The sequence below is a fragment of the Oribacterium sp. HCP3S3_B9 genome (assembly GCF_052064255.1).
GTDB lineage: Bacteria > Bacillota > Clostridia > Lachnospirales > Lachnospiraceae > Oribacterium.
On the sequence record NZ_JBQHVY010000014.1, the window covers coordinates 1 to 57,671 of the forward strand.

Genomic DNA, 57,671 nt, shown 5'->3' on the forward strand with positions numbered 1-57,671 from the left:
TGGAAACCCCCGCAACAAACAGGTGCTATGCACCCAGCCGGGAGCATAGCGCCGTTTGTTGTCAGCAGCCCGTTTCACGGTCTGCGTGTAGTTCCTTGTAAACTGACCTAAAGGTGAAGATTCATATTATTGAACCGTTGGGGCACATGCGAATGGCAGACGTAACAGTGGATGATATCAGATTAGCTCTGGTTCCTGCTTCCAAGAAGTCTGCTTCGGTCTACAAGTCAGTGAATATCCTGTATAAATGTATCTTTAAAGCGGCTAAAGAAAGCCGAGTGATTGATAAGGATCCTACCATTTACCTTACCGGTAAAGGTGGTGGAGTTGCCCAAAAGGACAAAATCCCTCTTACCGATGATCAGGTTGAAAAGCTGTTGGATGCAATCAAGGGATTACCTCCTTATGTGTTTGTTATGCTGGGGATTTATGCAGGACTTCGTAGAGAAGAAATCCTGGGACTTAAATGGGATTCAGTATATCTGGATTGTGATGCTCCTTACCTTACAGTTCGCAGGGCGTGGCATACAGAGAATAACCGTCCGGTGATTCTTGATGAACTTAAAACGAACGCAGCATATCGAGACATTCCTCTTCCAGATTGCCTGGCTGAATGTCTCAGAGAAGCAAAGAAAGAGTCTGAATCTGATTATGTAGTAGCCAATCGTGATGGGGATCCATTATCATATACCCAGTTCAAGCGCTTATGGCAGTTCATTGTGACTCGTACAGTGAAGGAACGTACCTATTATCGATATGAGAATGGCGTTAGAGTTAAGCATACCGTTCATCCAGTATTAGGGGAGAAGGCTGCTCATAACGGAAAAGTGGTTTACAGTCTGGACTTTGAGGTGACGCCTCATCAGCTCAGACATACCTATATCACAAACCTGATCCATGCATCTGTGGATCCAAAGACAGTGCAATATCTGGCCGGACATGAAAACAGCAAAATTACCATGGATATCTACGCGAAGGTGAAATACAATAAGCCACATGAATTAGCCAGTGCGATGGAAGATATATTTGCTCAGTGGGATGCTGACTGATTAACTGAATATGAAATGCTGATGAGCGGGGATTGTGAGAACAGTCCTCGCTTTTCTTCTCCGCTTTTACATATAATCGACATCCTTGAGGTTATGGTGATTGTCTATGATACTTAAGATGCGAAAGCGATTATATGATGGGAGGTGCCGGTTATGGCAAGGAAAAAGGAAGTGATTCCTGAATATGGAACAGTTGAGATGCATGGCTCCACTTACTATAGAACCAGAATTAAGGATGCAGATGGAAAGAGAATTTCATTACTTGGAAGTACTCCGGAGGAACTGCACCAGAAGGTAAAGGAAGCCAAAAGGGAAATCGAAGATCAGATCTTCCGAAAGGAAAATCCGACTGTTGAAGAGTACTGTCGGAAATGGCTGTTCATGCAATCAGCACTTATCCGCGCGACTACCTTGAAGGGGTATGAGAAGATGGTTCAGAAGCATATCATTGATAAAATTGGTGATATGTACATGGATGAAGTGACCACCGATGATCTTCGTCTGTTGCTTGTACCTGTTTCTAAGATGTCAGCATCTACCTACAGCAAGCTGAATATGCTGATCAAATGCATTTTCTATTCTGCAGAAAGAAGTCAGGTGTTGGAGTACAACCCATCAGCTACACTTTCGGCAAAAGGTGGTAAGCGCACCAAGGATAAGGAAGCATTAACAGATGAACAGGTGAAAATTCTGTTGGATACTATTCGGGAGCTGCCACCGTATCTTTTTGTAATGATTGGATTATATTCCGGTCTCAGACGAGAGGAGATTTTAGCCTTGCAGTGGGATTGTGTACATCTGGATGAGAAGGTTCCGTATATCTCTGTAAGAAGAGCCTGGCATGCAGAGCATAATCGTCCGATTGTAAATGAAGAACTGAAAACAAAGGCTGCCAAACGTGATGTTCCGATTCCGAAGTGTCTGGCAAATTGTCTTCGTGAAGCAAAAGCAGAATCGACTTCAGATTATGTGATTGCTGACAGGAATGGCGAGCCTTTGGCAGAAACTCAGTTTGTGAGGGTGTGGAAATACATTACGGTAAGATCTACTAAGGAGCGTACTATATATAAGTACATCAATGGCCAATCAATTAAAACAACCGTAAAACCTAAACTGGGCAGCCATCAGAAGAATAATCCAAAGATTGTTTATACCATGGACTTTCAGGTGACACCTCATCAGCTGAGACATACCTATATTACCAACCTGATTTATGCAGGGGTGGATCCAAAGACGGTGCAGTATCTGGCGGGACATGAGAACTCCAAAACAACTATGGATATATATGCCAAGGTAAAGTATAATCAACCTGAGGATCTTTTGCCGGTTGTGAATGAAGCATTCGGCATCAGTTCGGGTCAATAATTACACTTTGACAGCCAAATACCCGGGGCTTAAAGATGGGCTGAAAATTGAAAAATCATCAAAAAAGCCCGTAAAATCAAGGAAAAATCGATCTGGAGAAAGTTCAAGTACGGTCTCAAAGCCGCTCGTCGCGCACCGCAGTTCAGCAAGCGATAATTACATCTCCACAGTGCATTCAGGTGCATCAGACCCGAAAAGCTTCGGCTTTCCGGGTTTTTCTATTGTATTTCTTTTAGAATTTGCTTATCTGCCGAGATAAGATTATGATGATTGAGATATAATTCACAATCAGTCTGCTTCCGCGTCATCGCCCCGTTCGCTACAACGGTATGCGGTGTCGCGTGGGGCAGAGACCAGAATTTCATTCATGCTGATCAGGAGGACGATGATGAAAAAAATGAAATATTGGAATAGGATGCTCGCCGCTGTACTCGCGGCATCGATGCTCGCCGGCTGTGGCGCATCCACCACCCCGCAGGCGACGACCTCAGCTGTAACCGAGGCCAATGCAGACGACCAGAAGACGAGTGCTGCTGCCGAGGAGACGACGGCTGCAGAAACAGAGAAGGCGACGGAAACCGCAGCAGAAACAACCGCTGCCGCAGAAAAGACCGAAGAGACCAGTGCGGCAGAAGTGCTGACCATCGGCGAAGCTTCGGACGAGGTGCTGCGTGTCGGCTCCCTGAAGGGCCCGACCACCATGGGCCTCGTAAATCTCATGAGTGAGGTCGAGAGCGGTGCGAAGAGCGGCTACAGCTTCGAGATGCAGAGCCAGCCGGACGTCATCATGAGTGAGCTCGTTTCCGGCAAGCTCGACATCGCCCTGCTCCCGGCGAACGTAGCCGCGGTCGCATATAACAAGACGAACCACGGCGTCAGCGCCATCGACATCAACACCCTCGGCGTGCTCTACTGCGTGACCGGCGATGAGAACATCAAGTCCGTGAAGGACCTCGCCGGCAAGACCGTACTTTCCACCGGCCAGGGCGCATCCCCGGAGTACGTACTGAACTATCTCCTCGAGAAGAACGGTGTCACCGACTGTGACGTGCAGTTTAAGTCCGAGGCCACCGAGATCGCCGCGCTCCTGAAGCAGGATCCAGCCCAGATCGCGATCCTCCCACAGCCGTTCGTAACCGTGGCCACCGCGCAGAACGACCAGCTGAAGGTCGCCTTCTCTCTCACCGACGAGTGGAAGAGCGTATCCCCGGATTCGAAGCTCCTCACCGGCGTCACCGTCGTTCGTAACGAAGTACTCGAAAACCGTGCCGCAGAAGTCGACCAGTTCATCGCCGATCACCAGGCATCCACAGAAAAGGCAGCCACCGACGTCGACGCCACCGCAGAGCTCGTCGCGAAGTACGGCATCATCGCGAAGGCACCGGTAGCGAAGAAGGCACTCCCGAAATGCAACATCGTCGCCATCGCCGGTGACGAGCTGAAGACCGACCTCGCAGGCTACCTTCAGGTACTCTTCGACGCAAACCCGAAGTCCGTCGGCGGCACCATGCCAGACGACGACTTCTATTACATCCAGAAGTGATGAAAGCTCAAAATAGGGCCCCGGAAACCGGGGCCCTATTTATTTTGCAATAACTTAAAAGACATACTCAGAATGTCTGATATGCCAAATCCGAAAGACTGACGCTCGATTTCTACTTGCTATTCTACAAATCATGACGCATACTTATTTCATCAGAGCAAGTGATTGCTTTAAGTTATAAAGATCGCTCTGAACATGTTTCGGGATTCATGAAACAGGGGATTTGAAACAAAAAGACACGTGCAGAAAAAGAAGGGGGCTTATGTTTTCTGTATTCTACAGCAGTTAAAGACACAGAAACTGCGAACTTTTCCAGAACAGGAGGACTTCATCATGAGTGAGAAGAAAAAAAGCAGCGGCGCGCTCTTAGGAGCAGCATTTCTGATGGCCACATCCGCGATCGGACCTGGCTTCTTGACACAGACCGCCACATTTACCGGCCAGTACAAGGCGAGCTTCGGCTTCGTCATCCTGGTATCGATCATTCTCTCAGCGGTCGCACAGCTTAACATCTGGCGCGTACTCTGTACGACCGGTCTTCGCGGACAGGATGTCGCGAACAAGGTTCTCCCTGGACTCGGTTACTTCGTATCCTTCATGGTCGTGCTCGGCGGCCTCGTCTTTAACATCGGCAATGTCGGCGGCGGTTCGCTGGGCCTGAACACCCTGCTCGGTATTCCGACCACCATCGGATATGTCATCGCGGCAGCCATCGCCATCGTCGTTTTCCTCTTCAAGAACGCGAAATCCGCGATGGACACCCTGACGAAGGTTCTCGGCGCCATCATGATCGTGGTCATCTTTATCGTGATCATCGTGGTCAAGCCACCGGTAGGTGATGCACTGAAGAACACCGTCGCGCCGTCCACCGGTATTCAGCCACTCTTCCCGGCAATCCTGACCCTCATGGGTGGCACCGTCGGCGGCTACATCACCTTCTCCGGTGCGCACCGTTTGATCGATGCCGGCATCACTGGTAAGGACAATGCAGCCGAAATCAACAGAAGCTCGGTCATGGGTATCAGCATCGCCACCATCGTACGTATCTTCCTCTTCCTCGCCGTGCTCGGTGTTGTCAGCAGGGCAGGTGTAGAGCTCGATGCGTCGAACCCGGCAGCAGACGCGTTCAAGCAGGGTGCAGGTGAGATCGGATACCGCTTCGCAGGTCTCGTACTTCTGTGTGCAGCCGTAACCTCCATCATCGGTGCCGCGTACACTTCTGTATCCTTCTTAAAGACCTTCCACCCGGCGATCGCAAAGAACGAGAATGCCGTCATCATCGGATTCATCGTCGTTTCGACAGCCGTGATGATCGTCCTCGGAAATCCGGCGACCCTCCTCGTACTCGCAGGTGCATTCAACGGCCTCATCCTTCCGATCACCCTCGGCATCTGCCTCATCGCTTCCCAGAAGAAGTCGATCATGGGTGCGGATTATCATCATCCGACCGTCCTGCTGGTACTCGGCGTCCTCGTCGTGATCTTATCGGCCTATATGGGCATCCCGACCTTCGTTACAAAGATCGGCGGATTATTCTAAAAGACCTGCAGCGGCGAGGGTGATCTGAGCCGGAACCGATGCAGCACAGGGAATTGGTACAGCGTTTCACTGTACCAATTTTCTGCACATATATAGAACGGTCTACGCAACACATTTCGGACACATGGATGTGGTAGACCCGTATGCATGACATGATATCGTCTTCAGGTTTACGTACCGCGTCTTACCTGGAGAAAGGAGATTTACAGTATGGAAGATATTCGTATCTTAACCGCCGGGGACAGCTCGCTGCTGATCGAGTTCGGTCACGAGATCAACCCGGAGATCAATCGAAAGATCAAATCGATGGTGGAGCTCATGAAGGAGCAGCACATCGAAGGTGTGCTGGATGTCATCCCGGCCTTCTGCTCTCTGCTCATCAACTATGATCCGCGTGTCACCTCCTATGCGGAGATCACACGGCGGATGAAGAAGCTCCTGAAGGTGGAAACCAGTGCAGGCAGCGAGAAAAAGAAGGTGTATGAGATTCCGGTCTGCTATGGCGGTAAGTATGGTCCGGACCTTGCATTCATCGCGGAGCATGCCGGCATGAGCGAAGAGGAGGTCATCGCTCTCCACAGCTCGAAGGATTACCTGATCTACATGCTCGGCTTCCTGCCGGGCTTCTGCTACCTCGGTGGTCTCGATGAGCGCCTGCACACACCGAGACTCGCGACGCCGAGAATTAAAATCGACGCCGGCAGTGTAGGCATTGGCGGCTCCCAGACCGGCATCTATCCGATGGACTCGCCGGGAGGCTGGCAGCTGATGGGTATGACACCGGTGAAAACCTACGATCCGGAGCGTGAAACGCCGATCCTGTTCGAGGCGGGCGACTATATCCGCTTCGTGCCGGTGGATGAGGATGAGTACCTGCGAATCAAGGAGCAGGTGGCACGCGGTGAATACGAGTGCACGATTCGCGAAGGTGAGGTGTAGTATGGGAATTCGTATATTAAAAGCGGGACTGCTCACGACCGTGCAGGATATGGGGCGCACCGGATACCAGAGCCAGGGCTTCGGCGTTTCCGGCGTCATGGATGTTCGCTCCTTTAAGATCGCAAACCTTCTGCTGGATAACCCGGAGAACGAGGCGGTGCTGGAGTTCGCCCTGATCGGACCGACGCTGGAGTTTACGTCCGCCTGCATCATCGCCATCACCGGCGGTGATTTTCATCCGGAGGTGAACGGGGAGCCGGCGCCGATGTACACGGCACTCTATATGAAAAAGGGCGATATTCTGAAGCTCGGAAGTGCGCGCACCGGAAGCCGCGGCTACATCGCCTTTTCCGGCTATCTCAAGATTCCGGTCGTGATGGGCAGCCGCTGCACGAGCTTAAAGAGTAAGATCGGTGGCTTCAAGGGAAGAAAGCTGATGGAGGGCGACTATATCAGCTTCCGTATCAAGCGGAATTACCTCCCGTTCTTCCTCTCGAGAAAGCTCGAGCTTCACGAGTATGACGAGGAGAGCGTGACGCTCCGCGTGGTGATGGGCCCACAGGATGACATGTTCAGTAAGCAGGGCATCCATAATTTCCTGAACGAGGAGTATACCGTCACCAGTGATTTCGACCGTATGGGCTGTCGACTCGAGGGCCCGTTTATCGCACCGAAGACCACCTCGGATATCATTTCAGAGGGGATCGCGCTCGGCTCCATCCAGGTGCCGTCGCATGGTAAGCCGATCATCCTGCTCGCTGATCGACAGACCACCGGTGGCTATGCGAAGATCGCGACGGTCATCAGTGTCGACATTCCGAAGCTGGTACAGCGGAAGACCGATCAGAAGATCCGCTTCGAGGCGGTGTCCGTCGAGGAAGCACAGCGACTGTATCAGGAAGAGGAAAACAGCTACATCGCGATGCACGCGCTGATCCATAAGCCATGTAAGGAAGTACTGGTTGTGCGGCAGGTAGCGAAGCGCATCCGCCGTCTGTTCCCGGATGAAGACTGATCGGGACCGGAGTAAACGATACGAACTTCTGTATGCGGGGCACGTGCAGACCGAAGCGGGAAGCCGACCGGTGTGCAGACAGTGCGTCAGAAGTGGTTATAGATTGATGATAAGGAGATGTTCATATGGATTTAGAGAAGATTGAAGGACTGGTAAAGATCGTTGAGAATTCCTCCCTGACAGAGTTTTCCATCCGAGATGGGGAGACGGAGATCACGATGAGTAAGCTCACCCATCCACCGGTGATCGCCGCTGGCGTTCCGGCTGCACCGCTGGCCGCAGCACCGGCACAGCCGGCCGCTGCAGAAGAGAAGGCGGAGGCCGCGGACGAGTTCGAGCTGATCCTCGCACCAATCGTCGGCACCTTCTACTCCGCTGCGGCACCGGATGTACCGGCCTATGTCAAGGTCGGCGATCATGTGAAGGCCGGTCAGACGGTATGTATCCTCGAGGCGATGAAGCTCATGAATGAGATTCAGGCGGACTATGACTGCGAGATCGAGGCCGTGCTCGTCAGCAATGAGCAGAAGGTCGAGTATGGTCAGCCGTTGTTCCGCGTAAAGAAACTATAAGAACAGGAGGCGCGGCCGATGTTTGAAAAAATACTAATTGCCAATCGAGGCGAGATCGCGGTCCGCATCATCCGGGCCTGCCGGAACATGGGCATCCAGAGTGTCGCGGTCTACTCGAAGGAGGACCAGAACAGTCTGCACACGCAGCTCGCGGATCAGCGGATCTGCATCGGAGAGGGTCCGGCGAAAAACAACTACCTGAATATGGACCAGCTCATCACGGCAGCCATCAACACCGGTGCCGATGCGATCCACCCGGGCTATGGCTTTCTGTCGGAGAACAGTGAGTTCGTACGCCGCTGTAAGGAAAACGGCATCGCCTTTATCGGTCCGGACGCCGACGTCATCGACCGCATGGGCAACAAGTCCCATGCCCGAAAGACGATGATGGATGCCGGTGTGCCGGTCGTTCCGGGCACCCGCGAGCCGGTCTACGATGCCGAGACCGGAAAGAAGCTCGCCCGTGAGATCGGGTATCCGGTGATCATCAAGGCCTCCTCCGGGGGCGGCGGCAAGGGCATGCGCGTCGCGACATCTGAGGATGAATTCGAGTTTGAGTTCGGCCTCGCGCAGCGCGAGTCTGCAAACGCCTTCGGGGATGACACCATGTACATCGAGCGCTATATCGAGAAGCCTCGCCATGTCGAGATCCAGATCATGGCGGATGACTTCGGTCATGTCGTCGCCCTCGGCGACCGTGACTGCTCCGTCCAGCGAAATCACCAGAAGCTGATCGAGGAGTCGCCATCCCCGGCCATCAACGACGAAACCCGTGCCGAGATGAACCGCTGTGCGATCCTCGCAGCGAAGACTGTACAGTATACCAATGCAGGCACCATCGAGTTCATCGTGGACCCGCAGGGGCACTTTTACTTCATGGAGATGAACACACGAATCCAGGTGGAGCATGGCGTGACGGAGATGGTGACCGGCACCGATCTCATCATCGAACAGATCCGTGTCGCGGCGGGCGAACCGCTGAGCTTCACGGAAGAGGATGTGAAGCCGCGTGGACATGCCATCGAGTGCAGAATCAACGCGGAAATCCCGGCGAAGAACTTCATGCCGAGCCCGGGTGTGGTGAAGCACCTGCATCTGCCGGCCGGCAACGGCGTCCGCGTCGATACCGGTCTCTATACAGGTTACCGGATCCCGTCCGAGTATGATTCGATGATCGCGAAGGTGATCGTCCATGCCCCGACGAGAGAAGCCGCCCTCATGAAGATGCGCTCCGCCCTCAACGAGATGCTCGTGGTCGGTGTCGAGACGAACCTCGACTTCCAGTACCAGATCATCAAGCATCCGGTTTTCGCCGAAGGAAAGGCGGATACCGGCTTCATCGAGGACATCATGCATCTTACGTGATGCAGACTTCGAAGTGCAGGACATCTGTACAGGGCAGGACCGGGGCAGCATGCAGCCTCGGTCAGCATGGCGCGAGGGGTGGCACCTCACGCGAATGATGGATAACAGGAGGAAGAAACGATGTATCGTGTAGATTTAAACAGCGACCTCGGCGAGAGCTTCGGCCGCTATACCCTGGGCTCGGATGATCAGATCATCCCGCTGATCACCTCGGCCAACGTGGCATGTGGATTTCATGCATCTGATCCGGTCGTGATGAAAAAGACCATCGAGATGGCACGGGAGGCCGGCATCCATGTCGGCGCACATCCGGGCTATCCGGACCTCATGGGCTTCGGTCGCCGCAACATGACGATCAGCCCGGCGGAAGCGAAGGCCTATACGCTGTACCAGATCGGCGCGCTGGATGCATTCTGCAAGGCTGCCGGTCTGGAGATGCAGCATGTGAAGCCGCATGGCGCGTTCTACAACATGGCCGCGAAGGACTACAAGCTCGCACACGGCATCTGCGAAGCCATCGCAGAGTACAATCCGAAGCTGATCCTCATGGCCCTCTCCGGCAGTGAGATGATCCGCGCCGCCGAAGACTGCGGCCTCCGTGCCGCTTCGGAGGTCTTCGCCGACCGCGCGTACGAGGAGGATGGTACCCTCGTGAACCGCTCGAAGGAAGGCGCGATGATCACCGACGAAGACGAGGCCATCGCCCGCGTCGTCCGCATGATCAAGGAGCAGAAGGTTACCGCCATCACCGGCAAGGACATCCCGCTGAAGGCAGACTCCATCTGCGTACATGGTGACGGCGCAAAGGCCCTCGCCTTCGTCGCAAAGATCCGCGAGACCCTCACGAAGGAAGGCATCGAGATCTGTCCGCTTGCGCAGATGCTGTAAGTGCGATCGCGTCCCAAACGCCGTCGGCATCATGATCTGTCTGCTTGCACAGATGCTGTAAATATATGATAGAATAGAGGAGTCGGCAGGGCGTGTATGCCCTGGCCGGCTTCTTGACGTCTATTGAACGTAGTTACTGTTCAAACGTAATTAAGTCAAGGCGTGGCTACTGCCTGCCGAACCACAAGTGAACAGTAACGAAATGTACGCGCCCTCGTCGGCGCTGGGAATATTATGAAAACATCAAGGAAACTTCTAATCATCGCCTTCTGGCTTCTGCTCTGGCAGGCGCTGGCGTTTCTTATTCACAACTCGATTTTGATGGTGGGGCCCGTCGAGACGCTCCGTTCGCTTGGGGCAATGCTCCAGACCACGATGTTCTGGCAGTCCCTCGCCTTCAGCTTCGTCCGCATCATCGCGGGCTTCCTGATCGGCTCTGCGCTCGGCATCCTCCTCGCGTGGGAAAGCTACCGCCGCCCCTTCCTCGAGGAACTCCTCGCGCCCTTCATCCTCGCGCTGAAGGCCGTGCCGGTGGCGAGCTTCGTCATCATCCTGCTGATCTGGGCGGGCAACCGCATGCTCTCCCTCTATATCAGCGCCCTCGTCGTCCTCCCGCTCCTGTATTTAAACACCCTGAGCGGTCTGAAGGCGACGGACCCGAAGCTCCTCGAGATGGCGACGGTCTTTCACATGCCGACCACGCGCCGCCTCTGCTTCATCTACCTCCCGGCGCTCTTCCCGTACCTCTACAGCGCCTTCCAGACCGCGCTCGGCATGGCCTGGAAGAGCGGCGTCGCCGCCGAAGTGATCGGCCAGCCCCTCGGCTCGATGGGCAACGGCCTCTACAACGCGAAGATCTACCTCGAAACCGGCGAACTCCTCAGCTGGACGATCGCCATCATCCTAACCTCGTACCTCTTCGAGCACCTCTTCCTCGCCGGATTCCGCGCACTGTTCCACCAGAAATAACATGAATCTGATGCCCCGTTTGAAATCAACCTTATAACAGTAAATTGTTCAGCCAGGGAACCCGGAGGGCCGGCAACAATCAAAGGAGTAACCATGCTGCTTACATGCAACCATCTCACCAAATCCTACGACGGCCAGCGGGTCCTCGACGACCTCAGCTTCCGCATCGACAGCCAGGCCGACAACCGCGACCTCCTGCTGCTCGGCCCGTCCGGCGTCGGGAAGACGACCCTGCTCCGCATCCTCGCGGGGCTCGAGACCCCGGACAGCGGCACGATCGACATCACGATGGGCGAGGCCGCAACCGCCGGCGCACATCTCCGGATCGGCATGATCTTCCAGGAGGACCGTCTCCTGGATTCGCTCGATGCCGTAGCCAATGTCTCCGCCGTTTCGCCGATGATTTCCCGTGCACGAGCGGCAGCAGAACTCGCGAAGCTCCTCCCGGAAGACGCCCTCACGAAGCCAGTCCGCGAACTCTCCGGCGGCATGCGCCGCCGCGTCGCCCTCGTCCGCGCCCTCCTCCCCGCCTCCGACCTCCTCCTCATGGACGAACCCTTCACCGGCCTCGACGACCAGACCCGCCAGCAGGTCATCCACTACATCTTCGAAACCAAAGCCCACCGCCCCCTCATCCTCGCCACCCACGAAACCGAAGGACTTCCACAGATGAGAATATTGCATCTGAAAGCCAGATAAATTTGTTGAAGCTAGTCAGTACCCCGGAGGACAGGTGCCGGAAGCCATACGGAGAGTTCGTGAAGAATCAAAATCGTATCCCTTAGAAGCACTTAGTGCAATTTTCCTCAGCACCCTCTGCAACGCTGAGTTTTCATCAAGAAAACTCAGTGATTGCAGAGGGCTTAGTGCTTCTTAGGGATGCGATTTTAGAGTCTTCCGAACTCGGAGTATTGTGTTTCCGGCACCTGCCCTCCGGGGTACTGGACATCGCCCTCCTGAATTCACAAAATCAACTTATTCTGAACACAATTGAAACACATTTTCCGACTAAAACCAGCTTTTAGTTGGAGAAGAAAAATCCTCCAACAAATCTGAAATTTATTGGGGGAAACATCATGACTACTTCGAAACATATTTCCGGCGCTCATGCACTTGCTTTATCAGCCTGCGTGGGCGCTTTTACCTTACTCAGCGCCACCTGCCTCGCGACGCCGGCATTGGCCGCAGGCGGACTCGAGATGTCCACAGACTACACGGGCATCACCGCGAAGCCGGGCGACACCCTGAACTTTAGCCTCGACTTCACGAACCAGACCGGCGCGGGCCTCAACACGAGCCTCAGCGCGAGCGGCCTCGACGACAGCTGGAAGGGCTACTTCGAGGGCAACAACAAGGAGGTTTCGAACGTATTCGTGAAGTCTGGTGCAGACGCGGATTCGAACGACGGCCTCGTCACCTATAGTGTGACCGTCCCGGACGACGCACAGAAGGGCAGCTACAACGTGCTCCTGCATGCGGCGAGCGCGGGCGAGGCCAGCAGTGATCTCCAGCTGACGATCAATGTCTCCGACGAGACCACGGGCACGAACCAGCTGACGACCACCTACCCGGAGCAGCAGGGCGCGAGCGGCACGACCTTCACCTTTAACTCCACCGTACAGAATAATTCATCAGGTGCCCAGACCTACAGCCTCGCCGCCGATGCACCGACCGGCTGGACCGTCAGCTTCAAGCCGAGTGGTGCGAGCAATGCCGCGTCCAGCGTCGACGTCGATGCCCACGGCTCTCAGAGTGTGACCGTCACTGTAACGCCGCCGGATAAGGTCGCTGCCGGCGATTACGAGATCCCGATCACCGCGACGAGCTCAGCCCAGAGCCTGAGCCAGACCCTGAAGGTCACCATCACCGGCACCTATAAGATCGACCTCACGACCACGGACGGCACCCTCAGCTTCGACGCGAATGTCAACAAGAAGCAGTCGGTTCCGATCACCGTCACCAACAGCGGCAACATCGACCTAAACAACGTGAACCTCACGACCACGGCACCGTCCGGCTGGACCATCGAGTTCTCTGAGAGCACGATCGACACCCTCGCGGCCGGCGAGAAGAAGGACGTCGTCATGTACGTCACCCCGTCGAAGGACGCCATGTCCGGTGACTACGCGATGACCGTCAGCGCACAGAATGAAGACACCTCGCTCGACCAGTCCTTCCGTGTCACCGTTAAGACCTCGACCCTCTGGGGCGTCGTCGGCATCCTCATCATCGCAGCCGTCATCTGCGGCCTCGGCGAGGTATTCCATAAGTACGGGAGGCACTGATCATGACCGAGCTTCAGAATAGAACAGTCGCCACGCGGGTCACGGCCAATGCAGACGACCACTACGCCGAGTGCGCTGCGGAAGTCGCCGGCAGCGCTGGGGCGACGAAGCCTGAATGCAGCGCCCGATTTTTTCATCCGCATGTAGCGGGTGGCGCATGCAGCGAGAAGTGTACAGACCAGGCATCTGTCGACAGCGATGAGGCGGTCGGGGACCCTGCCGACTGGCGCTCCGAGCGGAATGAGGGACTGCATGAGATCATCATCCGGACCAGCGAGCTGGTGAAGCAGTACGGCGACGTGACCGCGGTCGATCACCTGAACCTTGAGATTCATAAGGGCGAGGTCTTCGGTCTGCTCGGTCCGAATGGTGCCGGTAAGACCACCACGACCCTGATGCTGCTCGGCCTTACGGATCCGACGTCCGGCACCGCTGAAATCAGCGGCCTCGACTGTACGCGCGATGCGCTGGCGGTCAAAAAAATCGTCGGCTACCTGCCGGATAATGTCGGTTTTTATCCGGATATGAGCGGTCGTGAGAACCTGATTTTCTCCGGCATGATGAACGGCCTCACACGAAAAGAAGCGGAAGAGCGGGCCAGCGGCCTCCTCGAGCGGGTCGGCATGACCTACGCCGCTGATCGAAAAACCGGCACCTATTCACGTGGTATGCGACAGCGTCTCGGTATCGCCGATGTTCTCATGAAGGATCCGGAAATCATCATCATGGATGAGCCGACCCTCGGCATCGACCCGTCCGGCATGCGTGAGCTCACCGCGCTGATTCGTGAGCTGAGCGTCAAGGATGGTCGTACCATCCTGATCTCCTCCCACGAGCTCTACCAGATCCAGGAAATATCCGACCGCGTCGGCATCTTCGTAAAAGGAAGGATGATCGCCTGCGGACGCATCGACGAGCTCGGACAACAGCTGCAGAACGAAGGCCTTTATATGGTAGACTTCCGCGCAGAGAAGACTGCGAATGGGCAGCGTGCTGCAGCGCATAGAACAGTGTCGGATGCATATGCAGAACGGGACACGATGAAGACCACGGCAGAGACATTGGCCTCTGCGGATGGGACCTCGACATCTGCCGTGAAGAGCGGCGCAGCGGAAGAGAGCGCGTCTGGCGAGACCGAAGAGCTGAAGGCTCTGGTGCGCGGCATCGCGGGCGTGCGTCTCGTCGGCGTGAAGGAGGATGGAACCCTCCACGTCGAGTCCGGCCGCGACATCCGCGCGGAGCTCTTCCGGAAGCTGACGGACGCCGGATATCTTCTCATCGAGCTCCACGAGCGTGGCGGTGACCTCGATGAAATCTATCGCAAATATTTCGAAAAAGCAGGAGGTGACGAGAACTATGACAATCGCACAAATCACACAGAAAACAAGACAGAAAAGCGATCACTCAGAGAGAAGCTTCTCAGGCGCAGCCGCTGATTTTTCGCAGTGCAGTAGAGTTGGAGCGGCACCGATGCATGGCAGTGTTTCGATAAATGCGGCTGGCATAAATATGATGACAGGATCTGTAGCGGAAGCTTCTGCGACTGCAGCAGAATCATCTCCATTTGACGCACAAAATGATGGGATGGAGGCTTCAAAGGCTACAACGCCAGATGCAGGTAAGAAATCTGCCGGTAACCTGCTGAAAAAAATCGTCGACTGGTTCATGGAGGAGGATGATCTCCTGCCGGGCGAGACACCGGAAAGTCATGCGTCGAATGTACGGACCAACCGCCGCGGCATGGCGGTGCTCTACCGAAAGGAGCTCGCGGATCATCTCTGCAGCCGTCGCTTCTGGGCACTCTTTGCGCTCCTCATGATCGTCTCGGTGGCGAGCCTCTACGGCGCCATCGGATCGCTCCGGCAGACAGCATTGGCCGCACAGTCCCAGGGACAGGGCGTCAGTGAATTCCAGTTTCTGAAGCTGTTTACGACCGCCGGAAGCTCGATCTACAGCTTCCAGAGCTTCCTCGGCTTCCTCGGTCCGATCTTTGGCATCATGCTGGGCTTCGACGCCATCAACAACGAGCAGGCGCAGGGCACGCTGAACCGCCTCGCTGCACAGCCGATCTACCGCGATACCATCATCAACGCGAAGTTTCTCGCGGGTGCGACAGTCGTCTTCCTGACGGTCTTTTCACTCGGTGGTGTCCTGTCCGGACTCGGACTTCTGCTGAGCGGCACGAAGCCGGTGGCCGAAGAGTGGGCGCGCCTCGTGATCTTCCTGCTGCTGAGCGGCGTGTACATCTCGGTATGGCTCGCGATTTCTGTCCTCTTCTCGACACTTTCACGCCATGCCGCGACCTCGGCGCTTTCCTCCATCGCGCTCTGGCTCTTCCTCACCATGTTCCTTTCGCTCGTGGCGAGCGGCCTCGCAAACGCGATGTTCGCCGGAACCCACGCTTCCGCGCAGGACGTGATCAGCGCGTACCGCCTGCAGACCGGCATCAACCGTATCTCGCCGTACTACCTCTTCAGTGAAGCCGCGTCCGTCCTCATGAACCCGAACGTCCGCTCCCTCGACATCATGTCCCTCGTCGAGTACCAGAACGGTGCCCTCGCTTCGTACCTGAGCCTCGGACAGTCGCTCCTTCAGATCTGGCCGCACCTCGTCGCCATGATCATGGAAGTTGTCATCGGCTTCGCCCTCGCTTACATCAGCTTCATGCGGAAGGAAATCCGCGCGTGAAGGCGTGAAGAACGCCGGCAGAAATCGAGCTCGGCTCCAGGGAGCATGAGCTCGGACATCCGCTCCTGAAGATTATGGATACGGATGCTTTCGCCGATGTCATACGAATATATTTGAAACATGAGAGAAACCGCGCCGCAGGACCTCGAAACTGGTCCCGCGACGCGGTTTCAGTTTTTCTGACATTAGTACCGTCCACGATTAGAAAGCAGACATTGTAGCGTGCTCAGCTTCCTCCGTATTGACAATCCGTATCCATAGCGGAAGCCGTCCCGCGGCGCAGTATCTAGTATCAGCGGATTTTAAAAATACTGGATATCTATTTGGCGTTTTTTATGAGCCTACGAGAGAAAACTATCTAATATTGGACGATTTTTTAAATGATGGATACTCAATCCTTTTATTTCGAAGCAAGCTTCATACTGGACTATCTATAAATTTCGGAAAGATTACATATTGGATATGCCCTTAGCAAAATGGAGCATTTAATAGCCAAATCAACTATCCACTATTTTCAAAAGGAATCTATTATAGATAGTACGCTTTTAAGCGTATGTGCGATTTCGAGCAAAACTATCCAAAAAGGATCTGATTTTAAAATAGTGGATAGTTTTGAATCCGGCAAAGGTTTTCATGGATCTGCCAATTTGATCCAGTATTTTCGAATATGAAAGAAAGTAGATATCGTTGACTGACTGGATGTGGATCACTGATCAACGGAATGCTTTGGACTCAAATTACATCTGCGACCACATTTTGACAGCGTTTGAAATCCACAACAGACAAATATTTATCTTTTTTCCATCACATTTCCGAAGTAGTATTCGAGCAGATGATTCACATAAACCTCATCGATCGGCGTATCCTTTGTTTCAAACGACATGATCAGGTTCACGCCAGGATAGATTCCGTTATTCAGAAAGGTTCGCATCTTGCTTAAGAAGTCCTGCTGGTAATTCGGATCATCCATCATGCCGAAATGTTCATAATAGTAGGTCTTCCCATTATTTGGATTCAGAATCGTAAAATCCGGATAGTTCGGCCTTCGGGCATGCTCCAGCTCCAACTTGCATTCATAACGGAATGGAAGATTCGCATTGCGCAGCAGGTTGTAAATTGCGCGCTCGGATTTCGAACGAACATATTCACCAGCTATTGTAGGCACTTTCAGATTTTCCGGATTTGCCGGATTTTTTTCGTAGTCAGCATTGACCCACTCCGCAAGATCCTGTGGCAAATAGTAGAGGTAGTGGGCCGTCAATACGCGCAGTGCTTCTGAACGTTCCAGCAAATGCTCTACTCGATGAGCTTTTTCCAGCGCTTTCAAACAGTTTGAGTAGGCGGCGATCTGCTGATCGATATCCTTGAGCCGGGCACGATAGAGACGCTTCAGCGCCAGCTTTTCTGCGAGCTCCACCTCTGTTCTTGAAAGATAACGTGCTTTCTCAGAGTCTGGTGCGCGATACAGCCATGCAGCCCCACGCTCATTATTATGGAAGTAAAGACTCCCCTCCGGCGCGGTTTCCAGCCAGCGTTCATATTGAGCACGGGTATGCTGCAGTTGCTCGATTTCATATTTCATTTTTTCAGATAAATCCATAATCCTCCCTATATCGTCAAGTGGTTTTCCTAAAAAAACATGACGCTTGTGTTTCATGTCTGTACTTCTTTGATGACAGACAGCGTCCGCCCATGCTTTCCCACCGGGCCATGCTCGCATACACTTGTCATCTCGAGCCCCGGCAGTGCCTGTGTTTGTCATCTTCGGCATCTGCAACGCCTGTGTTTGTCATCTCCGACATCTGCATCGTCTTTGTTTGTCATCTTCGGCATCTGCAGCGCCTGCACTTGTCATCCCGAGCCCCAGCTCCCGCCATTTCTCGGACCTCTGCATGGTCTGCCAATGTTTCCGGCTTCACTTCGTCTCGTCCCGGACGAACAGCGTCGCGACCCAGCTTGCGGCGGCTGCGCTGAAGTAAGCGGTCGGGTAGTCCACGCCACCCTGGCTCTTACGGGTGCCTAGGACAATGCCGGCAGCCTCTCCTTTGGTGGTTGGGAGGAAGGTCTGATGCGGCCTGCCGTTGAATCTGTATTCGCTTAATTTCAGATAGCCAAGCTCCGCCAGCTTTCGATTGATGGTCGCACCAGACAACTTCTTTCGCTCCCGAACGCGCGGCTTTTGCTGATTCGTTAATTCGCCCGGGTTCTTCGCCGCCACTGCATCTGATATCTGTATTTCGCCCGGGTTCTCCATCGCCACTGCATTCGATGTCTGCGTTTCGCCCGGGTTCTCCGTCGCTACTGCATCTGATATCTGTGTTTCACCCGGGTTCTCGATCGCCACTTCTGCTGATATCTGTATTTCGCCCGGGTTCTTCGCCGCCACTGCATCTGATATCTGTATTTCGCCCGGGTTCTTCGCCGCCACTGCGGCTGATGTTGATCCATTGTCCGAAACGCCGACATCGATTGACGCGATGGGACTGTTCGTAGAAGAGATTTCCTCCGCTTCCGCGACGAGCGCGTTCAGAAGCGCGGCGATTTCCGGCGAGCGCAGGCCATCTGCGCAGCGGAAGGAGGCGGCTTCTGCCACGGTCAGGAAGAAGTCCTGCTTTTTCTTCACCTGCTTTCGCGTCCGCTGCTGCAGGTACTTCTCCTCGAGGAAGGCCAGCAGGACATCATCCGGGATGAAACGATATTTCGGATTTCTCTGTGATTCTGACCTTTCCTGTGGAATCGGCTTTATAACACTCGTCGGTATGACAGGATTTGAAGACGGCGCATATGTACCTGGCGCCCGCTTTACGCGTGCAGCGTCCACCGAGTCATTCATGCCGGTACGCTCTCCGGCTGTACACTGAACCTCTTCCGACGCATTTGCATAGAACTCTGCGACGCGTACCGGGTCCGCTGAGTCATTCATGCCGGTACGCTCTCCGGTCACACAGGCTCCGGTACCATCCTGCATATCCACCTGCATCTCTTCCGACACGTTTTCATAGAAATCTGCGACATACGCAGGATCGAGGGCTTTCCGGATCTCATCGATGAAGGCTTCGTAGTGGAGTTCCAGCTTCCGCTGACCGACGCCATAGATGCGTGCGAATTCCTCGCGGGTGAGCGGGAGCATACGACACATCTCCACCAGTGATTTGTCGGTGAAAATCAGATACGCCTGCACACTCCGTTCCATCGCGAGCCGCTTCCGAAGCGCCTTCAGATTTCCGAGCAGGTGTGTCCGCATCTCGGGCGAAATCTCGAGACGGGCGTTTTCAAGCAGCCGAAGCTGCTGTGCTTCCGCTTCGCCATCGCTGGTCCGGGCATATCCGCCCCTGCCGGCCTCGGCATCGTCAGTCCGGGCATATCCGACACTGCCGGCCTCGTCATCGCTGCCACGCGCATATCCGCCCCTGCCGGCCTTGCCATCGTTGGTCCGGACAGAGGCATTGCCCTCGCATGGCGTGGTAGCCGGGAGACGGTCGTCCGCTGGGGATTCTGGCACGCTTGATGATGCCCCCGGCGCAGTCGATGCGTGCGCAGGTGTTTCGATCGACGATTTGGATGATTGACCGAGCACCGCGGCCATCGTATCTGCTGTTTTCTGATATTCGACTTTTCGCATCGCCATAATCCTTCCTGTGCACTTCGTGTGCGCATCATAATTGAAGTGGTACGGTTTTTCGCCTGCCTTCCACAGACGGATCTTCCGCCCGACATCCATATCCGTCTCGAGCTGGTGCCGATGTTCGCGCATCCGTTCCTTCAGGCCCATGGTGTCGCTGATGCCATAGCGGTCTTCTTCGAGAAAGTGTTCCGGATCACAGTTCACGCAGCAGCTGTCACGTGGGATGGAAAATGCCCGGAAGCGCTGCACGCGGATGCCGGGCTCGCACAGCTCCCATGGATCCGTGCGGAGATGTTCATATTTGTAAGCCTGGTTCTTCATGTATGCCTGATCTGCGTAGCGGATGAAGATATGCTGCTTCTCCGCACGCTTGAGCTGCATCGACACCTTCTGGACGCGGTTTTTCGGGTAGTGTCCGGACTGTCGGATCGTCCGCAGGCTTTCGTCGACCGGCAGCTCTGCGCTCGTCAGCACGCGATTCCGCGACGGCAGCGTGATGACTTCATAATCGACGGGATCTTCACCCCCGAAATAATCCCGGAGAAAGGATCGCAGGCACTGGTGCGTCATCGCGTAGCGACGCATCGCCTCCAACTGTCGCTTCACCTGCGCGACGGCTTCCGGATACGCCTGGTAGCCGAGCGTCACCTTCTCGAGCTTCGTGCGCTGGAGCTCGAAGTCGCGCTCGTTCGCGAGGAGAATGCATTCGGCCGGAAGTCCGTCACGCCCCGCGTGGACGAGCTCCTGATAGTAGCGCTCGAGACTTTCCGGCATCGTGTAGTGCAGCACGAAACGCACATCCGACCGGTCGAGCTCGAGAAAAGGATCCGGCGTCACGACGAGGATCCGGGCACCGGCATGGGCCTCGGCATCGTGTGTGGACGGCCGCTGTATACGCCGGTCGGACGAAGGAGCGCCGGCGCAGAATGCACGGGCATTCGCCATGCGTTCCTCGCGGGTCAGACCTGCGTGGTAGGACAATGCCGGGAAACCGCTGCGATTGAGCAGCTGCGCGATGTGCTCCGTCAGCCGATGCTCGGTGCAGTAGATGATGCCTGCCTCATCTTCGTGGCGGCGCAGAAAATCGAGAAGAAATGGTGCCTTGCGCTGCGGGCGATGCACGGATAGAAAGAGATTCGGACATTCAAACGAGTGACGGACGAGAAGTGGATGCTGAAGTGAGAAAAAGTGCCCGATGTCCTGCTCCATCTGACGCGTTGTCGGCAGTGTCAGCGCAAGGACCGGCGGACGGGAGGATGCTGCATGGCGTTCGAGATCCTTCAGCAGAAGTGGAATCGAGTGATAGAGCGGCTGGAAATGTGGTGCGTGGATCGAACAGATCTGTGCTTCGTCGATGACGATCAGAGATATCGTCGTTTTGAAGACGAGAAACGAGCGCATTTTCGGGTCCTCTAGAAGGCCCGGTGAGGCAAAGAGCACCTGGAAATGACGGCGTCGGATGCGCTCGAGCTGTGCAGCCATGGCATAATCCGACAGTCCGGAATGCAGCATCGCCGCAGGGATGCCATCCTTTTCGAGGATATCGATTTCTTTTTCCATACGCTCTTTATATGAAGAAATGATCAGCGTGATGCCTGTAAGCTGCTTCACAAGCTGCCGGTAGCAGTCCAGACGAAGCGAACCGACTGGTGGCATCGCCAGCACATCCCTGCCGCTTTCCAACGCAGAAAAAATACGCGCATAGGCTGAGGCCAGAGACATTGCCCATGTCATGTGCTGTGGCTTTTTCGGAGGCGGCAGAGAAGACGGTACATCATCGACCGCCGGACATGCGGCTGCCATGTTTTTAGTTTCTCCAGATGATTTCTGTAGGGAAGAGGTGGAGGTGGTTGATATGGCGGACTTCACAGAAGCTTCAGATCGATGTACATCGGGCATTTCGAGTAGTTCCTTTCGCTCGGAATATAATAATCATGACGGCAACAACGAAATCAGAATTCTGAAATCAAACAACGATGAAATCAGAATTCTGAAAAGAAGCAACGACGAAATTAGAATCCTGAAATCAAAATTCAGAAGGCAGAAAGTAAAGAGCAGAAATCAGTGTAAAGTATATGCTGTGCCTATAGCTTGTATAGAATAACTGCATGCGTTCTTAAAAAAATCCGTCGTTTTGTATATCTGTATCGTAATATAAGTCCTTACTTTTGACAAGGTCGACAAACGGACTATATTTGCTTTTAACAGCTGCCTGCGGTATTACCTACGATTATGTCACTGCTTCGAAATCGTCCGAACTTGTTGTCTCGGATCCATCTACCACCTGGCAGTTTAATAAATCATCCACTATTTTTGAAAAGCCTATATTTTGGATATTTTTTCGAAAAAAAGAACATACGCATATAAGCGTACTATCTAGAAAAGTGCTTTTAGAAAAATAACCGATAGTGTTTTGGGTGATGATTGATTTGATTTCAAGGAATAAGTATCTAATAATCGTGACATTTTATAATAGTGGTTATTCAAAGAAGAGCAGGCTTTCTGAATTAGCAGCTACTATATCCAGTAATTTCGAAAAAGCACCGAAGTGGATAATTTCCCAGGATAAATCCTTTTTCAACCTGAAAATCATAACTATCTTTTGAAAAATCGTCATATATTGGATAGTTGGCCGTCGCATCCAATATTGGCTAGATGGCCGCTCGCTCTCCAACCACCGCATATAGAAATCATATTCATTTCAGATATAGAGATCATATTCATTTCAGGACTTGCGCTTGCGAAGAGAAAAGTATAACATGAACATCATTATTCAGGCATGCTCAGCTGCGCCAATGCAGACGACCGGAACCTGTATGGCTCCGCTTGCTGCGCCCGCCGCGCCGCCCGCACCGCCCCCGCGTCGCCCCGCGCCGCTGCCCGCCCCGCACTGCGGCCGCTGAGCCCGCCGCCCGCACCACGCCTGCCGCACTGCTGCGCTTGCCGCGCCCGGCCATACCCACCACACACTGAGGTACCATCACTATGCACATCACATTTCTGACCTATCTTATCTGTTGTCCGCTTATATTTCTCGCCGGTCTTGTCGACGCCATCGGCGGAGGTGGCGGTCTGATTTCCCTTCCGGCCTATCTGCTCGCCGGCCTCCCGGCGCATTACGCCATCGGCACCAACAAGCTTTCCAGCTGCTGTGGCACCACCGTCGCGACCGTTCGTTTCATCCGCGAAGGCCTCGTCAACTGGAAGCTCGCCATTCCGTCCATCGTCGCCGCCGTCATCGGCTCCTCGATCGGTGCCCGGATCAGCCTCCTCATCCCGGAGCAGGTCCTCGTCACGATCCTCCTCGTCGTCCTGCCCGTGACCGCCTTCATCGTCCTGAACCGCCACATCTTTCACGACAATGTCGAAGAAGCGCAGACGGACACCCCGAAAGTGTACGTGACCGCCATCCTCGCCGCGCTCATCATCGGCTTCTATGATGGCTTCTACGGCCCAGGCACCGGCACCTTCCTCATCATCGCCTTCACCGTCTTCGCGAAGCTTGGCATCAAAACCGCCAACGGCCAGACGAAGGTCATCAATCTGACGACGAACATCACCTCCCTCGTGATCTTCATCCTGCACGGCCAGACCGTCTTCCTGATCGGCATCCCGTGCGCCATCTGCAATATGATCGGTAACTACATCGGCGCCGGCCTCATGATGAAAAACGGTATGAAAATCGTTCGCCCGTCGATCCTTGTCGTACTCGTTCTCCTCGCCATCAAGGTCGTCAGCGAGTATATCCTGTAAGGCATCTTCGAAGCAGCATGCAGCGTCGATCGTCTGCGTGCCGTTTCCCACATCCGGGCTACTGAAAAGATCCTATGCATCTTAAGAGCTTTGCGTCTCATCGCAACGCTCTTTTTTTGACCCGCAGCACACTTGCACCCACATCCCCGACCGAGTAAAATACAGTTTTAAAAGCCACCGTTTCAGTGGCCAATGCAGGTGCCCTCGACACAGGCACCCGTCCGCATAAACGCGAAAAGGAGGCAGGCACATGCAGGATCCCGTCGTCATCATGAACTTCACGCACATCTACGAAGACGAAACGTTCTATATTTCAGAGCAGAAGAGCAGCACATCCCGCAGCTGTGAAGCATCGTTCACGCCCCTCAGTGGCCCCGCGCCCGTATCGCTCGCAGCATCCAGCGGCCTTGCAAACGCACGGGCTGCATCTGGCGCTCCGTTCGACCGCCCCATGTCGCTCGCAACACCCAGCGGCCCTGCAACCGCGCGGGCTGCAGGCTCCGGCGACTCCGCACCTGTACGAGCAGCATCTTGCGCGTCGTTCATCGTCTCTGGCAGCCCCGCGTGCGCGCAAACTATATCACCGCGGTGCATGTCGGCCACGGTCGCGCGCACGCCGTCTTCGCCGTTCACTCCGAGCATCCTCGATTTCACCACGCTGTCCGGTACCACTGGCTTCTGCGACGATGCCGCCGCGGATGAAATCCGTCGTCGCATCGCGGACTTCCCGGCACGCGGCATCCATTTCCTTGACAACGGCAACTTCCATTACCTCACGCGCTTCTGGTGCGAAAAAATCAGCGAAGACTTCGCACTCGTCGTTTATGACCATCACGTCGATCTCCGAAAACCCGTCTTCCCTGGCCTCATGAGCTGCGGCTCCTGGATCCGCGACGTTCTCCTCCGAAACAGCCACTGCCGCGCCGTCCTCATCATTGGCCCTGAATGTGCCCAGGCCGACATCATCGAACGTGAGCTGCAGAGTCTCGCGGATGAAGACAGCTTCAGCGATGAAAACATGTCCGAAACAGCAACTGAACGGCGGAAGACCGCAGATCAGGCGACCCACGCTTCAGCCGCGGGTCAGCCGCCTCTCGCTTCAGCCGCAAATCACCCTCCCCGCGTATCGGCGGCAGCTCGGCCATTCTACGTATCAGCGGCGGATTATGCATCCCACAGCTGGACATTCGTGCGCCGGGAAGCCAACGATCAGCCCCCTCGCTCAACTGCAACCGTGCGCCGGGAAGCCGACGGTCAGCGTCCATGCGCATCCGCACCTGTCCGCGTCTGCTGCTTCACAGAGGATGACATCCTGGATGGTCGCGTCGCGCGCGAGCTTCCACACCTTCTCGACGCGCTCCACCTCCCGGTCTACATCTCCATCGATAAGGACGTCCTCTCGCGAAAAGTGCTGCGCACCAACTGGGACCAGGGCATCATGACCGAAGCAGAATTCCGGCACGAGCTCGACCGCTTCGCCATGGACCCCGACATCCATATCCTCGGCGTCGACATCTGCGGCGAACCCGCCTACAATGCCTGCCGTCGCCTCCTCGACGACACCCGCGACCTCCGTCGAAGTGACGGCGTAAACCGCCGCCTCCTCGAGCACTATCTGGCCCGCGTGCATTAGCGGCGCTCGACGAAGGCACTGTCTGCAATCTCCGATCAGCGATCTGTCTCGCGCGCACTAGCGGCGCTCGACGAAGGCGCTGTCCGCAATCTCCGATCAGCGATCTGTTTCGCGCGCACTAGTGACACTCGACGTAGGCACTGCCGGATATTTCTTTGGCGCAGCGTCCGAAATTAACGGAAATCGATGTTACTATCCAATAAGTGGCGCTTTTTGAAATTGTGGTTATTTTTAACATTTTTTATCATTTTCCTGAGAGGAGCGTGAATATCCACGATTTCAAAATATGACATGTATTGGATAGTTTTCTTCAAAATCCGGCAGGCGTTTATAAGCGTACTATCCAATAAACCTTGCCTTCTGAAATAATGGATATAGATTTTTACATTCAGAGAAGAATTTCTGTGGGTGCATATCCAATAATCCATCTTTTTTTTAAAGATGGATACCAGAGAGCAGAACTCTCTTACGAAATAAAGACTTTAATATCCATTATTTTTAAATATGCCAGTAATTGGATAGTTTGCATTCGTATTCAAACATTTTAGGCAAAAAGTATATCCACTATTCTGAAATTCGATCCAAATTAGATACGGGTACGACAGTCCAGCCGTCAGGCAGTCTGGCCATGCTGAGAGTGATGTTTCTTTCAGCTGCTCCTGGATGTTTCTTCGCGAACTCGATCGTGGAGCCTGCGAGGTTCGCTTCTGTCTGCTGCGTTTGAATGCTTCTCATCGGGATATCCATCGTATCTCACTCTTATCGCCCTCATCCTCGGTGTTACTGTCCGCCCAGCCACACCTTGACTTAAGTACGTTAGAACGGTAACTCATCGGCGCGCCCCTTACTGTCCTTTGTCCCCTGTCCTCTGGAGCCTTACTGTCCTTCATCCCCTGGCCTCTTGCGCCTCTTCCCGCGAACTAGTACAATAGAAAGTCTAGAAAGACCGCTTTTCCGATTCCCGAGCCGTTGCCCGGGACGCCACTTTTTCGGCTCCATGCCGTCGTCCGAACGTGACTTTTTCGATGTCCGTGCAGCCACCAGAAACACCGCATTTCCGAGCCCCGTACAGCCGCCCGAAACACCGCATTTCCGAGCCCCGTGCGGTCGCCCGAAACACCGCATTTCCGAGCCCCGTGCGGTCGCCCGAAACACCGCATTTCCGAGCCCCGCGCAGTCGTCGAGACTGCTGCTTACCTGAGGCCAATGCCGTCGTCCGGAACGTGGGCACCCGGCCTCGATCTTTCACCGAATATCATGGTTATGCGCGTGGCTGCACGGCCGACGCACGACCTCGAAATAAACTACATCACGAGGAGTCGCACTCCTCACAAAAAGCAGGAGTAAGTAATGAAAATCAAGCTTGCGAACTACATTTCCGAAACCCTCGTCGCAAACGGCATCACCCAGAACTTCAGTGTGACCGGTGGTGGTGCCATGCACCTGAACGACGCCTTCGGCCACCAGAAGGGCATGCACACGCTCTACCAGCACCACGAGCAGGCCTGTGCGATGGCCGCCGAGAGCTACGCCCGCATCTACAACCGGCCGGCGCTTCTCTGCGTGACCTCCGGCCCGGGCGGCACCAATGCCATCACCGGCGTGCTTGGTGCCTGGCTCGACTCCATCCCGATGCTGATCATCTCCGGCCAGGTCCGCTATGACAACACCGCGCGCTGGGCAGAAGAGCAGAATGGCACCCACCTCCGCGCGATGGGCGACCAGGAGTTCGATATCACGAAGTCTATCGACTGTATGACGAAGTATTCGGAGATGCTGACGGACCCGTACCGCGTCCGCTACGCGCTCGAAAAGTGCATCTATCTCAGCCAGACCGGCCGCCCAGGCCCCTGCTGGCTCGACATCCCGGTCGACATCCAGGGAAAGTTTATCGAGACGGACGAGCTGATCGGCTTCGATCCGGCGGATTACGCAGCTGGTGGCGACGGCTGGGCCACCTCCACGGACGCCACCACGCGCTCCGACGCCTACCCGCTCTGTCGGAACGCCTTTGCGCGCTCTCCGTATGAGGCCAATGCAGTCGATCACGCAACCGTCACCGTCGCGCAGGCCAATGCAGTCGACCACGCAACCGTCGCCTCCACGCAGGCCAATGCAGTCGCCCGAGCATCCGTCACTGGCACCGCTGCCAGCATCCCGGCAGTATCCGGTTCTGCAGCTGCGATGACGTCCCCGGCCGCCATGGCGACCGAGGCTTATGCAGCGGCCCACCGGATCCCGGCGGATGCCGACACGACGAAGCGTGAGGCAGCTGTGCCGCCGGTGGATCCGCAGCAGGTGCAGACCATCCTCGAGAAGATCCGCGCGAGCCGCCGTCCGATCTTCTATACGGGGAACGGCATCCGTATCGCGGGCGCCGAATCCCTCTTCCTTGAGGTCGCACACCGTCTCAACATTCCGGTCGTGGTCGGCTGGAACGGACCAGACATCATCCCGAGCGACGACCCGCTCTACGTCGGCCGTCCGGGTGGCCGCGGTGACCGTCCGGGCAACCTCGCCGTACAGAATGCAGACCTGATTCTCAGCATTGGCTCCCGCCTCAACATCCGTCAGGTCGGCTACGATTTCAAGAGCTGGGCCCGCGACGCCTACGTGATCGTGAACGACATCGATGCGGAGGAGCTTCGGAAGCCGTCCGTGCACTGTGACCTCGCCGTGCACGCCGACGCTCGTCAGCTCCTGCAGTGCCTGCTCCGCGAGCTCCACGTCCTCGGTCACACCCCGGCGCACCCGCTCTTCCAGGGCGGTGAAGGCCTCCTCCGTGACGACGCCCTCCGCGTTTGCCACACGGAGCTCGCCCGTCAGGATGTTAAAAATGAGGGCACTCGCCTCAGCTGGCTTGCGACCTGTGCGTTCTACCGCGACAACTACCCGACGATTCTGCCGGAATACCTCGCGCCGAGCGACCCAACCCTGTCTCCGGAGGACCCGGCGTCTTTCGCCAACGTCTACGCGCTGATCAAGGAGCTTTCCGACCAGGCGGCCCCGGGTCAGGTGACCGTCGTCGGCAACGGCTCCCCATGCGTGGCGGGCGGACAGGCCTACCGCATCAAGCCGGGCACCCGCTTCATCTCGCAGGACGGCGTCGCTTCGATGGGCTATGGACTCCCGGCGGCGATCGGTGCCGCGGTGGCCGTGCATGCCTCCGTTGAGGCGACCCCATGCGGCGGCACGGACGCCTCGCTTCCACGGGAAACAGCGGATGCCAATGCAGGCGACGCGCAGCAGGACCACGATTATTCGGCACTGGCTGCGGATCCATCCTTCCATGAATCCGCCGATGACCGGCTCGCCGCCGAGCTCCGTGACCCGTACTGGACTGGACGCGACGAGCATTATCCGGCGTACGAGAAGCATGACATCCTCGTCCTCACCGGCGACGGCTCCATCCAGATGAACCTGCAGGAGCTCCAGACGATCGTCAGCCACCAGCTGCCGATCAAGATCTTCGTCATCAACAACGGCGGCTACCACAGCATCCGCCAGACGCAGACCAACCTCTTCCGCGGAGAGCCGCTTGTAGGCATTGGCGTCGACTCGGGCATGGGCGGCGTCCAGGACCTGAGCTTCCCGGATATGGAGAAGATCGCGCACGCGTACGGCTTCCCGTTCATCCGCGCGCATCACAACGAAGAGCTGCACGACGCGGTCGCAGAGACCCTCGCGACCGACGGCCCGGCCATCTGCGAGATCATGGTGACCCTGACCCAGCAGTTCCTCCCGAAGTCCGCCGCGAAGCGCCTCCCGGACGGCAGCATCATCAGCCCGCCACTCGAGGACCTCGCGCCATACCTCCCGGACGAGGAGATGGACCGGATCATGCTCGTCCCGCGGGTTGGCAAATGAGTGAGTTCAGCTGGATTGATATTAGATTTTGGGAGGAAAACGACCCTCGGTTGACAAACGAAGGGTTTTGTGGGATGCAGCAATGCTGAAATCAGAATTCTCCTGGTTTTGTGAAAAACCAGAAGATCAGTAAGAAGGAGAAATCATCGTGCGAGTGCTTATCACGGGTGTCACCAGCTTTCTGGGACTGTATACTGCGAAGCTTCTGCTTCAGGAGGGCCATGAGGTCATCGGCGCGGTGCGCCCGGGCAGCCGGCGCGCGCAGGAGCTCGATGCGCATGGCATCAGCGCGTATCCGACGTATCGGACCGTTCACCTCGACCTGAGTGAGCTTCCGGAAGCCGAGCTCGGCGAAACACACTACGCGGAGGTGCTGGGCCTGGATCAGGCGCCGGCGACCCCTGACCGCAGCGCCGAGCCTGCCGGCCATTCCGGCACGGCAGCCGCCATGCAGGCCGCGGTGGCGGTTCCTGCTCGCAGCTCTGCGCCTGCCGTCACTGCACCGCCGTTTGCCACCCACCTGCCGTTGCCTGCATTGGCCGACGATGCCGCGCCCCTCATCGATGCGTGGATCCACTTCGCGTGGGACGGTGTCGGCTCCGCGGGCCGCAGCGACACGAACATCCAGATCGAGAACATCCAGAACGCGAAGAAGGCCTACCTCTACGCGAAGCTGCTCGGTGCGCGGAAGTTCCTCTTCGCCGGCTCCCAGGCAGAGTATGGCCGCGGCAATCATCGCGTGCCCCTGCCGGTGAGTCCCTATGGAAAGGCGAAGCTCAGTTTCGGCCGCTGGGCGACCGAGCAGAGCCTCCTCTCAGAAATCTACGACGACGCGCCGATGCAGTTTATCCATATGCGCATCTACAGCGTGTACGGCAGCGGTGACCATGAAACGAGCCTCGTGAACACCGTGCTTCGCGCTGCCCTCCGTCACGAAGCCATCATCCTCGGCCCGTGCGAGCAGCGCTGGAACTACCTCGAGGTCCATGACCTTGCCCGCGCGATCCGCATCCTGCTCAGCTCCGAGGACACCCGCACCGGCATCTATGACATCGCCGGCTCCGATTCCCGCATGCTGAAAAAGTACGTCATCGCCATGAACGCCATTGCCGCCCGCTTCGCCGCAAATGCGGATACGACGGCGGACGGGGACGCGACGACCGCCGCTGGCGCAACCCAAGCCGCAAGCGCGGGCGGACAGACCACCGGCACCGCCGCTACCGCAGCCCCGTCTGGCGCGGAGCTCCGCTTTGGTACCCGTGCGAATAACGCAGAGGGCGCCGCGAACATGTCACCGGAGATTCTCAAGCTCCAGCGCCTCGGCTTCCACCAGGAAATCTCCTTCGAAGCCGGCATCGGCATGCTCCTGAAAACGATGCGGGAAGAAGGCTCAGAATCATGAGCCACGGATGCTGCATCAGCTTTTAAAGCTTATTTGATGATGTAGATTTCCAGGTGACGAAAATTCGAAAAGTGCATGCTTATGACCGATGAAAGGACTTATATATGAACATGACTTGTATCGCCTGCGGCCACGCACTGTCGCCGCTGATGACCCTCGACGACATGCCGGCGAGTGCGCAGAACATCCCGGCAGCGTCGGAGCTCGCGGAGGACCATCCGCTGAGCCTCACCCTCTGCCAGTGCCCGTCCTGCGGCCTCGTCCAGTTTGACACCGAGCCGGTCGACTATTACCGTGACGTCATCCGCGCCGGCGGTGGCACCCGCACCATGACGCGCCTCCGTCACGAGGAGTACGCGCGCCTCCTGACTGCCATGCAGGAGCACCACATCCACGGTCGCCGCATCGTGGAAGTCGGCTGTGGCCGCGGTGAGTTCCTCCGCATGTGGCAGAATCTCGCGGAGGACCCGGAAGGTGCCGCTGCGCTCGCCCGCGACCAGGCGCGTGATCCCCTGTCTGGCCAGCCGAACGCCGCCCCGCTCCACCTCGTCGGCCTCGAGCATAAGCCGTCCCTCGTCGAGGAGGCCAATGCTGTTGCCGATAAAAAGTACCGCGTCTACGAGGGCTTCGCGACCGGCGACGTGCGCTACCCGGAGGGCCCGTTCGACGCCTTCGTGCAGTTTAACTTCCTCGAGCATCAGCCGGACCCGTGCGACATGCTCCGGAACATCGGACGCAACCTGAAGCCGCAGGCCCTCGGTCTCATCACCGTCCCGAGCTTCGAGTACATCCTCCGTTACAACGGCTACTACGAGCTGCTGCGCGACCACATCGCGAACTACACCGAGTTCACGCTCCAGAAGCTCTTGCAGGACTGCGGCTTCGAGCTTCTCAGCATGGACCTCGTGAACCGTGACACGATCGAGGCCATCGTACGGAAGGCCGACCCGGACGAGCTCAGCGAGCTCCACTACAGCGGTCGCCTCATCGACGTGTCCGCCCTGCGCGACAGCTACGACCGTCTCTCTGCCTCGGTCAATGCACACATCGACCACCTCTCGGAGAGTCATCGGACCATGGCCATCTGGGGTGCGAGCCACCAGGGCTTCACCCTCGCCGCCACCACGAAACTCAGCGGAAGAGTAGAGTATATCATCGACTCCGCCCCGTTCAAGCAGGGCCGCTTCTCGCCGGCCTCCCACATCCCGATCGTGGCCCCGGATTACGCCGTCGCTCACCCGGTCGACGAGATCCTCATCGTCGCCCCGGGCTACACCGACGAAATCGCTGGCATCATCCGCGAACGCTTCGACGAAAATGTCCGCATCCTCGTGCTCCGCACGGACCGGATTGAGGAGTACCGGTAAACAGTTTGATACTTCATGTCCAAGCATCGCTCAGAATAGAGATTGTGAAATACATAATGTCATATGGATGAGAATCTGGCAGTTTGTGACATCAGGTTCCCGTTCAGCTACCAGAGCTTCGGGAAGTCTGAGCAGCATTTGGCTTGATATTCCTAAGTATTTCCTGGACCTGTTTTCTGTCTGAATGGTGATGTATATCAAGATGAAAAGGAACGAAGATGATGAAAGCACTGGTGCTGAAAGGAAAAGGAAATATCGCCTACATCGAGAAGGAGCGGCCGACGCTTATAGACGCGCATGGCGCGCTGCTGAAGCCGCTGCTCGTCTCGCCATGCACCTCGGACGTCCATACCATCTGGCAGGGCAGCCCGAAGCGCCCGGACCTGACGCTCGGTCATGAGGTCGTCGCCCGTGTCGAGGAAGTCGGCGCGGAGGTGACGGATTTCCACGTCGGCGATGTCGTCGCCGTATCCGCGATCACCCCGGACTGGAGTCAGCTGGACGTCGAGGAAAACTATGCACATGCGGGCCATAATTTCAGCGCGCACATGCTTGGGAACACCATTGACGGTGCCTTCCAGGAGCTGTTCTACCTTCCGTACGCGGACCGAAACCTCGCACACATCCCGGACGGCCTCACGCTCGAGGACGCCCTCATGTGCGTCGACGTCCTCCAGACCGGCTTCACCGCGGTCGAAGAAGCCGGCGTCAAGCCGGGCGACACCGTCGTCGTGATGGGCATCGGGGCCATCGGCCTCGCCGCCATCCTCGGCGCGAAGCTCGCCGGTGCCCGCACGATCTACGCCGTCGGCTCCCGCCCGGAGAACGTCCGCATTGCAGAATCCATGAGTGACTTCGCCCCAGCGATGTCGGCACACGGCGTTCCGGAAGTTCCGGCGGGCGGTGACGTCACCAGCCCTTCTATGGCAGCAGAAGATGGAAGAGAGCAGCATGCGAACGCCGTGTCGCCAGACTGCGTAGCTACAGTGCCGGACGCCGTGTCGCCAGATTGTGCTTCAGCCGCTTCGGGCGGAAGTCAGAGTCAGGCCCATGCGCAGTCAGGCTGTCATGTCGAAGTGCTGAACTATCGCCGCCTGCATTGTCCGCTTCCACAGGGCATGCATCCGCTCGCAAATTCCACCGGCTCGCCCGTCGTGAACTACGTCCTCACGAAGACACAGACGAAGGGCGCGGATAAGGTCCTCATCTGCGGTGGCGATGACCTCGCCTTTCCGCAGGCCATCGACATGGTGAAGTACGGCACCGGCGTCGTCTCGAACGTCATGTACTACGGTGCCGACCTCGACACCCAGGGCGGCGAGCTGAAAACCCTCGAAGCCATGAACAGCGCCGAAACCTACCTCACCAGCACCGCCGCAGCTGTCGAAGCAGAAGCACAGGCTGCAGGCGACGTGCTCAGGAAAGCATACACCGTGAAGCTGAACGACAACATCGACAGCATCCAGATCCCGAAGTTTTCCATCGGTCGTGGCATGGCAGGGAAAACCCTGAAGTTCTCTCTGAGCAGGGGCGGACGCCAGAACCTCGAACACGTGATGCAGATCGTGCAGGAGAGCGGCGTGCATCCGTCCATCTTCATCACGGAGCACTACGACGGTCTCGACCAGATCGCCCAGGCCATCGACGACATGAAAGAACGAAAAGCCATCAAGATCGCTGTAAAAATGTAAGGTGCGGTGGGGGATGTTACTATAATTATAAGAGTGCTACCCGATGGTTGGCCTTGCATTTAATTGGTTGCGAAGATAACCGCCAAGTTTCTCAGGCCGAGCGGAGCAGGAAAACTTCAACTGCAGGCATGATAAGCGTTTTAAAATGATTCCTATCCAATATGGCTTAATTTTGAAAATAATGGCTATGTTTCTAGGCTGGAATGATCGAAGATGACTGGAAAATATCCACTCTTAGTCGATTTTGAAAATACTGGATATGAAAAGCCTTATTTCAAAAGAAGAATCCGGGCTCGAATATCCAGTATTTTATAAATAAAGGTTAATTGGATATCTGCTTATAACAATTTTTCTCTGAAGCCCAAAATACATATCTACTATTTGAAAAATCCAGGCAAATTGGATGGTACGCTTATATGCGTATGCATGATTTTACAGAAAACTATCCAATATGTGCCCGATTATGAAATAGTGGATATTTTTAGCACCGTGCACAAAATGATAAATGATGTTAATAATATCCACTATTTTATAATCCGCCAGTTATTAGATAGCATCGTCGATTTTCATCTATTTCACCCGGTTCGCCAGTGAAAATTTCCGGGCCGCGCGCCATAATCACCTGAAAATCGATCCGTATGCCCGCGCGGCAGCGTCAAATGCAGAGAAACCAACGCACATCCAGCAAAACAAAAGGGCAAGTATGATCATTCTGCTTCCCTTTTCTCCAGATAGCTTCACCCAGGCTGACCGGATACGAAGTTTGAACCTCCGTATATAAATCCCATCCCAAACATCCGTATATAAATCCCATCCCAAACCTCCGCATATAAATCCCATCCCAAATCTTGCCACCTTCACCCATAGAGTGTAATATAGATAAGATTCGGGCCCGCGTGCCCGCGGTTTACCGCCTCGGGCCAGGTATAGTGCCCTCGCGTGTCCGCCCGCCGCCATGCATCCGTCATGGTCGTGCTGTATGTCGCGACAGCGGCGCCCCGTGCCCCACACAAATCACCTTCACGTTAGGAGATAAGATTTTGAAAACCATCAGCATCGTCATTCCATGCTATAACGAGCAGGAGAACGTCGTTCCGCTTTACGAGGCCCTTCGGAGCATGTTCGCTTCCGACCTCCCTCGATACCGCTACGAGCTCCTCTACATTGACAACGATTCCCACGACGAGACGCGCGCGCTGATCCGCGGCCTCTGTGCACAGGACCCGCAGGTGAAGGCCATCTTCAATGCGAAGAACTTCGGCCAGTTCAACAGTCCGTACTACGCGATGCTGCAGTCCACCGGCGACGCCACGATCCTCATGGCGGCCGACTTCCAGGACCCGATCGAGATGATCCCGCAGTTCGTCGCAGCCTGGGAGGAGGGCTATAAGATCGCCATCGGCGTGAAGACCCACTCGAAGGAAAATCCGCTCATGTACGCCCTCCGCGGCCTCTACTACAAGCTCATAAAGAAGATGTCCTCCGTCGACCAGATCGCGCAGTTCACCGGCTTCGGCCTCTACGACCACGCCTTCATCGACGTCATGCGGCAGCTGAACGACCCGACCCCGTTCCTACGTGGCATCGTCGCCGAGCTCGGCTTCCACCGGAAGGAAATTCCGTACACCCAGCCGAAGCGCCGCGCCGGCATCACACACAACAACCTCTACACCCTGTACGACGCCGCGATGCTCGGCTTCACGAGCTACACGAAGGTCGGCCTCCGTATGGCGGTGTTCTTCGGTGCCGCCTGCAGCGGCATCAGCATGTTGATCGCCATCATTTACCTCATCATGAAGCTCATCTGGTGGGATCGCTTCCCAGCCGGCATGGCCCCGATGCTCATCGGCATGCTCTTCCTCGGCTCCGTGCAGATCTTCTTCATCGGCCTGCTCGGCGAGTACATCCTGAGCATCAACCAGCGCGTCATGCGTCGCCCGCTCGTCGTCGAGGAGGAGCGCTTGAACTTCCCGGAGGACGCGATGATCGGCGGTATGGCGGACGCCTCAAAATAATATAAAGGAAATATCATGTTACGATTTAAAGTAGATATCGCGCTGGCGCGTGAGGGCGAACTCATGCTCCAGGGCTGGGCCTTCGGCTCAAATCCAGAAGAAGAAGTGAAGCTCACGGTCGTGGATCAGGCAGGCAACCCTGTCCCGGGCACGACCGTGTCCTCTGTACGCCGTGATGAGGTGGTCAATGCCTTTTTCGGCGATGTCGTGAAGGCCCACGGAGCGCTCCGGCGCGACCTCGGCTTCGACGTGCACACCCCATACGCGCAGGGCGAGACCCGCATCCTCGTGCTGCAGGCCGACGGCCAGACGAAGCGCGTGAAGTTCACCGACCACATCCTCGAGGAGTTCAACTCCGTCGCCCACCGGAAACGCGAGAAGCTCCTCGCCCTGTTCCACTGGGAGACCGTCGAGGTGGCCTGGGAGTACTTCCAGAAGCACGGCCTCCGCGCCCTCTTTAAGAAATCCGTCCACAAGATCCAGAACATCCAGGACGACTACGACTATAACGAGTGGTATAAGAAGGTCCGCATCACCGACGAGGAGCTCGCGAAGCAGCGGGAGAGTGTCGCTGATTTCGCGATGCAGCCGACCTTCTCCATCGTGATCCCGGTTTACGCGACCCCGGAGAAGTTCCTCCGCCGCATGCTCGACTCGATCCGCGACCAGACCTACCCGAAGTTTGAGGTCTGCCTCGTAGACGCGACCCCGTACGCGAAGATCCAGCACGACCCGGCGCAGGGCCGTACACCGCAGGAGGTCCTCGCTGAGTACGCTGCCGCAGACAGCCGCTTCCGCTATGCGACCCTCACGGAGAACCTCGGCATCGCGGAGAATACCAACGCTGCGATCCGCATGGCGACCGGTGACTTCATCGTCCTCGCCGACCATGACGACGAGCTCGAGCCGCAGGCCCTCTATGAGTGCGTCCGCGCGATCTGCGCCCACCCGGACGTCCAGGTCCTCTATTCCGACGAGGACAAGGTCGACTTCGAGGACATCTATTACTTCGAACCGCACTTCAAGACCGACTTCAACCCGGACCTGCTCCGCTCCGTGAATTACATCTGCCACCTCTTCGTCGCCCGCCGCAGCCTCCTCGACGCCATCGCCGAGACCGCTGCCGACGGCCGGAAGATCTACGAGCGCAGCGCCTACGACGGGGCCCAGGACTACGACCTCATCCTCCGCGCCACCGAAAAAGCCCAGGCCATGGAGCAGGCCCGCCTCGCTTCCTTCGCCAATGCTTCCGCAGGAAACGCAGTCACGGGCCCACAGCGGAGTAGCGTCGTTGCTTCGACTAAGGCTGGCGTCGATGACCAGACAGCAGCTACGGAGGTCGATGTTGAGCCGAAGGAGAGTGCGCAGCCGGCCCTCGCCGCGGCGCTGAACTCGCTTGATCAGGAGCTTCTCCGTCAGGGCCGCTTCACGAGCAGCAACATCATCCATATCCCGATGGTGCTGTACCACTGGCGCGCACACCAGGCCTCCACCGCGCAGCACCCGGAAGCAAAGCTCTACGCCTTCGAAGCCGGCGCCCGCGCCGTGTATGACCACTGCAAGCGCATCGGCCTCCCGGTAAAGAAGGTCGAGCAGGGCATCACCTACGGCTTCTACCATCCGATCTACGAAAATCAGCAGCCGCTGATCTCCGTCGTGATCCCGAATAAGGACCACAGCGCCGATCTCGATAAGGCCATCACCTCACTCGCCGCCGGAAACTATAAAAACCTCGAGTTCATCATCGTCGAGAACAACTCGGATCAGGCAGAAACCTGGAAGTACTATGAGGAACTGAAGAACCGCTTCCCGGAAGAGCTTCCGGCAGACTTCATCGATCCAGTGACTGCATTCGCTGCTCCGACTGCGGAATCGGACTCCGCAGCATCGCATCCGGCCCAGGTATCGGCTGATCACAGCGTCGCGGCATCGGTTCTTCCGCAGCCGGTTGTGAAGGTCGTGAAGTGGGACGGCCCGTTCAACTACTCCGCGATCAACAACTACGGCGTTCAGTTCACGCACGGCCAGTATCTCCTCTTCCTGAACAACGACATCGAGGAGATCGACCCGGATTCCATCGATGAGATGATCGGCTACGTACAGCGCGAAGACGTCGGCATCTGCGGCGCACGCCTCCTGTACCCGGACGAAGACATCCAGCACGCCGGCGTGATCATGGGCATGGGCGGTATCGCCGGTGCCGCCTTCGTACGCACCCACGACTCGGATCTCAGCTACATGCACCGTGCGAAGTGCATCCAGGACTACTCCTGCGTCACTGCCGCCTGCCTCCTCACAAAGCGTAGCCTCTTCGACGAGGTCGGCGGCTTCACCGAGAAGCTCGCCGTCGCCTTCAACGACGTCGACTACTGCATGAAGGTCCGCGCCCTCGGAAAGCTCGTCGTGTATAACCCATACGCGAAGTTCTACCACTACGAATCGAAGTCCCGCGGCATGGAAGACACCCCGGAAAAGCTCGCCCGCTTCCACTCCGAAATCCTCACCTTCGGCACCACCTGGAAGGACATCCTCCGCGACGGCGACCCGTACTACAGCCCGGCCCTCACTTTCCGAAAGGCCAACTTCGCCCTGAAGGACCTCACGCAGGAACAGGTCGGCGAACCCATGCACTACGCCCTTCTGAAAGGCATCGTCTGGGACGGCCCCGACGCCGGCACCCAGTCGTAAAACCAGATAATTGAAGACAAATGCCCCCCCGGCTTGCCTTGCATGCCGGGGTTTCTATATGGAAGCATCTACCACAAAGAGCTCTGAAGCCCATCCAGATGATAGCGAGGCCGAACATTCAGTACCGGGCGCTGCCCGGACCCGCCCCTCGTTGGGGAGGCAGGAAAGGATCTCGTGGATCCTTTCTCGGCAGCAGGGTGATCCGTGTCACTCCGTCAAGGACTGCCCGGACGCATAAATGCGTCCAGCGTACTGTTCCTTGACTCCGTTCCCGCTCCAGGCAACGGCTACAGGTCATCAAATATTCGATTCGGGAAATGGCTGCGTAGCATTTAGTTGAGAATATGTACGAAATTAGTACAAAAGCACTGAAAATATGACATATTCTTAACTACACGTGATTTTTGCATGTTTGCACGTGCAATGACACGCAAAAATTGCGTGTCATCAGAAAACATAATACGCAATAATCGCATATTTGCATGAGTATAAGAACGCAATAATCGCGTATTTTTGCTGCGTATTTCTTTGCTTGATGATATAATGAACGAAACAGCAGTATATTCGATGAAAATTATGGTAGCAAGAACAGCTAACTTTTTTCTGAAAAGTGAAATTTATGAGCAGTGAAATGAAATTAAGAACATTAAGGAAGCAAAAGAAACTGACCCAGGTCGAGTGTGCGAAGTACCTGGGCATCCCTGTTCGTACATACCAGAACTATGAAACGGATGAAAAAAAGCAGGATACGCCGAAATATGTCTATATGATACAGAAGCTGGACCAGTATGGATTCATCGATGAAAGCCATGGCATCTTAAGTATCCAGAGAATAAAAGATGTATGCCGCGACATTTTCGCAGCCTATGATGTAGACTATTGCTATCTGTTCGGCTCTTACGCAAAGGGAAAAGCGACGGAAACAAGCGATGTAGATCTGCTGGTTTCGACCACGGTTTCCGGCATGAAGTTCTATGAACTCGTCGAAGACCTGCGGGAGGCTTTAAAAAAAGAAGTGGACCTGCTGAATCTGGAACAGCTAAAAGATAATCTTGAACTCGTAAACGAAATACTGAAGGATGGTATTAAAGTGTATGGATAACAAGAAAACAAACAAATATTACCTCCAGAAGACCCGAAATCCTAAGAAATTTCTAACATCCTTGCTCTAGGTTTTTCAGAAAAATAGAGTATACTCCCAGTATGATTAAAGATAACCAGCGTTTTTTAAATAATCTTCACGTCCTTCTGGACGTCCTCATCATCTGCGCGTCCTACGCCCTCGCGTGGCTCCTGACGATCGTCGCACCGATCTTCCCGGCGGGCCACGGCGTACTCCCGCCGCAGGTCTATTTCGCTGCGCTCATTCCGATCGTACCGGCGTACCTCCTTCTCTACTGGGCGTTCCACCTGTACGAGCCGAAGCGCACCCACTCGAAGCGCGCCGAGCTCTGGCACATCTGCCAGGCCTGCGCTGTCGGCCTCATGCTGCTGACCTCGATCCTCTTCGCGTTCCGACGCTCCGGATACTTCGGCAACTTCTCGACCCGTATGCTCGTCGCGTTCTCCATCATCGACATCACCCTGACGACGATCGAACGCTTCGGCATCCGCTACATCCTCTCGCGCCTCCGCCGGAAGGGCTTCAACCAGAAGCACGTCATGCTCGTCGGCTTCTCGGACGCCTCTGACCAGTTCATCGACGCCTGCCGCCGCAACCCGGACTGGGGCTACCACATCTACGGCATCGTCGACGACATCGCCGAAGTCGGCGAAGGCTACAAGGGCGTTCGCGTCGTCGGCCGCATCTCCGAGCTCGAGCATATCCTCGCGCAGAACACCATCGACGAAATCGCGATCACCCTGCCACTCGCAGCCTACGCGAAGCTCGACGGGATCGTCCACGTCTGCGAGAAGTCCGGCGTCCACACGAAGTTCATCCCGGACTATAACAACATCATCCACTCGAAGCCGGTCACCGAAGACATGGACGGCCTCCCGGTCATCAACATCCGGAACGTCCCGCTCACCGACCCGGTCAAGGCCACCGCGAAGCGCGCCGTCGACATCTGCGGCGCCCTCGTCGGCATCATCCTCTTCAGCCCGATCATGCTCGTCGTCGCGACCCTCATCAAGCTCACCTCACCGGGCCCGATCATCTTCAAGCAGGAGCGCGTCGGCCTTCATAACAAGCCGTTCATGATGTACAAGTTCCGCTCCATGGTGCAGCAGACCGAGGCGGACGAAAAGAAGGGCTGGACCGTCCCAGGCGACCCGCGCGTCACCCGCGTCGGCCGCTTCATCCGGAAAACCTCCATTGACGAATTCCCGCAGTTCTTCAACGTCCTCGCCGGCCAGATGTCCCTCATCGGCCCGCGCCCGGAGCGCACCCAGTTCGTCGAGATGTTTAAGGAGGAGATCCCACGCTACATGATCAAGCATCAGGTCCGCCCAGGCATGACCGGCTGGGCCCAGGTCAACGGCCTCCGCGGCGACACCTCGATCTATGAGCGTGTGAAGTACGACATCTGGTACATCGAGAACTGGACCATGTCCCTCGACGTAAAAATCCTGTTCCTCACGATTTTTAAAGGATTCGTAAACAAAAATGCATATTAAGTAAAAATTGCTGAAGCGGGGCAAGTATGGTAAAATCGTCTAAGTTTTTTTGAAAAGTAGCTGCAACCCGCAGTATGAGGATAAACGAATGGCACTTGACAGTGGCAAGGAAACGCGCCGCCCGCACACGCAGGCAGAGGCAGAAGCCGAACAGCGCGCACTCGAAGATCGAATCGTAAATGATAAGCAGATGGCCGGCCGGCTCATGGATAAGGCCATGAACCCGCAGAGCGGTAACGCGGCGACAGCTCGTCGCAGCAACCCATATCTTTCAGAGATGGAAGCGGAGCGAAGAGCAGCCAGAGCTGCAGACGGCACAGCCCGCACCCCGCACTCGGCAGGCACCACGTCGGACGCGTACTCGACGACCGGATCCACCGGCACCCGCCCGTCCGACACCCCGGGCACCCGCCCGACGACCGGCACCACCGGTGCGCGACCGGCATCCAGATCCGACGCCCGTCCGCGCCGCACGACGCCAGTGAAGCCGCAGGAGGCCCAGCCGGGCGTCCGCCAGCTGAACAGCATCGGCGAGGGACAGTTCGACGCCGACTACGAGCGCCGCATGCGCGACAAAAAGAAGAAGGCCCGCCGCACCCGCATCATCACCATGGTGATCGTCGAGCTCCTGACCCTCATCTGCATCTTCGGCTTCGGCTTCGTCTACCGCTACATGCACATGACCGCCGACGTCGCCTTCGACGTCAGCAAGGTACGAAACGACAACATCGACATCTCCCAGAAGCAGAAGATGTCCGGCTACTGGACCGTCGCCGTCTTCGGCGTCGACTCCCGTAACGGCGACGTCGGCAAGGGCGCGAACGCCGACGTACAGATCATCGCAAACGTCAACATGGGCACTGGTGATATCACGCTGACCTCCGTCTACCGTGATACCTACCTGAACATCGGAAAGGGTGACCGCTACTCGAAGAGCAACGCGGCCTACGCCGAGGGCGGACCGGAGCAGGCCGTCGCGATGCTGAATAAAAACCTCGACCTCGACATCGAGAATTACGTCACCTTTAACTGGAAGGCCGTGGCGGACGTCATCGACCTCCTCGGCGGCGTGGACATCGACGTCTCGAAGGCGGCTTTCTACTATATGAATGCCTACATTCACGAAACCTGCCTGAAGTCCGGCATCAGCGCACAGAACCCGGCCGCCATGTACATCAAGAAGGCCGGCCCACAGCACCTGAACGGCGTCCAGGCCGTGGCCTACGCCCGCCTCCGCTACATGGACAGCGATTTCGAGCGTACGAAGCGCCAGCGTGAAGTCATCTCGCAGTGCCTCGACCTCGCGAAGAAGACCGACCTCGCGACCCTCACGAAGATCATCGATACCGTGCTCCCGCAGGTGGCCTTCAACATCGACACCGCCGACATCATCGAGCTCGCGAAGGGCATCTCCCGTTATAACATCCGCGAGTCCGTCGGCTTCCCGAAGGACCTGAAGGATCAGATGATGGGCAAGAAGGGCGCCTGCGTCATCCCGGCGACACTCGAGTCCAATGTCGTCTGGCTCCACAGCATCCTCTTCGCGGACGAGAACTACACCGTATCGGATGCGGTGAAGCGCTACTCTCAGAAAATCTCGGACGACTCCGGCTATTATGCGAGCCATAAGGAGACGGAGGAGTCGGATAAGAAGTTCACGAAGTCCGACGAGGACGAAATCGAGAAGACGAAGGCCGAGACTGACGAGAACGGTGAGACCATCAAGAAGCCGAAGACCGACAAGGACGGCTACCTGATCAAGGGCATCGACGCCGACGGCAAGTACATCTACGAGACCGACGCGGACGGTAACAAGATCAAGGCAAATACCGAGACGAAGGCCAATGAAACGAAGGAGTCCGAAACCGACGCCGACGGCAATGTCATCAAGGTCCCGAAGACCGACAAGAACGGCTACCTGATCAAGGGCGTCGACAAGAACGGCAAGTACATCTACGAGACGGATGCCGAAGGCAATAAGATCAAGGCCGACACGGAAACGACGAAGTCCGACGAGACGAAGGAAGGCGAAACCAAGGAATCTGAGACCGACGAGGGCGAGATCATCGAAGGTCCGACGAAGGAAACCAAGGAAAACCAGAAGGAAACGAAGGAAAACTCGAAGGACGAGACGAAGGAGTCGAAGAAGGACAACAGCTCGGAGACGAAGGAGAGCCAGAAGGAAACCATCGAAGAGCCGGGCAAGACCCCGGAGAACAGCTACGACGGCCCGGGCGGCTCCAGCTCGAATCATAACAGCAGCACCGCCGGCCCAGGCTCCAGCTCAAACAACAGCAGCGAAGGACCGGGCAGCAGCCATACCAGCGAAGTCATCCCTGGCGGACCAGGCAATGAACTCGTCGAAGGCCCTGGTGCATAATACGAACGACACAGACAGATTTCAGCGCGGATTGACCGAAGGGGCGATTTGGCGCTGAAATTTGCTACATGGATATATTTTTACAATCAATTACATAAAGGAGCTTCTCCATGAGTAAGCAAAAGAAATCCGGAATTACGCAACACTTCGACCGCATCACCAGCACCCTGATGACCATCTACGTGCTGTTCTACCTCTGCGTATTCCCCCTCGCAACCCATGACAAGTACTTCGACATCCTCGATTTTCGCTTCAAGCTCTACTGGATCCCGACCCTCATCTACGGAATCGTCTTTCTGGTACTGGGTATCCTCTACCTGATTACGGATAAAAGAGATAACGGCGGAGCCCTCACGGCGAAACTGAAAGAGAATCTGAAGTGGAACGTCTTGAAGACGAAGCTCACGAAGACGGACATCTGCTTCATCGCACTGATCTTCATCATGACCCTGTCCGTGCTCTTCGCCGACTACCAGTACGAAGCCCTCTGGGGCAGCCGCGGCCGCTTCAACGGCCTCGTCCTCTGGCTCATGTTCTTCATCGCGTACTGGCTCGTGACCAGATTCTATCATTTCAAAAAATGGCACCTTTACTCCTACATTATCGCGGCGTGCCTCCCGGAAATCTGGGGTATCACAGACTTCTTTTTGCTGGATTTGCTCCACTTTCATGTGGAAGCAGAACCGGAATACATTTATACTTTCGCATCCAGCGTGGGCAATATCAATACCTACACTGCATTGCTGTCTCTGCATCTCGGGGCTTCGGTCGCACTATTTGTGTGTTCGAAATGTAAGTGGGAGACCGTTCTGACATATGTTGCCGTTGTGATTTCTTCCTTCGCGATTGTCATGGGTATCAGTGATAACGCCATTCTGGCTACCGGTGCGATATTTGCATTTCTTCCGCTTGTGGCCTGGACAACGAGAAAGAATATCTCTCGTTTCTTTATCGCGGTCAGTACATTCGCGACGAGCGTACTGATCACCGCGAAGATTACGATACAGCATGCAACGATGGCGATCGCAGCGGAAGGCAGCGTATTCGTGTCGCTCGGAAAAACGAAGGCGTTTATGATGATCACCGTTACGCTCTGGATTTTCACGATCATTGTGCTGTTGCTTTCCCTTAAAAAGAAAGAGGAGGCGATCGAAGAAAAGACGACGCGGATCGCCCGTCGGAGCTGGCTCGCATTGGTTGTTCTTGCAGTGGTGGCTGTCATCGCTGTACTGATCGATGCAAATACTGGTAAGCACCCGGAAATCTGGGGAGCGTACAGAAATGTGCTTGTCTTCAGTGACAGCTGGGGCACAGGCCGTGGATTAAACTGGCGCTTCGCTTGGGAGTACTTCACAAGAGATGCCAGTCTGCTGAAGAAGCTCATCGGTTACGGCCCGGATACCTATTACATCATCACTATGGACCGCTATAAGCACGAGATGATCCAGGCTGGTTATGGATATTTTGATGCTGCACATAACGAATACATCGATTATCTGCTTACGATTGGAATTCTTGGCATCATTGCATATATTGGTATCTTTGTAACTGGACTTCGCCAGATGTTTAAGAAACCAAAGAGTGGGTATGCCATCGCTTGTGGTATTGCAATGCTCGCGTATACCGTTCAAGCCATCGTGAATATATCAGTGCCGATCGTTACACCAGTTCTGATGCTACTTCTCTGTGTGGGAATCAATAGTATAAAGGAATAATATGTATCTTCATTTAAATCTATTTAGACTACTTAAAAGAAATAATAAGCTGCTTCATAGTATCCTATGGATTTGCGCGATGGTTGCAACCATGACTTCAGTGTGTGGGATGACATCACTGGCGGCACCGATTATTGATACGACGGCGGTACAGACGACATCTTCGACGAGTACGTCTGTATCGCAGACGATGCAACCAGTGAATATCACAACCGCGCAGATGGTATCTGCACCGGGAAATGCCAGCGCGCAGACACTTCCGGCGTCAAGTGGTGTGAACATACAGCAGAGCGCGCCTATGCCAGGAACGACAATACAGACCACTACGCTTACATCTGCAAGTGGGGCGGGTGAATTATGGATGCTGGCAAGTACGACCGGTGCGCAGAATTTGAGCATCGTCATCAAGAGCCCACACGGAAAGATGATCGTCATCGATGGCGGCTGGGAAGCAGATGCAGAGAAATTGTCATCGCTCATCCAGCAGCAGGGCGGGAAGGTAGACGCCTGGCTGATCACGCATCCACATGAGGATCATGTCGGTGCACTCTGTGCGATTCTGAATGATACTGGAAGAAAAATCAAAATCGATAAGATCTACTGCTCACTTGCTACGCCTGACTGGTATCGTCAGGTATCACCAACAGGTGCTGGCATCGCAGATCAGCTTCTGAATGCATTTACGAAGCTGCCGGTCGGCACGGTGACAAATAGTATCGGACGAGGAACAGAAATCAACATCGATGATGTCAACATCCGCGTGCTGAATAACCGTGGCGTGTATACCTATAACGGTGTCAATAACAGCAGTCTGGTCTATAAGATCCGTGTAAGCAGACAGTCCATCCTGATTCTCGGCGATCTCGCGTATGATGGCGGAAAAGACCTGATCAAAACCTGCACGGCAGCCGAACTGAAATCGGATATCGTGCAGATGGCACACCACGGCCAGCAGGGCGTGGATCAGGATGCCTATGCACTGATCGCACCAACCACCTGCCTCTGGCCTACACCTGCCTGGCTCTGGAATAACGATAACGGCGGTGGCGTCGGCAGCGGCCCATGGGGCACCCTGACCACCAGAGCCTGGATGGATGCCCTCGGCGTGAAGGATAACCGTTCCCTGAAGGACGGCGATGTCCATATGTACCTCGGCATGCCATCACCGAATATGTAAAAAGTGCTTGCATTCCTGTGAAAAGCATGTATAATCGCAGACATAGGTTAATTATTAAGATTTGATTAAGAAGTACGAAAAATAGTCTTTAAGAAATTCGTAAGAATTAGTAATGACTCTGTTATATACTTTCTGATCGAATCGCAGTAAGATAACCTCGTAAATGATGAGAGAGTACGAAGCAAGTACTTCCTCCGCGGAACCAAGTAAGAAAAGGACTTGCAAGGTCACACGCTTAGAGGTATAATCTCACCGTAACTGAGCCTACAGGCTCGAAAAGAAAAAAAGGAGAGTGCATTTATTATGAAGAAGCAGACAAAGGTAATGGCAACACTTTCTACTGCAGCACTTCTTGCTCTTGGTTTTTCAGCCGTTTCCATGGCAGCAGGTTGGGATAACTCAACAGGCGCTTGGAGATATCTGAACAACGATGGCACAGAGGTTGTTGACGAGTGGAAGTCCGCAAACGGAAATTGGTTCTATCTTGACAGCGACGGAGTTATGGCTACCGATAAGCTGATTGAGGATGAGTCCGCAGCAAACGGCAAGACCAAGTACTATTATGTTGACCAGTACGGCGCTATGGTAAAGAATACCTGGAAGGCTGTAGCTATGGACGACGATGATAATGCTGATCTCGACGCTGAGTACTGGTGGTACTACTTCGGAAACGATGGTAAGGCATACACCACTGAGCGCGATAAGGACCTTACAAAGAACAAGATTAAGACCATCAATGGCCTTAAGTACGGTTTCGATGATGAGGGTCACATGCTTTATGGCTGGACTCTGAAGGATGATCATACTCAGGATGACTCCGATAAAACTCGTTGGAAGGATGCAACATACTATTTCAACGGTTGGAACGATGGTCACGCTCAGACCGGTTGGGCTCAGATCAACGTAGAGAAGGAAGACGGCGATACCGAGGATTACTGGTTCTACTTCAACGGTGATGGCGAGAAGCAGTGCGGTAAGGATGGTTACGCTAAGCGTAAGAAGATCAACGGCGTTTACTATGTATTCGCTGAAGATGGCCACATGATTGATGAGTGGGCTGTTAACAAGGGTAAGACCAATTCTTCTTGGTCCGATCTTGATATCAAGAACGCTTCTTTCAACGATGCTAAGAAGATTTCCTACCTCAATGGTGATGGTTCTCAGAGAAAGAACACTTGGGTTTACGCTATTCCTGATGAGGATTGGCTCGAGGACGATTACAACGACGATGAGTACAGATGGTTCTACTTCAACAAGAGTGGCACACTTGCTGTAAATGAGATCAAGAAGATCAATGGCAAGAAGTATGCTTTCGATAGATATGGCCGTATGAAGGCTGACTTCGTAAAGGATACTGGTTCTGAGATCGTTGGTATCGGCGGTGGCGATGACTGGACAAGAGATCAGTGGATCGCAGGCAATAACGATGACGGTAAGTCATTTGGATCTAGCGATAAGGTTTACTACTTCTCCGGCGATTCTGCAAAGGATGGCGCTATGAAGACTGGTTACCAGAACATCGAGTTCTCTGATGATACTTACCAGTTCTATTTCGAGACTAAGAGCGGTGAGGGTAAGACTGGATTCAACTCCAAGATCAACAAGTTCACTGTTTCCGGTCTTGTATTAAAGCCAACTAACGATGATGACAACAACTATGCAGGTCTTAGAAACGTTACTGTAACTACCAATGCAACAACTGGTAAGTATGAGTATGACCTTACTGGTGTAAGAATCGCAACAACTGATATCGCTCAGGGTGATATCCTCGTTAATAAGCAGGGTACTCTTGTGAAGAACAAGACTGTTAAGGACGAGAACGATATGTACTACAGAACCGATGCAAGCGGTGAGGTAAAGAAGGTTGCTGATAAGAATACTTATGACAGCATCAAGAATACTGATGCTTGGAAGAAGTAATTTTCCTTCTTGGATGTAATCTTAAAAAAGCTTGGGGAGAGATCCCCAAGCTTTTTTTATGCATAAATGTACAAATTCTTAAGGAATTTGATTTATAAACTTCACTATGCATTATGAGTGATTAATGCTATGATTAGCAACAGTCATGATTCTTCGTTGCATTATAGAGTACGATTGAATGACTAATATGATACAGAAAGAACTTGGGAGATAAAGATATGAGATTAATGCATAAGATGATTTTGATGGGACTTATGATTCTTACAGCGATAAATATATCTGCTTGTAAGCCTTCCTATGAGGCACCTACTGCAGAGCCGGTTATGACGACTGCTCCTGCAGATGCACCTTACGATATTGACTTTATTCAGTTGAATAATGATCTTATTGATTCGCTGTCTCTGAAAAAAGATATTTTCCCTTTTATCAAATCAGTAGAACTGGATGGCGATAATGATAATAAAAATATACAGGTGAACGTAGACATACAGCCTAATGTTTTAGGGGATGCCGTGGAAATTCTGATGAGCGAAGTGACGAAGAAAATCGCGGATAACGCTTATATTCAGGACTTCCGCTTGAAGAAGTCGGATAATACACAATTTGGTTCTGTTTTTGATATTTATAGTTATACGTATAAAGTAACGAGTGGTGATACGGTGATTTTTGAAGACACAATACCTGCGGGTGGTGAAATTCCTTTTGATCCAAGTATGGATGGAGATGCTGTAAAAGAAGCTCTTACTCAGATGCAGGAGTCAGAAACTGCAGCTAATAATTAAGTGATTATTATATTAACAATAAAAGGCCGTTCTTAGAAAACTAAGAAGGGTCTTTTTATAATCGGATATATATTGCAGTATTAGTCGGATTTTAACTAAATGTGCTTGGCATGAGAGCGATAATAGTTACGGTGAATGGTTATTTAGATCATAATATGATAAGATTATATCGTTAATTAAATGAATTAGAATAAAATTTGTTGTAAATTATGATTTCTGTTTTGATGAGTATATATAAAAAGGAAAGAGCTGGATATCTAAAGTCTGCACTAGACAGCGTATATGCTCAGACGCTGAAAGTGGATGAAATCGTGCTGGTGCAGGATGGAGAAATTCCGTCTGCTCTGGAAGAAGTAATTTCTCAATACCCTGATCTTCGTATAGTAAAACTGAAACAAAATGTTCAACTTGGAAGAGCGCTCGAAGCTGGAATGAAAGTCTGCAAACATGAACTGGTTGCCCGGATGGATACGGATGATATTATGATGCCCGATCGTCTGGAGAAACAATATCAGTTTATGATGGAACATCAGGAAATTGCAGCTTGCGGTGGTGATATTGCGGAATTTACGGGAGAAGATATGATCCTTCGTGAAAAACATATGCCGACATCGCCACAGGATCTGTACCGATATGGTAAGAAACGAAATCCGCTTAACCATATGACGGTGATGTTCCGCAAGTCTGCGATCGAGGCAGTCGGTGGCTACCGCCACTTCCCTGGACTCGAGGACTATGATTTGTGGAGCCGTCTCCTTGCGAATGACTATCAGATTGCAAACATCCCGGAAGTTCTGGTGAAGGCTAGAATCGGTGACCGCTTCGCGAGTAGAAGAGGGGGATGGGCGTATTTTAAACGCTATCTGCAGCTTCGAAAGGAACAGCATCAAATCGGCTATTTGAATACGAAAGAATACATCGTGGCGTGTGTCCTGACCTTTGGGATGACCGTGATGCCCGAGAAATTGAGAGAGAAAGCGTATGCAGTGCTGCGAAAATGATAAATTACTGACCATTGTGGTGCCATCCTATAATGCATCGAAATACCTGGATTTTAACCTTCAGTCTTTTCTACGACCGTCTGTGCCGGAAAGACTGGAGGTAATCGTCGTGAATGACGGCTCGACGGATGATACCGCCCGGATCGCGGATGCGTATCATGAAAAGTATCCGGATACCGTTAAGGTCGTACATAAGGAAAACGGTGGTCATGGATCCGGGATTAACGCAGGTCTTCGTGCGGCGACTGGAAAATACTTTAAGGTGGTCGATGCGGACGACTGGGTGGACCATGAAGCACTCGAAAGATTGCTGGACTATATAGCATCGTTTGATGCAGCGGCTGCGAATGCGGATGCTGATATTGATGCTGTTCAAGATCGAGCGGATGCTAAAGCTCGGGCTCGGGATAAGGCTGTGCTCGTTCCTGACGTCATCTATAATAATTATTATTGGCGCTTGACAGATGAAGCGAAGTCGCCAGATGCGTATGAACGTAAGGCAGAGTTCACAGAACCTTTTTCAGGCGTAGAATACCATAAGGTGTATGACTTCGAATCCATCGCGGATCGGTGCTATGTAAAGATGCATAATATGACGATTCGTACAGATATCTTACGAAAGCATCAAATCCAGATCGATGAGCACTGCTACTATGTGGACATGGAGTACATTCTCTACCCGATGCCGTATGTCGAGACGATCGCCTTCCTGCCGGAGTTTCTGTATCAGTATCAGATCGGTCGTCAGGGCCAGAGCATGGATCCGGCGAAGATGCAGCGAAATGCAACACAGTATGATCATGTGCTGGCTTCGATCTTTGCTTATTATGATGCGCACTGCAGAGATATCGAGCAGCCGAATAAAAAGAAGTACATCGATCGGCTGATTTCCCGCTTTTATGCGAGTCGTATAAAGATTCTGCTCAGTATGCCGGATGCTGCGAAGCGTAAAAGTGAGTTCAAGATGCTGGAACAGAATTTGAAGCATGAGTATAGAGATATTTACGATGCGAATCTGAATTCGGCGATTCGCATATTGAGAAGAAGCGGATATCTATTCTATGGTGCAGCTGTGACGGCGATGAAGAAAAAACTGAAGACGCAGTATAGTTAAAAGTAGTGGTAAAGAAATATGAAGATTCTGACATTCGTAATACCTGCATATAATAGTGAAAAGTACCTCGATAAATGTCTCATCAGTATGCTGAAATCGGAGCTGCTGGAGGAGATCGAAATCATCGTCGTGAACGACGGATCGAAGGATAGAACACCGGAAATTGCGGCGACGTACTGTGAAAAATATCCGGACACTGTGCGCCTGATTAATCAGGAGAATAAAGGGCATGGTGGTGCGCTGAATGCTGGCTGTGCTGCGGCAACAGGCAAGTACCTGAAGGTGATTGATGCGGATGACTGGGTGGATACAGAAAGTCTGCCATCTTTTATAAAGCAGTTATCGGCGTGTGAAAGTGAAGTGGTGCTGACGCTGTACCACACGATCAATATATCGACAGGTGAGGTACGAAGCTGGCGGTGTTTTCCAGAAGAATTTGGAAAGGCAATCACATTTCGTGATGTTTTGAAGGACTGGAAGGCCTTTGATCGAAGCCTTACGTTTCATGGCGTCACTTATCGTACGAATTTCTATCAGGCGTATAACGAATCCTTACCGGAGCATATCTATTATGAGGATCATGTATTTGCGACTTTTCCGTGCTGTCTGGCGCAGAGCATCACGCCGATGGATATCTTTGTTTACGAATATCGTATCGGAGACGTCGATCAGAGCGTGTCCAGAGTGAATCAGGTAAAGCGCCATAAGCAGACAGAGACTGTGTTGAAGATTATGGAGGAACGCTACAGTACGATGGAGGATTCGTCCGGTAGAGACTATGTCGCACAGAAGATCGTAGCGCTGCTGATGAGCTATTTCTCCATCGTGCTTCTGTCGGATCCGGACAGAAAGGAAGGGCGTAGACTAGCTGCGGAGCAGTATAAACAGTGTGCTGCGCTGGCACTGGATGTCGCTGCTTCTATAAAGAAAAAGTACCGTATTTTCGTTCTGATGAATCGACTTCACTTCACGAATGATACATGGGACAGAATCCTGCGCTCACCTTTATATAATAAACTGAGAGGAAACCACTCATTTGACTAATATGGCAGATGACAGCTCTTTTTAAGGATAGGAAATGATATCTAAGATTACAGGGAGAATCAGACAAAACGAGAAATGGATTAATCTCGCATACTATCTGGTGTATGCTGCGCTGTTCCTTAGTGCCCTGGTTGGGACTACAGAATTCATGCAGTGGACATACGTTCCTCATATTCGAAACATGGTTTATATGGGGACAACGGCAGTGATGCTAGTGTTATGGGCTCTGAGCCTTGCGCTACAAAGTGATCTCAGAATCAATGCTGTCAAAATACTCATTCTGACCATAGGGATACTGCAGTTTTTGCTCGGTGGTGGCTCATCGCTGATTCTGATTCTGACGATTCTGATAGGGGCGACGGATCGAAAATCTGCGGATATCATTTTGAAAGAATCGTTAATTATCGGGCTCCTGGTCCTGTGTGTGACATATCTTGCATCGATGAATGGCTATATCGCATATCGGATTTCAGACGACGGGCGACATTTCTTTGGTTTCATCTATTATTCGCATTTTTCGGATAAGCTGCTATATTTCTATATGATGTATCGTTGTCTTCGACGTAAACGCGAGACGCTCATAGGATATGCGCTGATTCTGGAAATCGTGTATCTGGATTATAGATATACGCATGCAAGAACCGTGACCATTTGTTTTCTCGCATTTATCCTCCTCTGTGCGGTCTATGACATCTGGAAATGGAGACAGGAGAACAAGCGAGTAGAGGTGGTAAAAGCGTCAGGCTGTTTATGGAGAAAAACCTCTTATATCACGGTTGCTTTAGCTTCGGGCGCCTATATCTGGGCGACGCTTCTTTCGATGGGCGGAATCGCTGTCTATCGTCTGCTGGAGACGATGGATCAAGTGAAAATTCCGGAATATCTACAGACGTTTATGGCACGACTGTTTTTTAACAGCCGTGCTTTAGAGGAGTACGGGATCACTGCCTTTGGTCAGCGGGTTTATGAAATTACGAATACATCCGGAGGAGAAAACATCATATCGGGCGCTTTTTATCTGGATAATTCTTTTATGAGATTATTCATTATTACAGGAGTCGTCACATTAGCTTTCTTTATCATATATACGACCTGTTTTATGTGGAAGACTTTTAAGGAGAAACGCTTCTGCCTGTTTGCGGCACTGCTCGTGGCGGCGATCGGCGGATTAAGTGAGACCTATACCATTAATTTTTATTACAATGTATTTTTGATTCTAGCATTTTCAAACTTAGGGGACATAGGAGCATGACGCAAAAAGAAAATATGAAGAAGACATTGAAAATGCTGTATGTGGCGTTGAGTCTCGTGATTGCATTTGGAACCGCGGATGCGATCTGGTACTGGAATGTCGCACCCGGATGGAGTGAAGGCTTTTTCGGCACAGAGACCTTACTGCTGGTAGGCTTACTATACTGCATTGTCTATTTCTTCTTTGCGAAGATGTATGATGCACATAAGATCGGATTGTATCGTCTGCAGGAGCTGGCTTTCTCGCAGATGCTGGCGTATGGCATCAGCGATGGCGTACTGTTCATCGCGGCCTTCTTTTGGTTCCATAATTTTCAGAGAATTCGTGTTCGCCTCTTTTTATTGGCGTTTTTTATTCAGTTTTTCCTCATTCTTGTAATTACCTTTATCTTTAATCGTTTATATGCACGCTTTGACGAGCCTCGAAAGCTGGTGATTATCTATGGCTCAGAGGATTATAAGCGTCTTCTGGTAAAAATCAAAGAAAAGAAGCAGAGATATCAGGTTGTGGGGGTTATGCATGAATCGGAAGAGCTTTCTTTGATATTTGAAACACTGAAGCAGTGTAAAGATGCCTATCTTTGTGATGTAAAGGATGAAGTAAAGGACAGAATCATCTTATACTGCAATGCGCATCAAAAGGATATCCATATCTCGATGGATATCGGTGATCTCCTGATACTGGGAGATGAGGTTTCTCATTCCTTTGATACGCCTTTCCTTAGAAATCGAAAGACGCCTGTGGCCTGGTACTATCCTTTCACGAAACGATGCTCGGATATCGTGATTTCACTGGTGGCTATCATCCTTTTATCACCGGTGATGCTGATGACAGCGATCAGCATCAAGCTATATGATCGTGGACCTGTGTTTTATAAGCAGACCAGATTAACGAAGGGCGGTCGACGGTTTGAAATCATAAAATTCCGTAGTATGAAAATGGATGCGGAAAAACATGGCGCACAACTCTCGAATGTGCATGATGACCGGATCACACCGGTTGGAAAGGTTATTCGGAAACTTCGCATCGACGAGCTGCCGCAGCTATTTAATATTCTGAAGAGTGATATGGCGATGGTTGGGCCACGTCCTGAGCGTCCGGAAATTGCGGAGCAGTATGAAAAGGAAATTCCAGAGTTTGACCTTCGCCTTCAAGTGAAGGCCGGTCTTACCGGCTATGCGCAGGTATATGGTAAGTACAATACCACACCGCTCGATAAGCTGAAGCTCGACCTGATCTATATCGCACAGCGGTCTGTGCTGTTTGATTTACGAATCCTCTTCTATACGGTAAAGATTATATTCATACCAGAGAGCACAGAGGGGGTACCCGATGGACAGAGCACAGCAGACCCCGGAATTAAATGATCATAGTGTTCGAGATAGAAATGAGTGAAGATGCTGATAAACACCGATATACATAAAAAATATATTGATACGATCGCGGATGTGATGTTTAACATGGCGCTTGTACTGTACTGGTCACTGAGTATCATCTGGTCATCTACCGCAATGGCACTTGTGCCATCGCGTGTTTATCTCCTCGGTATGGCGATGGTGATCGCGGTTCTGATGCTGCGAGAAGTGATGCTGTTCGTTTGGATTCGACGCTATAACTGGAGGGACTATTTAGGACTTGCCATCGTGCTTCTGTTCGGATATATCGTCGATCGAAACGAAACGGCGACCATTGCGGCAGGATATCTTCTGATATTTGCGTCCAGGGATAGAGATTATAAAAAGATCTTTCGAATCGTTATATTAAATACCATCGCTGGAATAGCAGTCATCTATCAGGCGTCTATTCATGGATTTATTTCTTATGCAACCTGGACGGAAAAGGAGACGCTGCGTCATGCATTCGGCTTTGTTTATCCGTTGGTGATTCCGGCTTATCTTCTGAATATAGGTATCATGACATTTGCGGTGAAAGAAGAAAAAACAGAAGTCTGGCAGATGATGGTACTGCTGTTCTTTACGATCTGTACCTATCGCTGGTGCAAGGCGGATCTATCTGGCGGACTGACGCTGGCAGTTCTGATTGCGATAGTGGTCACGAAGATATATCCGAACATATTAAGAAGCCAGAAGCTTTTCTGGAAATGGACGGATCGTCTCGCGATGATCATTTATCCGCTGGTGGCTTTCTTCAGCTATCTGGGAGCGAAGTTCTATGATGGTTCGATTGCATGGATGGATAAATTGAATCAGATGATTGGGGGCCGTTTATCATTAGCACATGCGGCCCTTCATGATTATGAAATCAAACTTTTAGGACAGGAAATTTGGTTTGTGGGTTCTGGATTAGATAACTCTGGAAATCCGGTAAATGGAAACTATAATTATGTGGATAATGTTTATGTGAATCTGCTGTTGAGATATGGCGTCGTGTTTTGTATCATCGCGCTGGTTCTTCTCGTGCTTACGATGGATTACTGTCGTATCCGTCGTATGAGAGTGATGCTATGGATGTTTTCCCTAATGGCTATACATGGGATATTTGAGGATAAGGTACAAACACTTTACTTTAATTCACTGCTTCTGATGATCGGACAGGCAGTACAAAATTATCATGCATCAAAAAAGTATACATAAAAACTACATCTGGAATATGATCTTTCAGCTTCTTACGGTGCTCACACCGCTGGTTACGGCACCGTATGTTGCGAGGACCTTACAGCCGGAAGGCGTCGGCACGTTTTCGTTTGTGAATTCGGTGGCCTCTTATTTCGTGCTGGTTGCAAATCTTGGTACGACGACCTATGCGCAACGCGAGATATCCTATGTTCAGGAAGACATAGAGAAAAGAAGCGACGCGTTCTGGAATGTCTTTTTTCTTCGCTTCGCCACTTCGGCTGTGACCATCGCCGCATATTTTGTTTTCTCTTTCTTTAGTGAATTTAAACTCCTGTTTTGCATTCTGTCGATCAATATCATCTCGGTGATTTTTGATATTTCATGGTTCTATCAGGGGATAGAAGATTTTGGCACGATTATGCGGAAAAACGTATTTTTTCGCATACTGATCGTTCTTTCCATTTTCGTGTTCGTTCATCATGAGAGTGATTTGCCGATCTACTGCCTGATCCTGTGCTTAGGAACGCTTACAGCAAATATGTCGCAGTGGATGCGGCTGTCTACACTTATTCAGAAACCTGATTTCGCCCAAGTCCGTCCATTTTCGGATATCAGAACGGTACTTTCACTGTTTATTCCGACGATCGCCATTCAGGTCTATACGATTCTCGATAAAACCATGATCGGCCTGTTTTCAGGTGTCGGTGCTGAAAATGGATACTATGAAGAGGCGATGAAGTTTGCGCGACTTACGCAGACGCTCGTTACCTCGCTGAGCACGGTGATGATTCCGCGCATCGGCAGCTGCTTCGCGCAGGAAAAGCTGGAGGAAGTAAAAGAGTATCTGTATAAATCCTATCAATATGTATGGGCGGTTGCGATCCCGATGAGCTTCGGGCTGATCGGGATTTCAGATAATCTCGTTCCATGGTTTCTGGGGCCGGACTATGCAAAAGTAAGCCTTCTTTTAAAAATTCTTGCCCTCCTGCTGATCAGCATCGGCATCAATACGATTACAGGAAATGAGTATCTGATTCCCACGAATCGCCAGAATCTGTATACCAAAACGGTTCTGCTCGGCGCAGCGGTGAACGTATGCTTTAATGCGTTGCTCATCCCATCGCTGATGTCGATGGGCGCAGCGATCGCATCCGTGCTTGCGGAAACCGTCATCGAAGTGTATCAGCTATACCTAGTGAAACATGAACTGTCGATCAGGGAAATCCTGCAACGCTCATCAAAGTATATTTGTGCAGGGGTGGTAATGCTGATCGTGTTGCGCATAGAAAACAGTTATTTCGCACCATCACCGCTCTATACCGCTTGCATGATTATCACGGGCGTCGTGATATACGGATGCAGTCTGCTTGTTTTAAAAGATAAATTTGTGATCGATCATATTAAGGTGGGCTTAAAAATCCAGAAGTGATGAAATGAAGTATTAAGATTATGAGGAAAATTCTTATAAGTTCATAGATATACGCTGTTTTTCGAAGATTCTATGATAAAATACTCTGCATAAGAAGAAATGAAGGAGATCTACATGGACCAGTATCAGAATATCAGTTACAACGAAGAGGATGAGAGCGAAATCAGCCTGCGCGATCTGCTGTACTATATCCTTCGTCAGTGGCGTAAACTTTTAGTGTGTGCTATATGCTTCTGTGCATTACTGGGTGGTTTTAAGCTGGTAAAGGGATTTAGTGAGCTGAAAAGTGGCGATATATCAGAAAATCAGGAAGCATATGAATCTGAGCTTGAGGAATATACGATCAATAAAAAACGTTTGCAGGATCAGATTAAAGTATTAACTCAATCGATACAGAAAAAAGG

Annotated in this window: 39 protein-coding genes and 1 pseudogene (1 of these 40 running past the window's edge); 37 read left to right on the forward strand and 3 right to left on the reverse strand. The window is 53.4% G+C overall.

All coding sequences use genetic code 11. The features are described 5' to 3' along the window. Positions 1-110: 110 nt before the first annotated feature. From ACTNC3_RS07785 to ACTNC3_RS07850, 14 genes and pseudogenes are all read left to right on the forward strand, one after another. A pseudogene (locus ACTNC3_RS07785) lies at positions 111-1,049 on the forward strand (tyrosine-type recombinase/integrase); the annotation flags it as partial. A gap of 153 nt (positions 1,050-1,202) precedes the next feature. Beyond that, positions 1,203-2,414 (forward strand): tyrosine-type recombinase/integrase, encoded by a 1,212-nt coding sequence (locus tag ACTNC3_RS07790; RefSeq protein ID WP_441227038.1) that lies wholly within the window; start codon positions 1,203-1,205, stop codon positions 2,412-2,414. Between the two features lie 388 nt (positions 2,415-2,802). After that, positions 2,803-3,957, forward strand: a complete 1,155-nt coding sequence (locus ACTNC3_RS07795) for an ABC transporter substrate-binding protein (RefSeq protein WP_441227039.1) — start codon at positions 2,803-2,805, stop codon at positions 3,955-3,957. Between the two features lie 333 nt (positions 3,958-4,290). Then, positions 4,291-5,496, forward strand: coding sequence for an NRAMP family divalent metal transporter (locus tag ACTNC3_RS07800; protein WP_410042643.1), 1,206 nt, complete (start codon positions 4,291-4,293; stop codon positions 5,494-5,496). A 210-nt stretch (positions 5,497-5,706) separates the two neighbouring features. Beyond that, positions 5,707-6,435 carry a 5-oxoprolinase subunit PxpB gene (pxpB, locus tag ACTNC3_RS07805; protein WP_410042642.1) on the forward strand — a complete coding sequence of 243 codons (729 nt, stop codon included), beginning with the start codon at positions 5,707-5,709 and terminating at the stop codon, positions 6,433-6,435. Between the two features lies 1 nt (position 6,436). Next, positions 6,437-7,450: a biotin-dependent carboxyltransferase family protein gene (locus ACTNC3_RS07810; protein ID WP_441227040.1), complete on the forward strand. Its 1,014-nt coding sequence runs from the start codon at positions 6,437-6,439 to the stop codon at positions 7,448-7,450. 125 nt (positions 7,451-7,575) lie between these two features. Then, positions 7,576-8,022: an acetyl-CoA carboxylase biotin carboxyl carrier protein gene (gene accB / locus ACTNC3_RS07815; RefSeq protein WP_410042640.1), complete on the forward strand. Its 447-nt coding sequence runs from the start codon at positions 7,576-7,578 to the stop codon at positions 8,020-8,022. Between the two features lie 18 nt (positions 8,023-8,040). Then, the gene (gene accC, locus ACTNC3_RS07820) at positions 8,041-9,387 is read left to right on the forward strand and encodes an acetyl-CoA carboxylase biotin carboxylase subunit (RefSeq protein WP_441227041.1); all 1,347 of its coding nucleotides are present in this window, start codon (positions 8,041-8,043) and stop codon (positions 9,385-9,387) included. A gap of 120 nt (positions 9,388-9,507) precedes the next feature. Continuing rightward, positions 9,508-10,275: a LamB/YcsF family protein gene (locus tag ACTNC3_RS07825; RefSeq protein ID WP_410042638.1), complete on the forward strand. Its 768-nt coding sequence runs from the start codon at positions 9,508-9,510 to the stop codon at positions 10,273-10,275. Between the two features lie 234 nt (positions 10,276-10,509). Next, positions 10,510-11,244, forward strand: coding sequence for an ABC transporter permease (locus ACTNC3_RS07830; RefSeq protein ID WP_410042637.1), 735 nt, complete (start codon positions 10,510-10,512; stop codon positions 11,242-11,244). A gap of 93 nt (positions 11,245-11,337) precedes the next feature. Continuing rightward, entirely contained in the window at positions 11,338-11,943 is a 606-nt protein-coding gene (locus tag ACTNC3_RS07835; protein WP_441227042.1) for an ATP-binding cassette domain-containing protein, read from the forward strand. Between the two features lie 377 nt (positions 11,944-12,320). Then, the gene (locus tag ACTNC3_RS07840) at positions 12,321-13,529 is read left to right on the forward strand and encodes a COG1470 family protein (protein ID WP_441227043.1); all 1,209 of its coding nucleotides are present in this window, start codon (positions 12,321-12,323) and stop codon (positions 13,527-13,529) included. A gap of 248 nt (positions 13,530-13,777) precedes the next feature. Next, entirely contained in the window at positions 13,778-14,965 is a 1,188-nt protein-coding gene (locus ACTNC3_RS07845; protein WP_441227082.1) for an ABC transporter ATP-binding protein, read from the forward strand. Between the two features lie 148 nt (positions 14,966-15,113). Next, a complete protein-coding gene (locus tag ACTNC3_RS07850) occupies positions 15,114-16,217 on the forward strand; it encodes an ABC transporter permease (protein WP_441227044.1) in 1,104 nt (367 codons plus the stop codon). A 790-nt stretch (positions 16,218-17,007) separates the two neighbouring features. On the opposite strand, the gene ACTNC3_RS07855 is transcribed toward ACTNC3_RS07850, so the two are convergent. Together ACTNC3_RS07855 and ACTNC3_RS07860 are read right to left on the reverse strand one after the other, a co-directional pair. Next, positions 17,008-17,817 carry a hypothetical protein gene (locus ACTNC3_RS07855; RefSeq protein WP_441227045.1) on the reverse strand — a complete coding sequence of 270 codons (810 nt, stop codon included), beginning with the start codon at positions 17,815-17,817 and terminating at the stop codon, positions 17,008-17,010. A gap of 315 nt (positions 17,818-18,132) precedes the next feature. After that, positions 18,133-21,645 (reverse strand): HRDC domain-containing protein, encoded by a 3,513-nt coding sequence (locus ACTNC3_RS07860; RefSeq protein ID WP_441227046.1) that lies wholly within the window; start codon positions 21,643-21,645, stop codon positions 18,133-18,135. Between the two features lie 1,182 nt (positions 21,646-22,827). Between ACTNC3_RS07860 and ACTNC3_RS07865 the strand changes: the two genes are divergently transcribed. Continuing rightward, positions 22,828-23,595, forward strand: a complete 768-nt coding sequence (locus ACTNC3_RS07865) for a sulfite exporter TauE/SafE family protein (protein ID WP_410042631.1) — start codon at positions 22,828-22,830, stop codon at positions 23,593-23,595. 306 nt (positions 23,596-23,901) lie between these two features. Here ACTNC3_RS07865 and ACTNC3_RS07870 read toward each other — a convergent pair whose 3' ends face one another. Further along, entirely contained in the window at positions 23,902-24,141 is a 240-nt protein-coding gene (locus ACTNC3_RS07870) for a hypothetical protein (protein ID WP_441227047.1), read from the reverse strand. A 46-nt stretch (positions 24,142-24,187) separates the two neighbouring features. Between ACTNC3_RS07870 and ACTNC3_RS07875 the strand changes: the two genes are divergently transcribed. From ACTNC3_RS07875 to ACTNC3_RS07980, 22 genes are all read left to right on the forward strand, one after another. Then, positions 24,188-25,228, forward strand: coding sequence for a hypothetical protein (locus ACTNC3_RS07875; protein ID WP_441227048.1), 1,041 nt, complete (start codon positions 24,188-24,190; stop codon positions 25,226-25,228). 1,350 nt (positions 25,229-26,578) lie between these two features. Beyond that, positions 26,579-29,095 carry a thiamine pyrophosphate-binding protein gene (locus tag ACTNC3_RS07880; protein ID WP_441227049.1) on the forward strand — a complete coding sequence of 839 codons (2,517 nt, stop codon included), beginning with the start codon at positions 26,579-26,581 and terminating at the stop codon, positions 29,093-29,095. A 148-nt stretch (positions 29,096-29,243) separates the two neighbouring features. Then, positions 29,244-30,497, forward strand: coding sequence for an NAD-dependent epimerase/dehydratase family protein (locus tag ACTNC3_RS07885; protein WP_441227050.1), 1,254 nt, complete (start codon positions 29,244-29,246; stop codon positions 30,495-30,497). 104 nt (positions 30,498-30,601) lie between these two features. Beyond that, positions 30,602-31,864, forward strand: coding sequence for a class I SAM-dependent methyltransferase (locus ACTNC3_RS07890; RefSeq protein WP_441227051.1), 1,263 nt, complete (start codon positions 30,602-30,604; stop codon positions 31,862-31,864). Between the two features lie 221 nt (positions 31,865-32,085). Further along, positions 32,086-33,555 carry an alcohol dehydrogenase catalytic domain-containing protein gene (locus tag ACTNC3_RS07895; protein WP_441227083.1) on the forward strand — a complete coding sequence of 490 codons (1,470 nt, stop codon included), beginning with the start codon at positions 32,086-32,088 and terminating at the stop codon, positions 33,553-33,555. A 1,040-nt stretch (positions 33,556-34,595) separates the two neighbouring features. Beyond that, positions 34,596-35,570, forward strand: coding sequence for a glycosyltransferase family 2 protein (locus ACTNC3_RS07900; protein ID WP_441227052.1), 975 nt, complete (start codon positions 34,596-34,598; stop codon positions 35,568-35,570). 15 nt (positions 35,571-35,585) lie between these two features. Then, on the forward strand, positions 35,586-38,258 hold the full coding sequence (locus ACTNC3_RS07905; protein ID WP_441227053.1) for a glycosyltransferase family 2 protein: 2,673 nt from the start codon (positions 35,586-35,588) through the stop codon (positions 38,256-38,258). 631 nt (positions 38,259-38,889) lie between these two features. Further along, positions 38,890-39,360 (forward strand): nucleotidyltransferase domain-containing protein, encoded by a 471-nt coding sequence (locus ACTNC3_RS07910; protein WP_441227054.1) that lies wholly within the window; start codon positions 38,890-38,892, stop codon positions 39,358-39,360. Positions 39,361-39,461: 101 nt separating this feature from the next. Beyond that, the gene (locus ACTNC3_RS07915) at positions 39,462-40,877 is read left to right on the forward strand and encodes an undecaprenyl-phosphate glucose phosphotransferase (protein WP_410042621.1); all 1,416 of its coding nucleotides are present in this window, start codon (positions 39,462-39,464) and stop codon (positions 40,875-40,877) included. Between the two features lie 88 nt (positions 40,878-40,965). Next, positions 40,966-43,257 (forward strand): LCP family glycopolymer transferase, encoded by a 2,292-nt coding sequence (locus ACTNC3_RS07920; protein ID WP_441227055.1) that lies wholly within the window; start codon positions 40,966-40,968, stop codon positions 43,255-43,257. A 110-nt stretch (positions 43,258-43,367) separates the two neighbouring features. Beyond that, entirely contained in the window at positions 43,368-44,972 is a 1,605-nt protein-coding gene (locus ACTNC3_RS07925) for an O-antigen ligase family protein (RefSeq protein WP_441227056.1), read from the forward strand. A gap of 199 nt (positions 44,973-45,171) precedes the next feature. Next, positions 45,172-46,149, forward strand: coding sequence for a ComEC/Rec2 family competence protein (locus tag ACTNC3_RS07930; protein WP_441227057.1), 978 nt, complete (start codon positions 45,172-45,174; stop codon positions 46,147-46,149). Positions 46,150-46,452: 303 nt separating this feature from the next. Beyond that, positions 46,453-48,069 carry a hypothetical protein gene (locus ACTNC3_RS07935; RefSeq protein WP_441227058.1) on the forward strand — a complete coding sequence of 539 codons (1,617 nt, stop codon included), beginning with the start codon at positions 46,453-46,455 and terminating at the stop codon, positions 48,067-48,069. A gap of 218 nt (positions 48,070-48,287) precedes the next feature. Further along, a complete protein-coding gene (locus ACTNC3_RS07940; protein ID WP_441227059.1) occupies positions 48,288-48,851 on the forward strand; it encodes a hypothetical protein in 564 nt (187 codons plus the stop codon). Positions 48,852-49,060: 209 nt separating this feature from the next. Then, a complete protein-coding gene (locus ACTNC3_RS07945; RefSeq protein WP_441227060.1) occupies positions 49,061-49,852 on the forward strand; it encodes a glycosyltransferase in 792 nt (263 codons plus the stop codon). Further along, entirely contained in the window at positions 49,833-50,966 is a 1,134-nt protein-coding gene (locus ACTNC3_RS07950) for a glycosyltransferase family 2 protein (protein WP_441227061.1), read from the forward strand. The genes ACTNC3_RS07945 and ACTNC3_RS07950 overlap by 20 nt, the downstream gene beginning before the upstream one ends. Before the next feature lie 18 nt (positions 50,967-50,984). Beyond that, entirely contained in the window at positions 50,985-52,010 is a 1,026-nt protein-coding gene (locus ACTNC3_RS07955) for a glycosyltransferase family 2 protein (protein ID WP_441227062.1), read from the forward strand. 34 nt (positions 52,011-52,044) lie between these two features. Further along, complete coding sequence (locus ACTNC3_RS07960) at positions 52,045-53,262, forward strand: hypothetical protein (RefSeq protein WP_441227063.1); 1,218 nt, start codon at positions 52,045-52,047, stop codon at positions 53,260-53,262. A gap of 32 nt (positions 53,263-53,294) precedes the next feature. Next, a complete protein-coding gene (locus ACTNC3_RS07965) occupies positions 53,295-54,629 on the forward strand; it encodes an exopolysaccharide biosynthesis polyprenyl glycosylphosphotransferase (protein WP_441227084.1) in 1,335 nt (444 codons plus the stop codon). Between the two features lie 30 nt (positions 54,630-54,659). After that, entirely contained in the window at positions 54,660-55,856 is a 1,197-nt protein-coding gene (locus tag ACTNC3_RS07970) for a hypothetical protein (RefSeq protein WP_441227064.1), read from the forward strand. Further along, a complete protein-coding gene (locus tag ACTNC3_RS07975) occupies positions 55,834-57,267 on the forward strand; it encodes a flippase (RefSeq protein WP_441227065.1) in 1,434 nt (477 codons plus the stop codon). Before ACTNC3_RS07970 ends, ACTNC3_RS07975 begins: the two co-directional genes overlap by 23 nt. Positions 57,268-57,381: 114 nt before the next feature. Then, positions 57,382-57,671, forward strand: partial view of a hypothetical protein gene (locus ACTNC3_RS07980; RefSeq protein ID WP_441227066.1) — the 5' portion only. Its footprint extends 1,204 nt past the window's final position; 290 of the gene's 1,494 nt are visible here — the first part of the coding sequence; it begins with the start codon at positions 57,382-57,384; its stop codon lies beyond the right edge, outside the window.

What these genes read in the sequence shown, in the direction of transcription:
- ACTNC3_RS07790 (WP_441227038.1), top strand. Translation starts at nt 1,203, where the DNA reads ATGGCAAGGAAAAAGGAAGTGATTCCTGAATATGGAACAGTTGAGATG.
- ACTNC3_RS07795 (WP_441227039.1), top strand. Translation starts at nt 2,803, where the DNA reads ATGAAAAAAATGAAATATTGGAATAGGATGCTCGCCGCTGTACTCGCG.
- ACTNC3_RS07800 (WP_410042643.1), top strand. Translation starts at nt 4,291, where the DNA reads ATGAGTGAGAAGAAAAAAAGCAGCGGCGCGCTCTTAGGAGCAGCATTT.
- pxpB (WP_410042642.1), top strand. Translation starts at nt 5,707, where the DNA reads ATGGAAGATATTCGTATCTTAACCGCCGGGGACAGCTCGCTGCTGATC.
- ACTNC3_RS07810 (WP_441227040.1), top strand. Translation starts at nt 6,437, where the DNA reads ATGGGAATTCGTATATTAAAAGCGGGACTGCTCACGACCGTGCAGGAT.
- accB (WP_410042640.1), top strand. Translation starts at nt 7,576, where the DNA reads ATGGATTTAGAGAAGATTGAAGGACTGGTAAAGATCGTTGAGAATTCC.
- accC (WP_441227041.1), top strand. Translation starts at nt 8,041, where the DNA reads ATGTTTGAAAAAATACTAATTGCCAATCGAGGCGAGATCGCGGTCCGC.
- ACTNC3_RS07825 (WP_410042638.1), top strand. Translation starts at nt 9,508, where the DNA reads ATGTATCGTGTAGATTTAAACAGCGACCTCGGCGAGAGCTTCGGCCGC.
- ACTNC3_RS07830 (WP_410042637.1), top strand. Translation starts at nt 10,510, where the DNA reads ATGAAAACATCAAGGAAACTTCTAATCATCGCCTTCTGGCTTCTGCTC.
- ACTNC3_RS07835 (WP_441227042.1), top strand. Translation starts at nt 11,338, where the DNA reads ATGCTGCTTACATGCAACCATCTCACCAAATCCTACGACGGCCAGCGG.
- ACTNC3_RS07840 (WP_441227043.1), top strand. Translation starts at nt 12,321, where the DNA reads ATGACTACTTCGAAACATATTTCCGGCGCTCATGCACTTGCTTTATCA.
- ACTNC3_RS07850 (WP_441227044.1), top strand. Translation starts at nt 15,114, where the DNA reads ATGGAGGCTTCAAAGGCTACAACGCCAGATGCAGGTAAGAAATCTGCC.
- ACTNC3_RS07855 (WP_441227045.1), bottom strand. Translation starts at nt 17,817, where the DNA reads ATGGATTTATCTGAAAAAATGAAATATGAAATCGAGCAACTGCAGCAT.
- ACTNC3_RS07860 (WP_441227046.1), bottom strand. Translation starts at nt 21,645, where the DNA reads ATGGCAGCCGCATGTCCGGCGGTCGATGATGTACCGTCTTCTCTGCCG.
- ACTNC3_RS07865 (WP_410042631.1), top strand. Translation starts at nt 22,828, where the DNA reads ATGCACATCACATTTCTGACCTATCTTATCTGTTGTCCGCTTATATTT.
- ACTNC3_RS07870 (WP_441227047.1), bottom strand. Translation starts at nt 24,141, where the DNA reads ATGAACGACGCGCAAGATGCTGCTCGTACAGGTGCGGAGTCGCCGGAG.
- ACTNC3_RS07875 (WP_441227048.1), top strand. Translation starts at nt 24,188, where the DNA reads ATGTCGGCCACGGTCGCGCGCACGCCGTCTTCGCCGTTCACTCCGAGC.
- ACTNC3_RS07880 (WP_441227049.1), top strand. Translation starts at nt 26,579, where the DNA reads ATGAAAATCAAGCTTGCGAACTACATTTCCGAAACCCTCGTCGCAAAC.
- ACTNC3_RS07890 (WP_441227051.1), top strand. Translation starts at nt 30,602, where the DNA reads ATGAACATGACTTGTATCGCCTGCGGCCACGCACTGTCGCCGCTGATG.
- ACTNC3_RS07895 (WP_441227083.1), top strand. Translation starts at nt 32,086, where the DNA reads ATGAAAGCACTGGTGCTGAAAGGAAAAGGAAATATCGCCTACATCGAG.
- ACTNC3_RS07905 (WP_441227053.1), top strand. Translation starts at nt 35,586, where the DNA reads ATGTTACGATTTAAAGTAGATATCGCGCTGGCGCGTGAGGGCGAACTC.
- ACTNC3_RS07910 (WP_441227054.1), top strand. Translation starts at nt 38,890, where the DNA reads ATGAAATTAAGAACATTAAGGAAGCAAAAGAAACTGACCCAGGTCGAG.
- ACTNC3_RS07915 (WP_410042621.1), top strand. Translation starts at nt 39,462, where the DNA reads ATGATTAAAGATAACCAGCGTTTTTTAAATAATCTTCACGTCCTTCTG.
- ACTNC3_RS07920 (WP_441227055.1), top strand. Translation starts at nt 40,966, where the DNA reads ATGGCACTTGACAGTGGCAAGGAAACGCGCCGCCCGCACACGCAGGCA.
- ACTNC3_RS07925 (WP_441227056.1), top strand. Translation starts at nt 43,368, where the DNA reads ATGAGTAAGCAAAAGAAATCCGGAATTACGCAACACTTCGACCGCATC.
- ACTNC3_RS07935 (WP_441227058.1), top strand. Translation starts at nt 46,453, where the DNA reads ATGAAGAAGCAGACAAAGGTAATGGCAACACTTTCTACTGCAGCACTT.
- ACTNC3_RS07940 (WP_441227059.1), top strand. Translation starts at nt 48,288, where the DNA reads ATGAGATTAATGCATAAGATGATTTTGATGGGACTTATGATTCTTACA.
- ACTNC3_RS07945 (WP_441227060.1), top strand. Translation starts at nt 49,061, where the DNA reads ATGATTTCTGTTTTGATGAGTATATATAAAAAGGAAAGAGCTGGATAT.
- ACTNC3_RS07950 (WP_441227061.1), top strand. Translation starts at nt 49,833, where the DNA reads ATGCAGTGCTGCGAAAATGATAAATTACTGACCATTGTGGTGCCATCC.
- ACTNC3_RS07955 (WP_441227062.1), top strand. Translation starts at nt 50,985, where the DNA reads ATGAAGATTCTGACATTCGTAATACCTGCATATAATAGTGAAAAGTAC.
- ACTNC3_RS07960 (WP_441227063.1), top strand. Translation starts at nt 52,045, where the DNA reads ATGATATCTAAGATTACAGGGAGAATCAGACAAAACGAGAAATGGATT.
- ACTNC3_RS07965 (WP_441227084.1), top strand. Translation starts at nt 53,295, where the DNA reads ATGCTGTATGTGGCGTTGAGTCTCGTGATTGCATTTGGAACCGCGGAT.
- ACTNC3_RS07970 (WP_441227064.1), top strand. Translation starts at nt 54,660, where the DNA reads ATGCTGATAAACACCGATATACATAAAAAATATATTGATACGATCGCG.
- ACTNC3_RS07975 (WP_441227065.1), top strand. Translation starts at nt 55,834, where the DNA reads ATGCATCAAAAAAGTATACATAAAAACTACATCTGGAATATGATCTTT.